Annotated in this window: 43 protein-coding genes, 1 pseudogene and 1 CRISPR repeat array (1 of these 45 cut by a window edge); of the genes and pseudogenes, 28 read left to right on the plus strand and 16 right to left on the minus strand. The window is 64.2% G+C overall.

All coding sequences use genetic code 11. The features are described from left to right. From cobI to BLV04_RS17395, 4 genes are all read left to right on the plus strand, one after another. Positions 1 to 264 carry the end of a precorrin-2 C(20)-methyltransferase gene (gene cobI, locus BLV04_RS17380; RefSeq protein WP_093035107.1) on the plus strand. Its footprint begins 471 nt before the window's first position, so the window shows 264 of its 735 coding nt (coding positions 472-735); its start codon lies beyond the left edge, outside the window; it ends in the stop codon at positions 262 to 264. 123 nt (positions 265 to 387) lie between these two features. Beyond that, positions 388 to 1,785: a sensor histidine kinase gene (locus tag BLV04_RS17385; RefSeq protein WP_093035111.1), complete on the plus strand. Its 1,398-nt coding sequence runs from the start codon at positions 388 to 390 to the stop codon at positions 1,783 to 1,785. Between the two features lie 228 nt (positions 1,786 to 2,013). Continuing rightward, positions 2,014 to 3,009, plus strand: a complete 996-nt coding sequence (locus BLV04_RS17390) for an NADH-quinone oxidoreductase subunit B family protein (protein WP_093035114.1) — start codon at positions 2,014 to 2,016, stop codon at positions 3,007 to 3,009. A gap of 4 nt (positions 3,010 to 3,013) precedes the next feature. After that, positions 3,014 to 4,459 (plus strand): nickel-dependent hydrogenase large subunit, encoded by a 1,446-nt coding sequence (locus BLV04_RS17395; protein WP_093035117.1) that lies wholly within the window; start codon positions 3,014 to 3,016, stop codon positions 4,457 to 4,459. Between the two features lie 456 nt (positions 4,460 to 4,915). On the opposite strand, the gene parA is transcribed toward BLV04_RS17395, so the two are convergent. After that, positions 4,916 to 5,590: a ParA family partition ATPase gene (gene parA / locus BLV04_RS17400; protein WP_093035120.1), complete on the minus strand. Its 675-nt coding sequence runs from the start codon at positions 5,588 to 5,590 to the stop codon at positions 4,916 to 4,918. A gap of 187 nt (positions 5,591 to 5,777) precedes the next feature. Between parA and BLV04_RS25005 the strand changes: the two genes are divergently transcribed. The 3 genes from BLV04_RS25005 (at position 5,778) to BLV04_RS17415 (ending at position 9,907) form a co-directional block, all read left to right on the plus strand. Beyond that, positions 5,778 to 5,909, plus strand: coding sequence for a DUF29 family protein (locus BLV04_RS25005; protein WP_175534677.1), 132 nt, complete (start codon positions 5,778 to 5,780; stop codon positions 5,907 to 5,909). 4 nt (positions 5,910 to 5,913) lie between these two features. Continuing rightward, on the plus strand, positions 5,914 to 9,315 hold the full coding sequence (locus BLV04_RS17410; RefSeq protein ID WP_093035123.1) for a translocation/assembly module TamB domain-containing protein: 3,402 nt from the start codon (positions 5,914 to 5,916) through the stop codon (positions 9,313 to 9,315). Between the two features lie 214 nt (positions 9,316 to 9,529). Beyond that, positions 9,530 to 9,907, plus strand: coding sequence for a hypothetical protein (locus tag BLV04_RS17415; protein WP_093035126.1), 378 nt, complete (start codon positions 9,530 to 9,532; stop codon positions 9,905 to 9,907). A gap of 261 nt (positions 9,908 to 10,168) precedes the next feature. Here BLV04_RS17415 and BLV04_RS17420 read toward each other — a convergent pair whose 3' ends face one another. Both BLV04_RS17420 and BLV04_RS17425 read right to left on the minus strand, forming a co-directional pair. After that, complete coding sequence (locus BLV04_RS17420) at positions 10,169 to 12,445, minus strand: ClcB-like voltage-gated chloride channel protein (RefSeq protein ID WP_245731933.1); 2,277 nt, start codon at positions 12,443 to 12,445, stop codon at positions 10,169 to 10,171. A gap of 35 nt (positions 12,446 to 12,480) precedes the next feature. Then, complete coding sequence (locus tag BLV04_RS17425; RefSeq protein ID WP_093035132.1) at positions 12,481 to 13,047, minus strand: GNAT family N-acetyltransferase; 567 nt, start codon at positions 13,045 to 13,047, stop codon at positions 12,481 to 12,483. Between the two features lie 286 nt (positions 13,048 to 13,333). On the opposite strand from BLV04_RS17425, the gene BLV04_RS17430 reads away from it, so the two are divergent. From BLV04_RS17430 to csb2, 5 genes are all read left to right on the plus strand, one after another. Then, positions 13,334 to 14,257, plus strand: a complete 924-nt coding sequence (locus BLV04_RS17430; RefSeq protein WP_093035135.1) for an RpnC/YadD family protein — start codon at positions 13,334 to 13,336, stop codon at positions 14,255 to 14,257. Positions 14,258 to 14,900: 643 nt separating this feature from the next. Then, a complete protein-coding gene (cas3g, locus tag BLV04_RS17435) occupies positions 14,901 to 18,314 on the plus strand; it encodes a type I-G CRISPR-associated helicase/endonuclease Cas3g (RefSeq protein ID WP_175534678.1) in 3,414 nt (1,137 codons plus the stop codon). Continuing rightward, on the plus strand, positions 18,311 to 20,620 hold the full coding sequence (gene cas8g1, locus BLV04_RS17440) for a type I-G CRISPR-associated protein Cas8g1/Csx17 (RefSeq protein WP_093035141.1): 2,310 nt from the start codon (positions 18,311 to 18,313) through the stop codon (positions 20,618 to 20,620). The genes cas3g and cas8g1 overlap by 4 nt, the downstream gene beginning before the upstream one ends. A 3-nt stretch (positions 20,621 to 20,623) precedes the next feature. Beyond that, a complete protein-coding gene (cas7g, locus tag BLV04_RS17445; RefSeq protein ID WP_093035144.1) occupies positions 20,624 to 21,613 on the plus strand; it encodes a type I-G CRISPR-associated RAMP protein Csb1/Cas7g in 990 nt (329 codons plus the stop codon). Between the two features lie 11 nt (positions 21,614 to 21,624). Continuing rightward, positions 21,625 to 23,322, plus strand: coding sequence for a type I-G CRISPR-associated protein Csb2 (csb2, locus tag BLV04_RS17450; RefSeq protein ID WP_093035147.1), 1,698 nt, complete (start codon positions 21,625 to 21,627; stop codon positions 23,320 to 23,322). Positions 23,323 to 23,352: 30 nt separating this feature from the next. Here the strand turns inward: csb2 and BLV04_RS17455 are convergent, their stop codons facing one another. Together BLV04_RS17455 and BLV04_RS17460 are read right to left on the minus strand one after the other, a co-directional pair. Continuing rightward, positions 23,353 to 23,697: a type II toxin-antitoxin system PemK/MazF family toxin gene (locus BLV04_RS17455; RefSeq protein ID WP_175534679.1), complete on the minus strand. Its 345-nt coding sequence runs from the start codon at positions 23,695 to 23,697 to the stop codon at positions 23,353 to 23,355. Further along, a complete protein-coding gene (locus BLV04_RS17460) occupies positions 23,694 to 24,011 on the minus strand; it encodes a ribbon-helix-helix protein, CopG family (RefSeq protein ID WP_093035153.1) in 318 nt (105 codons plus the stop codon). Before BLV04_RS17460 ends, BLV04_RS17455 begins: the two co-directional genes overlap by 4 nt. A gap of 140 nt (positions 24,012 to 24,151) precedes the next feature. Between BLV04_RS17460 and BLV04_RS17465 the strand changes: the two genes are divergently transcribed. Beyond that, positions 24,152 to 25,876: a CRISPR-associated endonuclease Cas4/Cas1 gene (locus BLV04_RS17465; protein ID WP_093035156.1), complete on the plus strand. Its 1,725-nt coding sequence runs from the start codon at positions 24,152 to 24,154 to the stop codon at positions 25,874 to 25,876. A gap of 15 nt (positions 25,877 to 25,891) precedes the next feature. Further along, on the plus strand, positions 25,892 to 26,185 hold the full coding sequence (gene cas2, locus BLV04_RS17470; RefSeq protein ID WP_093035159.1) for a CRISPR-associated endonuclease Cas2: 294 nt from the start codon (positions 25,892 to 25,894) through the stop codon (positions 26,183 to 26,185). A gap of 271 nt (positions 26,186 to 26,456) precedes the next feature. Beyond that, a CRISPR array of direct repeats spans positions 26,457 to 28,545; the repeat unit is 36 nt; unit sequence GTTTCCCCGGCGAATTCGCCGGGGCCTCATTGAAGC. Positions 28,546 to 28,576: 31 nt separating this feature from the next. On the opposite strand, the gene BLV04_RS17475 is transcribed toward cas2, so the two are convergent. Next, positions 28,577 to 28,783 carry a hypothetical protein gene (locus BLV04_RS17475; RefSeq protein WP_093035162.1) on the minus strand — a complete coding sequence of 69 codons (207 nt, stop codon included), beginning with the start codon at positions 28,781 to 28,783 and terminating at the stop codon, positions 28,577 to 28,579. Positions 28,784 to 28,973: 190 nt separating this feature from the next. After that, positions 28,974 to 31,094, minus strand: a complete 2,121-nt coding sequence (locus BLV04_RS17480) for a hypothetical protein (RefSeq protein ID WP_093035165.1) — start codon at positions 31,092 to 31,094, stop codon at positions 28,974 to 28,976. Positions 31,095 to 31,262: 168 nt separating this feature from the next. Here BLV04_RS17480 and BLV04_RS17485 point away from each other — a divergent pair, with 168 nt between their 5' ends. The 6 genes from BLV04_RS17485 to BLV04_RS17510 all read left to right on the plus strand — a co-directional run bounded on the left by BLV04_RS17485 (position 31,263) and on the right by BLV04_RS17510 (position 35,723). Further along, positions 31,263 to 31,823, plus strand: a complete 561-nt coding sequence (locus BLV04_RS17485) for an FmdB family zinc ribbon protein (RefSeq protein ID WP_093035168.1) — start codon at positions 31,263 to 31,265, stop codon at positions 31,821 to 31,823. Positions 31,824 to 31,908: 85 nt separating this feature from the next. Next, complete coding sequence (locus BLV04_RS17490; RefSeq protein WP_093035171.1) at positions 31,909 to 32,448, plus strand: glycine cleavage system transcriptional repressor; 540 nt, start codon at positions 31,909 to 31,911, stop codon at positions 32,446 to 32,448. A gap of 102 nt (positions 32,449 to 32,550) precedes the next feature. Beyond that, the gene (locus BLV04_RS17495; RefSeq protein ID WP_093035174.1) at positions 32,551 to 33,024 is read left to right on the plus strand and encodes a peroxiredoxin; all 474 of its coding nucleotides are present in this window, start codon (positions 32,551 to 32,553) and stop codon (positions 33,022 to 33,024) included. Between the two features lie 198 nt (positions 33,025 to 33,222). After that, positions 33,223 to 34,638, plus strand: coding sequence for a PhoH family protein (locus BLV04_RS17500; protein ID WP_093035177.1), 1,416 nt, complete (start codon positions 33,223 to 33,225; stop codon positions 34,636 to 34,638). A 253-nt stretch (positions 34,639 to 34,891) separates the two neighbouring features. After that, a complete protein-coding gene (locus BLV04_RS17505) occupies positions 34,892 to 35,314 on the plus strand; it encodes a DsrE family protein (RefSeq protein ID WP_093035180.1) in 423 nt (140 codons plus the stop codon). Then, a complete protein-coding gene (locus BLV04_RS17510; RefSeq protein WP_093035182.1) occupies positions 35,295 to 35,723 on the plus strand; it encodes a hypothetical protein in 429 nt (142 codons plus the stop codon). The genes BLV04_RS17505 and BLV04_RS17510 overlap by 20 nt, the downstream gene beginning before the upstream one ends. Before the next feature lie 76 nt (positions 35,724 to 35,799). Here the strand turns inward: BLV04_RS17510 and BLV04_RS17515 are convergent, their stop codons facing one another. Beyond that, positions 35,800 to 36,972, minus strand: coding sequence for an ATP-binding protein (locus BLV04_RS17515; RefSeq protein WP_093035184.1), 1,173 nt, complete (start codon positions 36,970 to 36,972; stop codon positions 35,800 to 35,802). Between the two features lie 74 nt (positions 36,973 to 37,046). Here BLV04_RS17515 and BLV04_RS17520 point away from each other — a divergent pair, with 74 nt between their 5' ends. Both BLV04_RS17520 and BLV04_RS17525 read left to right on the plus strand, forming a co-directional pair. Beyond that, on the plus strand, positions 37,047 to 39,059 hold the full coding sequence (locus BLV04_RS17520; RefSeq protein ID WP_093035231.1) for an amylo-alpha-1,6-glucosidase: 2,013 nt from the start codon (positions 37,047 to 37,049) through the stop codon (positions 39,057 to 39,059). A gap of 33 nt (positions 39,060 to 39,092) precedes the next feature. Beyond that, positions 39,093 to 41,810: an MGH1-like glycoside hydrolase domain-containing protein gene (locus tag BLV04_RS17525; RefSeq protein WP_217633721.1), complete on the plus strand. Its 2,718-nt coding sequence runs from the start codon at positions 39,093 to 39,095 to the stop codon at positions 41,808 to 41,810. A 358-nt stretch (positions 41,811 to 42,168) separates the two neighbouring features. Here the strand turns inward: BLV04_RS17525 and BLV04_RS17530 are convergent, their stop codons facing one another. From BLV04_RS17530 to BLV04_RS17545, 4 genes are all read right to left on the minus strand, one after another. Beyond that, complete coding sequence (locus BLV04_RS17530; protein WP_093035187.1) at positions 42,169 to 44,673, minus strand: hypothetical protein; 2,505 nt, start codon at positions 44,671 to 44,673, stop codon at positions 42,169 to 42,171. A 1-nt stretch (position 44,674) separates the two neighbouring features. Beyond that, the gene (locus tag BLV04_RS17535) at positions 44,675 to 45,913 is read right to left on the minus strand and encodes a hypothetical protein (RefSeq protein WP_139191956.1); all 1,239 of its coding nucleotides are present in this window, start codon (positions 45,911 to 45,913) and stop codon (positions 44,675 to 44,677) included. Between the two features lie 300 nt (positions 45,914 to 46,213). Continuing rightward, positions 46,214 to 46,969, minus strand: a complete 756-nt coding sequence (locus tag BLV04_RS17540; RefSeq protein WP_093035193.1) for a response regulator transcription factor — start codon at positions 46,967 to 46,969, stop codon at positions 46,214 to 46,216. A 253-nt stretch (positions 46,970 to 47,222) separates the two neighbouring features. Next, positions 47,223 to 49,127: an ATP-binding protein gene (locus BLV04_RS17545; protein WP_093035196.1), complete on the minus strand. Its 1,905-nt coding sequence runs from the start codon at positions 49,125 to 49,127 to the stop codon at positions 47,223 to 47,225. Positions 49,128 to 49,148: 21 nt separating this feature from the next. Here BLV04_RS17545 and BLV04_RS25010 point away from each other — a divergent pair, with 21 nt between their 5' ends. From BLV04_RS25010 to BLV04_RS17565, 5 genes are all read left to right on the plus strand, one after another. Next, entirely contained in the window at positions 49,149 to 49,622 is a 474-nt protein-coding gene (locus BLV04_RS25010) for a transposase (protein WP_175534680.1), read from the plus strand. A gap of 264 nt (positions 49,623 to 49,886) precedes the next feature. After that, positions 49,887 to 50,087, plus strand: coding sequence for a hypothetical protein (locus BLV04_RS17555; RefSeq protein ID WP_093035199.1), 201 nt, complete (start codon positions 49,887 to 49,889; stop codon positions 50,085 to 50,087). Positions 50,088 to 50,186: 99 nt separating this feature from the next. Next, on the plus strand, positions 50,187 to 50,348 hold the full coding sequence (locus tag BLV04_RS25015; RefSeq protein ID WP_175534673.1) for a hypothetical protein: 162 nt from the start codon (positions 50,187 to 50,189) through the stop codon (positions 50,346 to 50,348). Positions 50,349 to 50,371: 23 nt separating this feature from the next. Beyond that, positions 50,372 to 51,190 carry a response regulator gene (locus BLV04_RS17560; RefSeq protein ID WP_245731935.1) on the plus strand — a complete coding sequence of 273 codons (819 nt, stop codon included), beginning with the start codon at positions 50,372 to 50,374 and terminating at the stop codon, positions 51,188 to 51,190. 390 nt (positions 51,191 to 51,580) lie between these two features. After that, entirely contained in the window at positions 51,581 to 53,986 is a 2,406-nt protein-coding gene (locus BLV04_RS17565) for a PAS domain S-box protein (RefSeq protein ID WP_175534681.1), read from the plus strand. A gap of 634 nt (positions 53,987 to 54,620) precedes the next feature. Here BLV04_RS17565 and BLV04_RS17575 read toward each other — a convergent pair. The 4 genes from BLV04_RS17575 to BLV04_RS17590 form a co-directional block, all read right to left on the minus strand. Then, positions 54,621 to 54,884 (minus strand): BrnT family toxin, encoded by a 264-nt coding sequence (locus BLV04_RS17575; protein WP_139191957.1) that lies wholly within the window; start codon positions 54,882 to 54,884, stop codon positions 54,621 to 54,623. A gap of 1,047 nt (positions 54,885 to 55,931) precedes the next feature. Continuing rightward, positions 55,932 to 56,147 carry a ferredoxin family protein gene (locus BLV04_RS17585; protein ID WP_217633722.1) on the minus strand — a complete coding sequence of 72 codons (216 nt, stop codon included), beginning with the start codon at positions 56,145 to 56,147 and terminating at the stop codon, positions 55,932 to 55,934. Further along, complete coding sequence (locus BLV04_RS26180) at positions 56,048 to 56,347, minus strand: hypothetical protein (RefSeq protein WP_503660763.1); 300 nt, start codon at positions 56,345 to 56,347, stop codon at positions 56,048 to 56,050. Before BLV04_RS26180 ends, BLV04_RS17585 begins: the two co-directional genes overlap by 100 nt. Next, positions 56,241 to 56,678: an electron transfer flavoprotein subunit beta/FixA family protein gene (locus tag BLV04_RS17590; RefSeq protein WP_217633723.1), complete on the minus strand. Its 438-nt coding sequence runs from the start codon at positions 56,676 to 56,678 to the stop codon at positions 56,241 to 56,243. The genes BLV04_RS26180 and BLV04_RS17590 overlap by 107 nt, the downstream gene beginning before the upstream one ends. Before the next feature lie 188 nt (positions 56,679 to 56,866). On the opposite strand from BLV04_RS17590, the pseudogene BLV04_RS25020 reads away from it, so the two are divergent. Further along, positions 56,867 to 57,238: pseudogene (locus BLV04_RS25020) on the plus strand (hypothetical protein); the annotation flags it as partial.

Consider the following 57,238-nt stretch of genomic DNA (forward strand, 5'->3'; position numbering starts at 1 on the left):
GAGGCGATGAAGGAGCTCGACGCCCTCCTGGAGCGCTTCGATGCACTGGTCCTGCTCAAGGTCCGCCCCGTGCTGGATCCGCTGATCGAGGTCCTGACGGAACGCAGCCTGCTCGACAGGGCGGTCTTTGTCGAGCGCGTGGGCACGCCCGAGGAGCGGATCCTGCACGACATCGCATCGCTTCGCGGCACGCGGGTGCACTATCTCTCACTGATCCTGATCCGCCAGGACCGGCGACGCGGACTGGGTGTCGGCCCGAGCTAACGGCCCGCACCGGTCAGGGGACACCGACCGGCAAACCGACGCCTTCAACCCCAAGCCGTTTCAGGGACTCCGCCGCGTGAAATCGCCTATGCTTGTCCTCGACCTTGCAGCGGAAAGCCCTACATGACGCGCGCATCCATTCAAGCTGATTCTCGCCCCGCAGGCGTCGCACAACACGCCGATTGCCCCGAGCCGACGGCGGAGGCGACCTGGATCCACGTCATCCGCAAGATGGACGAGACCTATGCGGATCTGGTCCGGCATCAGAGCGAGCTTGAAGAGAAAAACAGCGCACTCGAGGATGCTCAGCACTTCATCGCGAGCGTGCTGGCCTCCATGACGGACATCCTGATCGTCTGCGATGTCCAGGGTCGAATCCAGCAGGTCAACCGCGCGCTGGAAACCTTGACGGGTTGGAGCGAGGCCGATCTGCGCGGACGGCCCTTCCTGGCGCTGCTCGCCGAGCACTGTCTGCCCATGGCCAGCAGCTTCGCGCAACAGATCCGCGCCGAGGCCATTCACGACTGCGAGCTCGCGCTCAAAGGCGTGGACGAGGAGATCCCGCTCGCGGTGAACTGCACCTCGCGTTACGACCACCGCGGACGTCTGGTCGGCATGGTCCTGATCGGCCGCCCGGTCGGCGAGCTGCGCCGCGCCTATCGCGACCTCGCCCAAGCGCACGACGACCTCAAGCGCACCCAAGGCCGCCTGGTCAATGCCGAGAAGATGGCCTCGCTCGGCCGACTCGTCGCCGGCGTGGCGCACGAGCTGAACAATCCCATCAGCTTCGTCTACGGCAACGTGCATGCCCTCTCGCGGTATCGGGAGCGTCTGCTGCGCTATTGCGCGGCGGTCGACGCCTCCGAACCCTCGGCCGATCTGCAGGCGCTCAAGGCGGAGCTGCGCATCGAGCGACTGCTGGCGGATCTGGATCCGCTGATCAAAGGCACACTCGAAGGCGCCGAGCGCGTCCGCGACTTGGTGCAGGATCTGCGCTGCTTCTCCTCCGGACAACAGGGCGAATCCACCCGGTTCGATCTGGTTCACCTGATCCGCACGGCGGTGCATTGGGTGACCAAAGGCGAGCGCCGGGAGATCGAGACGACGCTCGACCTACCGGCCACACTGACGGTCCAGGGACATCCGGGACAGATCCATCAGGTCCTCATGAACCTGGTCCAAAACGCACTCGATGCGATGCGCGACAACACGCAACCACCGCGATTGTCGATCAGCGCAGGACAGGGCGAGACGACCGCCTGGCTGAGCGTCCGAGACAACGGCCCCGGCATCGACGAGCAGGACCTCAGCCGCATCTTCGACCCCTTCTTCACGACCAAACCCGTCGGCCAAGGGACCGGCCTTGGACTCTCCATCAGCTACGGCATCGTCGCCGATCACCAAGGCACTCTGACCGCCGAGAGCCACCCGGACGGCGGCGCCGAATTCCGTCTGGAGCTGCCGTTGAGCCTTGAACCTATATCCGGAAAAGTTCCCAATGAACGGTTCAGCAACAAGTAAAACACTCGACCGGGGAATACCTTTGCTGCGGCCGTCGTTATCGTTTTCGATTACGACAGCGACAACGACAACGACAACGCTCGGATTCGGTGCTCAACTTATTTCCGACACGTTACCAACCAAGATGCCCCTTAAAATCACTGAACCGCGTCACCGCCAAGGCATCCCGAGTCCGCGGCGCGACGCATTCCCCGAGCGCCTCATACGCAACACCGGACGCGGTTCACCATGAACCTGCTGTGGCTCCAATCCGGCGGCTGCGGCGGCTGCACGCTCTCCCTGCTCGGCGCCGAAGCACCGCACCTCTTCGAAACACTCGCCGGCGCCGGGATCCGCATCCTCTGGCATCCCTCCCTGAGCGAGGCGAGCGGCGGCGAGGTGCTCGACCTGCTCGCCCGCGTCGAGACCGGCGACGTGCCGCTGGACCTGCTCTGCATCGAAGGCGCACTCCTGCGCGGACCGAACGGCACGGGCGCCTTCCACCGTTTCGCCGGCACCCGAACACCCATGATCGACTGGGTGAGCCGTCTCGCCGCCCGCGCGCACTCCTGTCTCGCGATCGGCACCTGTGCCGCCTTCGGGGGCGTCACCGCGGGCGGCTCGAACCCCACGGATGCCTGCGGACTCCAATTCGAGGGCACCTACCCCGGCGGTCTGCTCGGCACCGACTATCGCTCCGGGGCCGGTCTGCCGGTGATCAATGTCGCCGGCTGCCCAACCCATCCCAACTGGGTGACCGAGACACTCATGGCGATCGCGTTGGAAGGACTGGCAGTCCGAGACCTGGATGCCTACGCCCGTCCCCGGATGTACGCCGACCAGCTGGTCCATCACGGCTGCCCGCGCAACGAGTTCTACGAATACAAGGCCAGCGCCCGCGCGCCGTCGGATCTCGGCTGTCTCATGGAGCATCTGGGCTGTCTCGGTACCCAGGCTCATGCCGACTGCAACACCCGGCTCTGGAACGGTTCGGGCTCCTGCACACGCGGCGGCTATGCCTGCATCAACTGCACCTCGCCCGAGTTCGAGGAGCCGGGCCATGCCTTTGCGGAGACGCCCAGCCTCGCCGGCATCCCGATCGGCCTGCCGACCGACATGCCCAAGGCCTGGTTCGTCGCCCTCTCGTCGCTGGCCAAGGCCGCGACACCGGAGCGACTGCGCAAGAACGCCGTGTCGGACCATATCGCGGTGCCGCCGACGATCCGGCCGACGAAGTTGCGGTGATTGGATGACCAGACTCGTCGTAGGTCCATTCAACCGCGTCGAGGGCGACCTGGAGGTTCAACTCGAGGTCGCCGACGGGCGGGTGCGCGAAGCCCGCGTCAACTCGCCCCTCTATCGCGGATTCGAGCAGATCCTGCAAGGCAAGGACCCGCGCGATACCCTGGTGATCGCGCCGCGGATCTGCGGGATCTGCTCGGTCTCTCAGTCCATGGCCGCGGCCTATGCTCTGGCGGACGCGGCCGGGGTCGCCATGCCGACGAACGGCGCGCTGGCCACCAACCTGGTCCTCGCCTGCGAGAACCTGGCCGACCATCTGACCCATTTCTATCTGTTCTTCATGCCGGACTTCGCTCGGCCCGCCTATGCCGACCGACCCTGGTATGCGGCCACCGAGAAACGCTTTCGGGCACTGAGCGGCTCGGCAGCGGGCGAGGTCCTGCCGGCACGCGCGCACTTCATGCACCTCATGGGTCTGCTCGCCGGCAAGTGGCCACACAGCCTGAGCCTGCAACCCGGCGGTACCGCCAAACCGGTGCAGGCGCAGGAGCGCATTCGGCTGCTCTCCATCATCGGTGCCTTCAGACGCTTTCTGGAGCGCGAGACCTTCGGCGATCCTTTGGAGGCCGTCGTCGCACTGGACAGCGCCCGCGCGCTCGACGCCTGGGCTGCGCGCGACCCGGGCCGAGGCGATCTGCGCCGCTTCCTGCAGATCGCGGATGACCTGGGCTTGGACCGTCTGGGACGCGCGACCGACCGCTTCGTGAGCTACGGCGCCTACCCGAGCGGGGGCACCCGTCTCTTTAAACCCGGCCTCTGGGCAAACGGCCCGCAGGCGCTGGACCTCGCCTCGATCGCCGAAGACTTGAGCCACAGTTGGATGGCCGGAGGAGGAGGTCCGCTGCATCCCGCCGACGGCGTGACCATCCCGGATGCCGAGAAAGCGAACGCCTACACTTGGTGCAAGGCCCCCCGACTCGGCGGCGAGGTCGTCGAGGTCGGCGCACTGGCCCGTCAGCTCGTCGACGGCCATCCGCTGATCCGCGACCTGGTGGCCGAATCCGGCGGGAACGTGCGGAATCGGGTGATCGCGCGTCTGCTCGAGCTGGCGCGTGTCCTGATGGCAATGGAGGACTGGATCAAGGCGATCGCGCCGGGCGAGCCTTTCTGCGAGCAGACCGCGATTCCGGACGAGGCACGCGGCATGGGGCTCGTCGAGGCGGCCCGCGGAAGCCTGGGGCACTGGCTCGCGATCCGCCGAGGCCGCATCCTCAACTACCAGATCATCGCCCCGACGACCTGGAATTTCTCGCCGCGCGACGCCGCGGGCGTTCCGGGCGCACTGGAGCAGGCCCTCGTCGGGGCCGAGGTCCGGCCGGGCGAGACCACCCCGGTTGCCGTGCAGCACATCGTGCGCTCCTTCGACCCCTGCATGGTCTGCACGGTCCACTAAACCGCGTCCGCCACTGAACCGCGTCCGGCGGTTCATGTATCGGCCCGTGTTGCGCCGAGCCTCGCGCCCGCCCGATCACGACGGAGAGACGCGGTTCAGGATTTTTTTGCTTTTCGGGAGCCCGTCGTCGACCGCCTGCAATCGTCGCGAAGCGGCGACACCCCGGGATCGACGACTTGCAGTCGCCTTCTTCAATCCGGCCAAACCCTTCGACGACTCTGATAAGCCGTCACCGCTGGGACAGCGGCAGCCCCGGAAGCCGGGCGTTTCCGCGCAACGGGCCGCGCGGCGGCGCTCGTCCCGGTCGACTTCGGACGCTGCGCCGGGGACGATGCCTTCGCACTCGCGGCCGTTTGCTCGCCTGCCGGCTCGGCATCACCCGGCTGATCCGCCCCGCTCTTGGCCTTGCGGATGGATGCAACCAGTCGGCGTTCCGTGCGCGTGCTGTTGGACGTGCTATTGGGAGACGTTCTCTTGGCAGATGTTCTCTTGGGAGGCGTTGTCATGGTCGAAGATCTCCGCGATCAGCTCGTTGATCTCGGCCACCGCGGCGGCACCGCGACGGCCTGCTTGGAAGACGGTGCGCCCCTCGAGCACACAGAGACGATGGATGGAGCGGCGCTGCAGGGAGGCTCGGGCGACCGGCAGATCCAGCTCAGCGACGGCCTCGGGCATCAGGCGCGAGAGGGTCGTACGCGGCTCCATCTGGCTCATCACGATCAAGGCGCGCAGTCGCGGGTTCTCGGGGCGAATCGCCTCGATGATGCGGGCGAGATGACTCGTTGCCCAGAGGTCCATCGGCGAGGGTTGGAGCGGGATCAGCGCATGGTCGGCCAGGCGCAGTGCGTGCTCGGTTTGCGGTGCCTTGATGGACGGGGGGCAGTCGATGACGACATGGTCGTGAACATCGCAAAGGGCCTGGACCGTCTTCTCGAGCCCGAAGGCCGCGGCCACCACGGCGGGCAACGCGGCGTCCTCGTCCCCGATCAGGCGCCATTGATAGGCGGACTGCTGGGGATCGGCATCGACGATGACGACCGATCCCCGCCGAGCCAGACCCGCCGCGAGATTCAAGGACAAGGTCGTCTTGCCGGTACCGCCCTTATTGCCGACGACGGCCACGATGCTCATCGGACGCCCTCGTGTCGGAGGCATCGCGGCGACAAGGGGACAAGCGGCACGGGCTTCGTCAAGGTCTCGACCTCGGCCATCGGCAGACATTGGAGCTGGGTCAAGGCTAGGCGCTGCGATCGAGCGGCGTCAAGCGCCGAGACTGGTTTACACTTGGGTCTTGTCCCGTTCTGCCGATGACCCGCCCATGTCGACGCCACTCTACGAAAAGGACTTCCATCAATGGCTGGAGCACACCGCCGACCTCGTTCGCGAGGGTCGCTTCGAGGAGATCGATCGCGAGGTTCTGATCGACGAGACCTTCTTCCCCGAGTCCTGATCGATTGCCCGAATCAAAAGACCATCTCGCCGGCTCGCCGCGACCGGCAAGGCGCCGTGCGCTCCTCGTCGCGGCGATCCTCCTCGGGCTGACTGCGGCAATCGCGCTTTCGTTCCATCCCCTGCTGAACAGCCGTTGGCTTCAGGAGCGCCTTTCCGAGCACAGCGGCCTGAGCATCACCTGGGAGTCGGCTCGTCTTCGCCCGAGCGGACAGCTCCGGCTCCGCGCCTTGCGCATCGAGCGCGATGATCCGGACTGGCCCGTCGCCCTCGCCCTGCATCAGGCGTCCGCGCAACTGGATCTGCGCGCGCTCCTGCGCCGAGAGCTGCGGGTTCTGAGGCTCGATGCCGAGGGCATTCGCTCGCTGCGCTTCGGGAATTACCGGCTGGAGGGCGACGGCGACCTGTCGCTCGAAGGTGCCGCGTTGCGCGCCGATCGAATCGACATCGAGAGCCTGCGTTTCGACCTGTCCAAGGCCAGCGTGCTGCGCGAGGAGGCGGTCTTGTCGCGTGATCTGGCGATTGCCGCACGCGTGCAGCTTGCACCGCTCGTTGTCGCCGAAAACCCGGGCGTGCAGATCCTGCGTTTCGTCTCCGGCAATCTGACCCTTTCGGCGAAGGCCGATGCCTGGGATCTCTTCAACGATTACCTGCAAGAGATCCCCTGGCTGAGCCTGTCCGGGCATGGCGACCTCACGGCCGCGCTGTCGATCGATCGGGGCCACCTTGAGCCCGGCAGCCGGCTGCGGCTGGACTCGCCCGCGCTCGGCGTAACGCTGCAACCCGGCACGGAGCCAGGGGCCGATGCCAATGGCGCACCGCGACCGATCGGCGACGACACCCTCTACCGGCTCGCCGGCGCCGGCCGCGTCGAGCTTCAGGTGGTCTCCAAGGCGGCGGGCCAAACCGAGACGATCCTCGGCGTCGACCTCACCGACGTGGAGATGCGCGACCAAGGCGAGGACACGCGCTTCCTCGATAGCCGAGCGTTTCGCCTGGAGTCTCGCATCGCCGGGGCAGACCTCCTCCAACCCCCGGACCTGCCCGAGCAGACCTCGCTCAGATGGACATCGGCCGTCGTCCCGGATATCGCCGTCTTCTCGCGCTATCTCCCGCCGGGCAGTCCGGTTGCTCTGCGCGGCGGGCTGGCCGGACTCGATGCCGTCCTCACCTGGGAGGGCGACCGGCTGCATGGCGCGCTCGACCTGCATGGCGACGACGTCCGACTCTCCCTGCTGGAGACCGACGTCGAGGGCAAGCTCAACCTCGACCTGCGCATCAACGGCCTGGAACCGACCGATCAGACACTGGACCTCTCGGGCACCCGGCTACAGTTGGAAGCGATCGCCGGCGCGCAGCCGCAAACGTCGGTCCCCTTGATCACCCGATTCAGCCTCGACGATGCCAGGTTCAGGCTCACGCGCCCCATCGCGGAGTTACGGGCGATGGATCATCGCCCCGATCCACTTCCCATCGATGGACGGCTCCTGGTTTCGGGCGAGGTCAACCACCTGGGCTTCTTCGACGCCTTTCTCAGCAATGCCCTGGGTGGCCGCGGCATCCGACTCGACGGCAGCGGCACCCTGATCACCGAGCTGAACGTCGTCGACAGCACGCCGGCGAGCGGCAGCCGTCTGACGGTCGAGGCGAGGACGCTGAGCGCCAGCCTCCTGGACTTCGAGATCGGCGGCACCGGCGCACTCGATGCCCGGTGGCTGGACGGCGACGCGGGCGAGACGCTGACGCTGGAGACCCGCTTTACGGAAGCCAGCCTCCAGCATCGGGACGAGTCCCGACCCCTGCTCGACTCGGCCTGCATCGAACTGGAGATCGAAGCACCCGCGCCGTCCGGCCAAGCCTTGGCCGACCTCTCGACCGATGCCGCCCGAGTGGCCGTGCGCTGGGATGGCGCTCGAATGCCCGACGTCGGCGTGCTCAACCGCTATCTTCCGGAGCAGGCGCCCTTTCGATTCCGCGGCGGCAGCGCCGTGAGCGAGGGCCTGCTCCGACTCGACGCGCAGCAGGTCAGCGGCGCGCTGCAGCTCAAGGGGAAAGGCATCGGCGGCGAGCTCTTCGAGACCGCGATCGAGGGCGGCTTGAGCCTCGACCTCGAGCTGCGGAACCTGCGACTGGACGGCAGCGCGCTCGACCTCTCAGGCACCCACGTCGAGCTGCACGCCGCGGGGGATGCCCGCAACGAGCGACTGCGCACGGTACTGAACCTCAAGGAAGCCCGCTTCACCGACTGGCTGGATGCAGCGAACAAACCCAACCGGGCCATGCAAGGCCGAATCCTGCTCGAGGGGCGCGTCACCCAACTCGGCTTTCTGGACAACTTTCTGCCGCGCGAGCACGGCGTGCGTGTGCGCGGCGAAGGGCGGATCGATGCCGACCTCATCCTTGGCCACGCGACAATCGCGCCCGGCAGCCGGGTGCGGATCGACGCCACCCCGCTCCAGGTCGACTTTCTGGACTATCGCGCAGAGGGCGACGGCCGACTGAGTCTCGAAACCGACGGCCGCGCCCGCGATCCGGGCGCCGCGCTGGAGCTGACACTCCCCCGCTTCGCCCTCGGACGCCGGGATGGCTCGGAGAGCTACATCGAGGGCCAGGACCTCAGCCTCGAAAGCCGCACACCCAGTCTGAAGCGCGCGACCGGAACCCGCTCGGCCCGCAACACGACCACCCGGATCAGGCTGCCCAAGGCACAGCTGAGAGACCTCTCCGTCTACAACCGCTACCTTCCGAAAGACGCCGGCCTCGCGCTGCTCGCCGGCAGCGCGGACCTGAGCATGTTGTTCAATCTCGAAGGTCAAGAAGCCGAAGGCGAGATCAACCTGCACAGCCGCGACACGCGCATCCGTATGGACACCCAAGAGCTCGGCGGCAACCTCACGCTGGAGGCCCGGCTGCGCGAGGGCGACATCGCCTCCATGACCTTCGATGCCTCGGGATCGCGCATACGGCTCGACGGGATGACGCTCACGGAAACCGACGGCAGCGAGACCACCGATTGGTGGGCACAGCTGCAGCTCGACGAGGCTCGCCTGGTCTGGGCCGAGCCGCTCCGGCTCGAATCCCGCCTGGCGCTCGGCATGCGCGACACCGGCCTGCTGGCCCGACTCTTCGTCGCCCAAGCCCGCGAGCGCGATTGGCTCGGACAGCTTCTGACCGTCCCCGACGTCAAGGGCACCGCCAGGGTCCGGCTGCGCGACGAGAGTATCCATCTCTGGAATGCGCGTCTCAGCGCCGGCCCGCTCGTCCTCTTCGCCGACCTGAAGATGCAGGACTCGCTGCTCAACGGCGAACTCTCCGCCGTGATTCAGCCGTTCAGCGTCTCCATCAGCCTCACCGACAGCAGGCCGAAGCTGCATCTCATCAACTCGCCCGGTCTTTCCGGAGATTGACAAGCACCGACCATGGGGTCTAGCGTCGATCGGTCGCCGAAGCCCGTCCCACCGCGGCATCGGCGTCCTTCAACGCATCGTTGTTCTCTTCGTTGCGGACAACGGCTCGCCGTCTCCCCGCCGGTTTCCCTCCCGCCGGGGAATCACCGTTTCATCGACAAGGAGCATTGGTCCGAGAATGAACGCATACAGAAGCGGTTTCGGAAGAATCAGCATGATTGCGACAGGCGGCGCTCTGGCGCTCTCCGCACTGCTCGCCTTGGCCGGCTGCGCCGCGATCCAGCAATCGGAGGCCCAGAGCACGGAGCGGACGTTGGCCGCCGCCGGATTCCAGATGCAGTTCGCCAAGACACCGGATCAGATGGCGAAGGTTACGGCTCTGCCCCAACGCAAGCTCACCCGCACCACGGGGCCGGACGGCGCGCTGCGCTTCGTCTGGGCCGACGCGACCGACTGCCAATGCCTCTATGTCGGGACCCAAGCGGCGTACGACCGCTATCAAAAGCTCGGCGTCCAGCAGGAAATCGCAGAGGAGAACGAGATGGCCTCGATGGATTGGGACTCTTGGGGCGGCTGGGGGCCTTGGTGGTGACCTGCTCTAAACCGCGCCCGGTTTGATATGCGAGGTTTGCGGCTTGGATCGGCCTCGCGCCGATCAAAAAACCTTGGAATCGACGCGGTTTAGGTGATTCAATTCGCAAAAAAAAGATGCGTGACACCGCTCCGGCGGTGTCACGCATCTACTAGCGCTCCACGCCGAGACCCTCCACAGCCCGTAACCCGTAGGTCGGATTAGCGCAGCGTAATCCGACAGCAAGACGCCTCAACGACCAAGCGTAAGCGGCGGGCCGCCTCATCGACGACGCGCATCCGCCTCGCGCGGCAACAGAGACTCGGCATACATCGGTGCCACATCCACATACCGCCGCACCGTGTAATGGGCCGTGACCACGGCGAGCATCAGCGGCAGAACGATCTCGTAGTCCATCGTCATCTCAAAGACCATCATGATCGACATCAAGGGTGCATGCGTCGTCGCCGCAAGCATCGCCCCCATGCCGACCACCGCGTAGGCGCTCGGCGGCCCGGTGCCGACCGGCAGGACGGCGTGGACCGCCGTGCCGAAGAGCACCCCGAGCAGCGCACCGACGAAGAGGGTCGGCGTGAAGGCTCCGCCGACGGCGCCCGAGCCGTGCGTCGCCGCGGTCGCAATCATCTTCAGCACCATCACGGTCAGCAGGGCCTGCCAGACCCAGGGCTCGTGGAGCACCGTGTTGACGACGCTGTAGCCATTGCCCCAAACCGCGGGCTCGTACATCGAGATGGCCCCGACGATGAGCCCGCCGAGCGCCATCCGAGCGGACAGCGGCATCGGCAGCCGAGCGAAGGCGCGATGGGAGTGCCCCAACAGACCCAGAAAGATCGGCGCCATATGGCCCGCGACGATCCCCAGCAGCACATAGAGACCCAGCTCCCAGTCGCTCACCAGACTGAACGCCGGGATCTCGTAGACGGGCGCGTACCCCATGATGTCGTGGACGGTCACGCTCGCGATGACCGCGGCGACGATCAGCGGGCCGATGTGCTGGATCGCGATGGAGCCCAGCACGATCTCCGCGACGAACAAGGTCGCCGCAATCGGTGCGTTGTAGGCCGCGGCCAAACCCGCCGCCGCCCCGGCCGCCACCAGCAGACGCAGACGGTCGCGCGGAAAGCGTGCGACCCGCCCGATGGTCGAGGCGACCATGGCAGAGAGCTGCACCATCGCCCCCTCGCGCCCGATCGAGCCTCCGGAGGCCACAGTGACCAGCGACGAGGCTGACTTCACCAGACTTTGACGAACACTGATCCAGCCGTCGCCGACCGCGACCGCTTCCATGTAGTCCGTCGTGGTCCGCCCGCGCAGCCGCCCGCCGATCTGCTCCAGGATCAAGCCGGCCACCAAACCGCCGACCGCCGGCAGCAGCAGGCGCTGCCAGGGCGGCAGACCCAATGCCATGACGACCAGGCTGCCGCTGTGGCCCACGAGGAGCCATTCCAGACCATGGATCCCCTCGCGAAACACCACCGTGACCAGCGCACCCAGGAGTCCGGCCAGCGCCGCCAACAGCAGAAACACGAGATCGCCGTCCTTCAAGGCGAGCAGGAAGGGCAGACCGCGGGGCGGCAAGGCCGCTGCGTCCCCGGGCGAGCCGGCGCCCGCGATGGCCGCCGTGCCGGATTGGTCGAGCAGCGGCGCGGCAGCGCGCGGCCTGCGTCGGACCAGCGATGTCGCCAGGAGGCCGAGCACCAGCGGGACCAACAGCCAGAACGGCGCCAGCGGCCCCTCCGGCAAGTGCGACGGCGCCTCCCCGCTTGCGACCCAGGCGGACTCGCCGACAAACGAGGGTGCCGATCCAGCCTGATCCGGCGGCTCGCCTCCGGCCGGATCCGACGGGCAGGGACAGGTTTCGTCCCCGGTTTGGCCGGACGCGATCGAGGATACCGGACTGAGAGACGGTTCAGGAACAACCGACCCATCGGTAGGTCGGGTTAGCGCAGCGTAACCCGACGCGGACGGATCATGTGTCCCGGTCGTTTCCAAATCGATCCGTATCGTGGCCGTGGCCGAGGCTTGTTCGGGTGCCTGTGTGGGGTCCGGAACCGCGGGCGAGACCTCGGATTCAGTCGGTGAGTGCGAAGGCAATCGATCCGGCTTTCGCGTCGCATCCCCCGGCATCGCCACGTCCGCCTGGCTCGGACCATCCACGGACACAGGTGCGGGCGACTCCGGCGCAGGCTGCTCAAGAACCGTCGGACACACCAACGCCCGCCCGCTGCGGCGATGCTCCGCCCACTCGCGCGCCTGACGCTCGATGCTCCGCCGAGCCGTCGCCGCATCCAGCGCACCCATGCGCTCCGCCGACGGCACCCGCAGCACCGCACCGACGCGCAAGACCCCGTTGACATTGCATGAGGGCGAGAAGGCCTCCGAGTTGGCCTCAAGCAACGCGACCATCACCTGATCGCGGCTGAACCCCGCCTCGGTCGCGATCCGATCGGCGATCTTCCAGAGACTATCGCCCGATCGGATCGGACCGACGTCCTCCCCCGCCAATAACGGCAGGGCCGCAACCGCCAACCAGAGCATCAGAACACCGGCCGACGCACACCGGACCCTGCCCGTCACCGCGAGGAGCCGGTTGCATCCGGCACCAACGAAAACATCCAGGCCGGAACCGAGACATCACCGACGACCACCCGGTTACGCGCCAGCCCCTCGTACAGTGCACCCGCTTTGCGCGCGACGCCGGCACTCGACACATTCCCCTCGGCAACGACGATCTCGATCCGCATCAGCCCCAGCTCCGCAAAGCCGAACCCCGCCATCGTGCGCACCGCGCGTGTCGCAATCCCCTCCCGCTGCCGCGATGCGCGCACCCAATATCCCAGGTTGCAGAGCTTGTGCTCGACGATGAGATGATTCAAACCGATGCCCCCGAGCACCTCGCCCCCGTCCGCTGCGAAGATCCCCAACTCCACCGCGGAGCCGGCGGCAAGCTCCGCCGCGCAGATCGCGAACCAGGCGCGCGCCTCGCCGACGCTGAAATCCTCGTGGCACCAGGACATCCAGCGCCCGACCGAGCTCGCGGATTCGCGCGCCGCACGGGCGAATGCCTCGGCGTCGGCGGGGACGAATGGCCTCAGGCACACCCCCTCGCCACGCAACGGCTCCGGCAACTTTCCGAGCATCGATCCTCCCGGGACGGGTAAACGATCACGCTCGCAAGTCTACGCGGTTCAGGGCAACGCACGCATTGCGGGCTCCGGTCAGGATGCCGGCCATGACCGGAGGCATCCGACCTTCCGCATGGGTTCACCCTTGCTGGATGCTGTTCACGGACCTTTCGGACAATGAAGGGGCGAGGCGCCCGACCGACGGCCGTAATCCGCGACGCTCGATACCGGCGAGAGAACGCGAAACGTGTAAGAATGGACTCGACCCTACCCCATTTGTTGTCGACGCCTCGGCCAACTCATGAGTCACGATCAAAACTTCAAGAACCTGATTGTCGACTACCCGCGCGAGTCGATCGCCTTCTTCGCCGCGGCCGAGTCCCGGGCCGTTGATGACGGCGCACGCATCCTGCCGATTCGCGAAGAGCAGCTCAAAGAACGCTTGGGCGAGCGCTTTCGCGAGCTCGATGTCCCATTGCTGGTGGAATGGCCGGATGGGCGGCGCGCCGCCTTGCTGTTCGTGTTCGAGGAAGAGACCGAGCCCAAGCGCTTCTCTCTCCATCGCCTGGCGCACTACTGTCTGGATCTGGCCGATCTGTGCGGGACCGACCGGGTCGTTCCGGTCGTGATCTTTCTGCATCCCGGCACCTACGCCACGCGACTGCGTCTCGGCAGCGAGAACACCGCCTACCTGGACTTTCACTGCCTCGACTGCGCCCTCTTCGCGCTGCGCGCCCGCGCGCACCTGGACAGCCGCAACCTGGTGGCACGGCTGAATCTGCCCAACATGGCCTACGCCCCCGAGGACAAGCTCGAGGTCTACGCGTCGGCCGTGCGCGGCCTGCGCGAGCTCGAGCCCGATCCCGAGCGGTGTTTGAAATATCTGGACTTTATCGACATCTACGCCGCACTGGATGAGAATGAACGCATTCTATACACCCAACGCTATCCCCAAGAGGCGGCCGATATGAGCGGATTTGCCCAACGCTTCATCGAACAAGGCATCGAGCAAGGCATCGAGAGGGGCATCGAACAAGGGATCGAGCAAGGCGTGCAGCGAGGTGAAGCCCGGATGCTCCTGTCTCTCCTGCGGTTGCGATTCGGCGAATTACCCGACGCCGTGCAGCGACGCATCGAGAACGCCGACGCCGATACCCTGCTGCACTGGTCCGAGCGGGTGCTGACCGCCCGGACGCTGGCCGAGGTTCTCGACGACGCCTGTTGACCATCGGTTCGCCGTGCCGACACCGAGACACCCCGCCAACGACCAGCCGATTTCGCGCCAACCCCTCGTAGCAGCGCACCTGCCGTGCGGGGAACGCCGGCACTCGGCGCACTCCCCGCGCCGACACTGAAATCCTCACGGCACCAGGACTTCCAGCGCCCGACCGGCAGCGCGGACGCATGCGCCGCGCAGGCCCCGAATGCTTTGGCGTCGAACAGACCGAAGGGTCTGCGGCAAGCCGCGTCGGCGCGCAGAGGGTGCATGGGTTCTCGCTTGAATCGATCCGCTCCGGAGGATCGCAGATCACCGGCCCAGGGAACATCGACCGGCTGACCTCGGCGTCGACGAAAAATCGCTCGCGACAGGCTCACGTTTTGAGTCACCGCCCGGGGTAACCTGATCCGGTGCCACGACCAGGGATCATTCCCGGGGAAGGGGCGGAGTCACCGCGGCCATCGGGTCTGTCGCGTCGCAGTGCTTCGCTGTTCGGCAAGTAAGTAGCATCGAAAAGGGACGATGCGAACCATGACAGCTATCCGGGAGAACGGGGTTATGCTTGGCAAGCCTGAGCACGATCCGGTACCGACCGGCGACCGGCTCCGCGACTCGACATCGACAATTCATGCGAAATGGAGCCCTACGCATGAGCTATGACGCTTTTTTTCAGGAGCTGACCGGCGGCTGCACGCCTTGGGATTGGCAGCAGCGACTGGCAAAGGAGCACGTCTGCGGCAACCAGACATTACGTGTTCCGACGGGATTCGGTAAGACCCACGGAGTGGTCAGCTGCTGGCTGTGGCACCGTGTTCAGCGCAACGCCGACGACTGGCCCAGACGCCTCGTTTGGTGCCTACCGATGCGTGTCCTCGTCGAGCAAACCGGCGACGAGATCAGCATGGCCCTTCGACGACTCGACTTACTCTGGGATGGCAGCCGCGATCACGCCGGCAAGGTCGGCGTCCACACGCTCATGGGAGGCAGCGATCCAGGGGCTTGGCATCAGTATCCGGAGCATTTTTCGATCATTATCGGCACCCAGGACATGCTGCTGTCGCGTGCACTCAACCGCGGGTACGCCGCCCCCCGCGCACGCTGGCCGATGGAGTTCGGGCTCCTGAGCCAAGACACACTCTGGGTCATGGACGAGGTCCAGTTGATGGACGTCGGGTTGGCGACTTCCGCCCAGCTCCAGGCGTTCCGCGACGATGACACCGCTGCGGGAAAAACCATCCGCCCCTGCCGGACCTGGTGGATGAGTGCAACGCTGCAGACGGATTGGTTGGGCAAGAGCCCGGATACCCAAGTCTTGATGAAAGACATGGGCGCCACGGCGATCCCCGCCGAGGCCCGTACGGGCAGCCTCTGGGACAACGTCTTAAAACCCTTTGAGCAAAAGACGGTCGGGCATGTCAAAGCGCTGGCTCGAGAGATCCGCGATCGCCATTTGGCAAGTGGACGCGGTGAGGCGGGACCAACTCTGGTCGTCATGAACACCGTCGACCGCGCCGTCGAGGTCTGGGAGGCATTGACCCAAGACGCTGCGCTCGCGGGAACCGACCGACGCCTGGTCCACAGCCGCTTCAGACCCCATGAGCGCAGCGTTTGGAAGACTGACTTCCTCAACCGTGCCGCCTGCGGTCCGCACACCGATCGCATCATCGTCGCAACGCAAGTGATCGAGGCCGGTGTGGATATCTCGTCCGGTCTCTTGGTCACCGAGTCGGCGCCTTGGCCCAACCTCGTTCAGCGCTTCGGCCGCTGCGCCCGCTGGGGCGGGAGCGGCCAGGTCCTGATCGTCAAGATCGAGTCCGTGAAGACGACCCTACCTTACGACGAGCCGGCCGTCACCGCTGCCGAAGATGCGCTGCGACTGCTTGCCGCCGGAAGCAGCGATGGGCCGCCACAGGTCTCGCCGCTCTCTCTGGAGCGCTTCGAAGAGACCCACCCCGAGCTGCTTCCGGAACTTTACCCTTACGAACCAGCCCACCTTCTGCTGCGCCATGAGCTGGACGAGTTATTCGACACAACACCAGACCTATCCGGCGCAGACATCGATATCAGCCGATTCATCCGCTCCGGAGACGAGCGCGATCTACATGTCTTCTGGGCCGAGGTTGACCCCAAAACACGGGCACCGGCCGCTGACGTCAGACCAAGTCGAGATGCACTTTGCGCTGTTCCTTTTTTGAAGGCCCTCGACTGGCTGCATAAACCCAAGTCGGACGCACTTTTTCCGGGCAAACGCGCGTGGGTTTGGGATTTTCAGGACGGCGCCTGGCGCACCGCCAAGCGGAACGACCTCTATCCCGGACAGACACTGCTGGTCGCGGCCGATAGCGGTGGCTATGAGCCGACACGAGGCTTCTGGCCCGGCAGCGGTCCTGTGATGCCGGTTGCAGCCAATCCAGTCCCGTTGGATGAACAGGCCGATGCGACTCAAGACGACGAGTCCTTGTCGACCTACGACTGGAAAACCATCGCCACCCATGGCCGCGAGACAGGCGAGCTTGCGCAATCGATCGCTCTGACCCTTGCCCCCGAGATTGCCGAACTCTTTGGTCTCGGGGGCCGCTGGCACGACGGAGGCAAGGTCCATCCCGCGTTTCGCGGCTCGATCCAGGGCGACCCGCCGCAGGCAGGCCGTGATGACCTCGCAAAAGCGCCCCAAGCGGCCTGGCTTAAGAGATCCAATCTGTACCGGATGCCGGACGGCTCGCGAAGACCTGGATTCCGTCATGAACTGGCCAGCACGCTCGCGCTGTTCGGCGTGCTGCAGCGTCGTAACCCGACACATCCTGCCCTGCTCGGCCCCTGGGTCGAGTTGATCGAGCAGGCCGGTTTACGTTCATCGCGGAAGCCGCTGCAACGCCAGCCGCCGCCACCCTCAACGCCGCTGGAAGACGAAATCCTCGCACTCGGGGCACACGATTTCGACTTGCTCGCCTATCTCGTCTGTGCACACCACGGCAAGCTACGTATGGCCTGGCATGCCGCGAAGTCCGACCAAAGCGCGAACGATTCGGTGTTGCGCATCCGCGGCATCCGTCACGGCGAGCGCCTGCCGGTCGTCCCGCTGTGCGCAACAGACGGGACACCCCATGAGTTGCCGGAGACCATCATTGATTTGGCTCCGTCCGCGGCCGGCATCAGCCCCACGACCGGCGCGGCCTGGACTGACCGGGTACTCGGACTTCTCGACCGACACGGCCCCTTCACACTCGCCTGGTTGGAGGCCATTCTTAGGGCCGCGGACCAGCGCGCATCGCAGCTATCCACACGAGACCCCTTGCTGGAGAAACCCCATGGGAGAGACCGACTGGAAACAGATCGTCGCCGAGTGGCGCAAGCTGACACCGGAGGAGAGACGTCGAATCCGGCTGAGCCGAATCCCGCGGAAAGTCGCCCGCAGCATGGCGTTCGAGGGCGAGCCGGTGGACGAGAAGATGCTGGAGGAAGAACTACAGCGCCTCATGGAGCAACGCGCTATGTGAGTACAACCCTCGGCGTTCTGAGCTACACCCAGCTTGCGCCATACCTCGCCCGGAATGTCGAGCGTATGGAGGAATCGATCGCGGAGGGCGACCTCGCCGAACGATCGCTCGACGAGGATTTGTTGCGGGATCTGCACGCCGGCATCTGCATGGACTTAACCCCGGAGATGGCCGGTCGCTGGCGGCGCATCGACGTCCGGGTCAGCGACCACCAGGCGCCGAGTTTTCCCCAAGTTCCTATCCTGATGCGCGATTACTGTCAGGATCTCCAGGCCCGCTTATCGGCTCTGACCGGTCCATCGGACGACCGGATTCCCGAGCTGCTCGCATTCGCCGAGGGCAGGCTGCTCTCCATCCATCCCTTTGAAGACTTCAACGGCAGAACTACGCGCCTGCTGATCGCCGAGTTGTTGCGCCGACTAGAACTGCCGGCGATGGATCCAACACCAGACCCGGGCGACGAGACCCGAGCTTATCTCGCCGCACTCAAGGAAGCCGATCGGGCACGCTGGCAACCGCTGATTGAGGTTTGGCTCGGGCGATTCGCCAAGGAGGGACAGTCATGATCCACATCCACCGACTGGGCGGTTGCGCCCCCACGCCTCTGGCGCATTATCTGAAGGCGATTGGAATTTTGCGACTGATTGCGGAGCAGGCTGATGTGTCGGCTCGGGGATGGTGGGACGGGGATCTCTTCAGATTGTCGACGACGCTCGATGCCGACGAGCTGAACAGCTTCTTTATGTCGCGTTACAAGCCAACCCCGATGCTCTCGCCTTGGAACAAAGGCTCCGGGTTCTACTCCGTGAAGGATGCTGGACTCCACCCTGTGGAACACTCAACTGCGCCGCGTTTCTCAAATCTGCGCGATGGCATCAAGGCATCAAGAGATCTGCTTGACGATCTAATCGAGGCAGATCAAGCCGTCCGCTCAATCAAAGATGAATCAAAGACCAAGGGCCTCAGCCGGACGGCGAGAGCAGGGCTCAGATCGTCGGCGGATTACAAGCAACGTCTTGCCGAAGCAGAGCGACGTTTCAAGCGATGCAAGGCCGAGCTTATTCCCGCAGTCCGTCGATCCTGGCGAGGTCCGCACCGGGACTGGATCGACGCCGCGATGGTTCTCGCGGACGATGACAGCGCCATGTTTCCCTCACTGCTGGGAACGGGCGGAAACGATGGACGTTTGGATTTTACAAATAACTTCCTCCAACGGCTCGGTGACATCTTCGACCTCACTTCACCATCGGGAAGACACCGGGACAGCACCGAGGAATGGATTCGCGGTGCCCTTTGGGGGGAACCGGCAGCCGGCTCGCAGACCGGTTGCGCGGTCGGGCAGTACCTGCCGGGAACGGCCGGAGGCGCAAACAACGACAACGGGCCTGATGGCAATAGCCTCCTTAATCCGCTCGACTTTCTGTTGATGCTGGAGGGTTCGGTCCTGTTCACTGCTCATGCGACGAGGCGGCTGGGCTCAAGAAAGGGGATCCGGGCCGCAGCCCCCTTCGCTGTCGATGCTCAAGCCGCCGGCTATGCGAGTGCCTCGGGATCCGACGAGACCGCCCGCGGAGAGCAATGGATGCCGCTTTGGAACAAACCGTTCAGATTGTATGAACTGAAGCGAGTGCTTGCAGAGGGCCGTGCCCAGATCGGCGCCCATGCGTCAAGCGATCCCTTAGACCTTGCCCGCGCCATTGCACGGCTTGGCACCGCACGGGGGATCAGCAGCTTCCAACGATACGGCTATATCGAACGCAACGGACAATCAAATCTCGCCGTCCCCTTGGGACGCTTCAATGTCCCCGAGCGCGCTAATACAGAGCTCGAATGCCTCGACGACTTGGACGGATGGCTCGTCCGCATTCGCCGTGAGGCGCGCTCCAAGAACGCGAGCGGTCCGTTCAAGCAGGCCGAGCGCCAACTCGGCGACGCTCTACTCGCCGTCACGCAGCACCCGACCGAGGCAATGCGCTGGCAGCGTGTGCTCCTAGCGCTAGTTGGAATCGAGGCAGTTCAAGTCAACGGAAGCGGTTTCAAGGCTGGTCCGATCCCCAAGTTACGCCCGGCTTGGGTCGCAGCAGCCGACGACGGCGGGCCCGAGATTCGGCTCGCGGTTGCACTGGCGCTGCAACAGGGCGGCTTCGAGGGAAAAGACGCGCGTCGCTGGAACAGCGTCCGCCGGCATTGGCTTCCGCTGGACCAAAGGGATCTGCAGCGCTTCGCACAAGCCGGCAGCGTTGGACACACGCACCTGCTCGATGGCCCGGAACGGGTAATCCAAGGCCGAGTCGGTCTCGAAGATGCCGTAGCGCTGGTCGAACGTCGCCTGATCGAGGCAACCCAGCACGGCCAGCGCCGATTGCCGCTGCGCGCGGCTCATCGTGCTGCGGCGCTGAGTCCCGATCTGGCAGCACTTTGTAACGGCGCGATTGATCTCGACCGAACCATGGCCCTCGCTCGGGCGCTGATGGCCCTGAACCCATCAATGTGGCAGCACGAACCCGTCGCCCTCTCCCGACCCGCATCTGACTCGATCAACGACAACATCCCTGACGACGCCTGGCTCGTCTTGCGGCTCGCCCTGTTGCCTGAGCCGCTACGGGTCAGCGGCGGAACAAACAAGATCGAGATCCGGACCGATCCCGCAATCGTCCGTCGGCTCGCCAATGGTGACGCAGCAACCGCGCTGCAGCTCGCACTGCGTCGCCTGGATTCGGTCGGGATCAGAGCGGCGGTCCGCTCGACCAGCCTCCCAGCCACGACGGCTCGGCGCTGGGCCGCCGCCCTCGCCTTCCCGATCTCGCCATCAACCGCAACCCGTTATCTGCGTCGGCTCGACCCGACGATTGACTCGACCAAGGAGGACTGACTCATGGCAATCGATCTCGCCGCTCTCAATAACAGCCACCGCTTGTTGTTCGCAATTCCACTCAAGCCCTTACTGGGCCATCGATTTCAGCCGACAGGATTCCCGGGGCTAGGAGCCTCGACCTTCCGGACATCGGAGGGTGATTCGCTCTTGGTCGAAAGCGCTCAGAGTATGGCAAACCGCCTGGAGATGATGGTCTGGGACGAGGCGGAGCAAGACGTCAAGCAGGCCCTTCGCGGTCTTTCCCACGTGCGGATCGAACGGTCGGATGGCAGCTTCCTGACGGATACGATTCTGGAGTCGCATCGAATCAACAGCCCTTACCTGCTTGCCGAGTCAAGCAAGAAATTCTTGGTGATGTTGAAAGAGGCTCTCGGCGTCTCGACTTCAGGCCCGATTGATCGGCGAAAGCTCGCCAGAGTGCTGCTCAATTTTGACGTCGGCTGCCTTCTACATGGCGTTTTCCTTGCTAGGCCGGAATTGGCAGGTGGACGCTTGCGCGTCGCGCGCAGTCTCTCCGCCTTTATAGAGGCCGATGGCGTGCAGATCGCCGCGTCCGGCGGAGTGAAAAACGATCACGTCAACCCTCAAGGCGATACCAAGGTCGGATTCGGCAACGTCCCATTCGCGCGAGATGAATTCACTGCCGATCGGCTCACGCTGTATGTCAACCTCGACCTCGCTCAGATTCGCGGGTTCGGACTTGACGAAGCGGCTCAGCGACTCTTGATCCTACTGGCACTCTATAAGCTCCGAGCGCTCCTGGACGCCGGGCTGCGTCTGCGAACCGCTTGCGATCTCACAGTCGCATCCGAGCACGTCGCTGCAATCAACCCGGTGAACTTTCTACTGCCCACGATGGCCGAGATCGAGCCCGAGTTGAAAGAGGCGATCGCGGCCTGCAGTCCACCGATGGAAGTCAGGAAAGCCATCTACGGCGATGAGATCGTGCCGAAGCGCGACGCACAAACCGAGGCCGAGACTGAAGACTAGAGGAGCAGGGAATGCCCACGCTGCTGATCCGCTTCCCCGGCGGGCGTTATCACACCACACCGAGCGGCCATCATGTCAACGAAGGCCAGATCGAATGGCCTCCATCGCCGTGGCGGCTGCTCCGAGCCTTGTTGGCTTGCGGTTACAACTCACTCGGCTGGGAGGGCGACCTCTGCAAACCGATGGCCAATCAACCACCGCCTTTGGCGCGTTCTCTGATCCTCAAGCTCGCTGATGTTCTTCCCAGCTACGCCATCCCGCAAGTCGTCGGGGCGCACTCCCGGCACTACATGCCGCTGACCACCATCGACAAGGGACGCGAGAAGACGGCGCTGGTCTTCGACACTTGGGCGCAACTCGGAGACCAGACACTCGCGGTCACCTGGGATGTCGACCTGACCTGCGATGAGTCGACCCTGCTGGCAGCACTTGCTGAACGACTTGGCTATCTCGGCCGATCCGAAAGCTGGGCAGATGCCAAGCTCGCAAGGGTCGAGGATGTCTGTCCGTTACCCAATTGCGTACCGACAGACACGTTATCCAATCCAGGAATCGGCTGGGAGCAGGTACCGGTCATAGCAGTCCAGAGGCCGGCTGAATTCGATCGCTGGCGCAATGAAGTCACTGCTCGCCTTTTGGCGCCTCTCCAACCGCCAGCCGGGAAAAGGCCAACCAAGGCGCTGCTGACCAAGCGAGAAAAGGCTGCCCTGCCCTACCCCGCGGACCTTATCGCATGTCTTCAGGCCGATACGAATTGGCTGCGCGGCCACGGCTGGAGTCAACCGCCGGGAAGCCAACGGGTGTTCTACTGGCGACCCTCGGACATTCTCGAATCGGGTGCGCCCGGCCCCCGCAAGGCGGCTCGCGAAGCGCCGCCTGTCGAGGCCATGCTCTTATCCCTCGCCACGGAGAGCGGCAACGATCATGCGCTGCCGGCCGTCACGCGGGTGCTACCGCAGGCAGAGCTGATGCACCGAGCACTTGGGGGACGGATCAAGCGGATTGCCGGCCATTCACCGGTCATCTCAGGTTGCGATGCCGAGGGTCGGCCGCTGAAGGGCGCTCATCTCCATGCCCACATTCTGCCGCTCGATCTGGACGGTGATCAACACCTGGAACACATCCTCGTCTGGGCACCCATGGGGCTTGACCAGGTCGCGCAGTCCGCGGTTCGCGGCGTTCGCAACACCGACATGAAAGGCGGTGTGGGCCGGCTCAAGGTCGCACTGGCAGCCGCCGGCGATCTCGCAGATCTGCGCGGGCTAACAGGCGAGTACGGCGAGCGAATGGGGCGCATGCTCGGCCCGCTTGAGGGGGCGGAACAATGGCTGAGCCTCACACCCTTTATCGCACCTCGGTTCACCAAGCGGAGCGGAAGAAACAGCCTGGAAGAACAAGTTCGGTCGGAGCTGCTGTCGCGAGGCATCCAACAACAGGTCGAGATCGAGCGCCTCGATCCCTGGAGTAGTAGAAGTCCCGTCATCCGGATGCTTTCCGGCGACGAACACGGTTCGGGTATTGAGCCAGAAGTGGCTAGCCCACGATGGGCGCGCTTCCGGCATTTCGTCCGCACCCGTCGCAACGGCCCTGCGCCCCCCGTGGACTGCGGTTTCGCGCTGCGCTTGCGTTTCGCCGAGCCTGTGCGAGGTCCCCTCTGCCTTGGATACGGCAGTCATTTCGGGCTTGGACTCTTTCAGGCCGACGCGTAACCATCGGAGCGTCGAGGGATGCGAAAAGGCTCACCACATCCCCAAAACAGCCCGCAACCCGCGTTCCACCTCCGCCATTTCGTCGTCGGTCAGCGCGGTGAGTGGCCCTTCGCCGAAGCGCTCGCGATCGATCGTGCGGGGCTGGTCGGTGATGACTTGGCAGGGTTTCAGGAGCCGTTCGCGTGCCGCAAGGGTGACGCGCCAACGCCGAAAGCCGGGGTAAACCTGGCTGGTCAACGGCAAACACACGACCATCGGGGTTGTCGCGGCATTCAGCTCGTCGCTTTGCATGACGAGGACGGGCCTGATCTTCCCGATCTCACGCCCGCGTGGCGGGTTCAGGTTCGCGACCCAGACTTCGCCACGGCGCATCATCTCCACCAAGTCTCGCCGGAATCCGGATCCGTTGCCTCGTCCGGTTTCCGCCCCTCCGCACGGTCGAGGGCCTCGTTGTCCAGCGGCAGAGCTTCTTCGGCAATCTCGAGCGCCTCGCCGCGCAGGGCCGGATCGCTGTATCCGGCTTTCGCCTCCGCCACGTACTCGGCCATGAAGCGCTCGCGCTCGCGCTGCGCGATGAACTGCGTGACGGCGTCGCGGATCACCTCCGAACGCGGCCGTCCCGCCAGCTCCGCCTCGCGGTTGAGCCTTTGCTCCAGGTCGTCGGGGAGACGCAGACTGAGTGCACCCATGTATTGCGCTCCGAGTTACATTTGGTATCACAAAGCGTAGCACGCCACGCATCGTATGCAACATTCCGAGGGTTGGTGGCCGCGCTTGCGTTGGCCGACGCGATCACCGAAATGACGATCGAGGATGGAGGGACCATGCCATGTCGAATGATTCGATTCCCCAACAAGGCGAGCTTGAGCTGCCCTTCCCGGAGATGGTCCGGGATGTCCCGCTGCTGCCGGCCCGGATGATCAACGAGTTCTGTTACTGCCCGCGATTGGCGTATTTGGAGTGGGTTCAGGGCGAGTGGGACGACTCGGCCGATACGGTTGAAGGCCGGTATGTTCATCGCAAGGTCGACAAGGGCAGCGGCACACTACCGGAAGCGGACCAGACCGAGCCGGACGAGAAGATCCACGCCCGCTCCATCACCTTGTCGTCCAACCGCCTCGGCCTGATCGCGCGGATGGACCTGATCGAGGGCGAAGGCCGGGTCGTCACGCCGGTCGACTACAAGCGCGGTAAGCGTCCGCATGTGAGCCACGGCGCCTACGACCCCGAGCGCGTACAGATCTGCGTCCAGGGCATGATCCTGGAGGAGCATGGCTACAGCTGCGACGAAGGCATCCTCTATTACGCCGCCAGCCGCGAGCGTGTCCGGATCGCGCTGGACGAGGAACTGCGGGGCTTGACCAGGCGAACCATCGACGGTCTGCGTTTCGTCGCGGCCGGCGGCCGGGTTCCGCTCCCGCTGGAAGACAGTCCGAAATGTCCCCGATGCTCGCTGGTGGGCATCTGTCTTCCGGACGAGATCAACTTCTTCCGCGGTGTCGATATCGCCCCGCGGCCGCTGGCCGTCGGTCTGGATACCGCGATGCCGCTTTACGTCCAGGCATTCCACGCCAAGGTCTCGAAATCCGGCGAGCGACTGGAGGTCTCCATCGACGACAAGCAGATCCAGAGCGTGCGTCTGATGGACGTCTCTCAGCTCGCACTCTTCGGCAACGTCTATGTGACCACGCCAACCATGCAGGAGCTGATGCGCCGGAACGTGCCGATCACCTGGCATAGCCATGGTGGCTGGTTCATGGGACACACGATCGGGACCGGACACAAGAACGTCGAGCTTCGCCGCGCACAATTCCGTCTGGCCGACGATGCGTCCTTTTGTCTACGATTCGCGAAGGGACTCATGGAAGGAAAGCTGCGAAACGCGCGAACCATGCTGCGCCGCAACTGGAAGGCGGAGGGTGGAGCCCCCGACGCACTGCTGGAATCGCTTAACGGGGACGTCAAGAGAACCCGTCGCGCGGCAGATCTCCCGGAGCTGTTGGGCGTCGAGGGCAGCGGTGCGGCCCGTTACTTCGGGACACTCTCCAATCTCATCAGACCGCCGGGCGATGCCTCGGTGCTCACCTTCGACTTCCGAACCCGCAACCGTCGGCCACCGACGGATCCAGTCAATGCTCTGCTCTCATACGCTTACGGATTGTTGGCACGCACCTGGACCGTCACCTTGTCTGCGGTCGGCTTCGATCCCTACCTCGGGTTCTATCACCAGCCACGCTACGGCCGCCCTGCCCTGGCGCTGGATCTGATGGAACCCTTTCGACCGCTGCTCGCCGATTCCGCGGTGATCCAGGCGATCAACAATGGCGAAGTCCGCCCGACGGACTTCATCCAAGCTGCCGGCAGCGTTTCGCTGACAAACGACGGCCGAAAGCGATTCATCGGGACGTTCGAGCGCCGGCTTGCCCAAGAGGTCACGCATCCGGTCCTGGGCTACCGGCTCAGCTACCGTCGTCTGCTGGAGGTCCAAGCCCGACTGCTCGCGCGGCATATTCTCGGCGAGCTCGATGACTACCCCAACTTCACGCCACGTTGACGGAGCCCACACGCCATGGACCAACGGCTCTACATCGTCGCCTACGACATCTCGGATCAGAAGCGCTGGCGACGGGTTTTCAAGCTCATGAAGGGCTTTGGTGAATGGATGCAACTGTCCGTCTTCCAGTGTCGGTTGACGCCTAAACAACACGCTGAATTGATCGCCTTGCTTGACGGTATCATTCACCATACCGAAGACCACATCCTGCTGCTCGACTTCGGTCACGCGGAGAATGTCTCCCCCCGCGTCGTCAGTCTCGGCAAGACCAGCTTCACGCCGATCGAGCATGAGCCGGTCATTGTCTGACCGGATCGGGCGCCAAGGCTCCGAGGTCGACAAATGCGTCAGTCGGCCTCGAACCTTGACTTCGACGTAGATCCTGCCGCGAAGGCGAGAGCGCTTCGGTGGCGCCAAGAACCCCGGCAGCGTTCGCTGCAAATAGCTCTTTAAAAACCAGCGCGATCGACTACACTTCTCATTCCAAGGATCAGTTTTGGTGTTGGCAGGATGCCAGATCAGCATCACCGCTCGCAAAATCCCCCGCAGCGCGCCCACAAAGCGGGCTGCAGCCGGAGCAGTTTCCCCGGCGAATTCGCCGGGGCCTCATTGAAGCGCGAAAAGCGAAGCGGACGAGGTCGCGAAGCGCGAAGCGTTTCCCCGGCGAATTCGCCGGGGCCTCATTGAAGCCCTCGGGCTTTCGTCTCTGTCGATGGACCAGTTCAACGTTTCCCCGGCGAATTCGCCGGGGCCTCATTGAAGCAACGGAGGTTATTACTATCAGTACATGAAGTAGCTCGTGTTTCCCCGGCGAATTCGCCGGGGCCTCATTGAAGCTACACCAAGGCCGACGCGCCCTATATCGGACTCGACTGGTTTCCCCGGCGAATTCGCCGGGGCCTCATTGAAGCTATATGATTAGGATACCGGTTAGATACAAAGGAAAAGTTTCCCCGGCGAATTCGCCGGGGCCTCATTGAAGCTTCGTAAGGTGGTTCGTCGTTAGAAGATTTTTTGCGAGTTTCCCCGGCGAATTCGCCGGGGCCTCATTGAAGCATTGCCGCGTCGTTTGCCTGCAGGGTGGGCTACGGCAGTTTCCCCGGCGAATTCGCCGGGGCCTCATTGAAGCTTTTGTAATTTCTATATTGCAGCATGTTGTCGATAATCGTTTCCCCGGCGAATTCGCCGGGGCCTCATTGAAGCGCCCATCGCCGAGGCAGTGTTGCCGTAGCTGCGCAGCGCGTTTCCCCGGCGAATTCGCCGGGGCCTCATTGAAGCGACGTAAATCATCACATGTACTCCACAAGCGTCCAGCGTTTCCCCGGCGAATTCGCCGGGGCCTCATTGAAGCGCAAGGGGAGCCGGCATCTCCTTCGAAGCGCCATCCTTTGGTTTCCCCGGCGAATTCGCCGGGGCCTCATTGAAGCACCACCTGGACCGAGAGACTGGCCGATGCCTACGCAGTTTCCCCGGCGAATTCGCCGGGGCCTCATTGAAGCTGCAGGTAGTGCGACTCCTTCTTTACCTTCTGAAGCTGTTTCCCCGGCGAATTCGCCGGGGCCTCATTGAAGCGTCGAGATTGAAGGTCAGGCGCACGCTCGCGCCTCAGCGGTTTCCCCGGCGAATTCGCCGGGGCCTCATTGAAGCGCCGTGTAGAGCACCGTGTTGCGCCCGCCGCTGGCCGCGTTTCCCCGGCGAATTCGCCGGGGCCTCATTGAAGCTATGATCCCGGCAGCTGCTGCCGCCGACACTCCGCCGCGTTTCCCCGGCGAATTCGCCGGGGCCTCATTGAAGCTGCGCTTCCACGCGGAGCTTCCAGAAGGCGCGTTGATGTTTCCCCGGCGAATTCGCCGGGGCCTCATTGAAGCAAGTTAATGAATTAAATTCAAACATTCGTATTAAAGTTTCCCCGGCGAATTCGCCGGGGCCTCATTGAAGCCTCGGGGTGCTCGACCCATTCGCATCCATCGCCTGCGTTTCCCCGGCGAATTCGCCGGGGCCTCATTGAAGCTGGAACAGGTCCGGGGCGCCGGTGACGGCGTCGAGCAGGTTTCCCCGGCGAATTCGCCGGGGCCTCATTGAAGCTTGCCGGGCTTGCGGTAGTAGGTGCTGTTGTAGAAGGGTTTCCCCGGCGAATTCGCCGGGGCCTCATTGAAGCGGTCGGGAGGTTGATCTTGGCGCGGAAGAAGGCGAGCGTTTCCCCGGCGAATTCGCCGGGGCCTCATTGAAGCGATTCGTCGACCGGCCCCTATACGATTCGAGCGACCGGTTTCCCCGGCGAATTCGCCGGGGCCTCATTGAAGCACTTGGGTTTTATATGAAAAGTTTAGTGCCGCATTTGTTTCCCCGGCGAATTCGCCGGGGCCTCATTGAAGCAGGGTCTACCTTCTTCTTCTTGATTATCAAAACATTGGTTTCCCCGGCGAATTCGCCGGGGCCTCATTGAAGCACTGCCTTGCGCCCGACCAGGCGCGCCGACCACTGGGATTTCCCCGGCGAATTCGCCGGGGCCTCATTGAAGCGTCGCCGAGCTTGCCGAGCAGGTGCATCACGCCGTCAGATTTCCCCGGTCAATTCGCCGGGGCCTCATTGAAGATCCGCGATCCGGATCGATCGTGGACTGCGCCCGACTATTTTGCCCCGCGAATTCGCCGGCGCCTCATCGAAGCCGAGACGCCAGCGGGCACCCTGTGCAACGCCTCAAGCCTCGCCAAAGCGTTTGAAGGGACGGCCGGTGTCGACCAGCAAGTGAGTGAGCATCCCGCCAACGACGGCCGCAAGCCCCAGTCCGAGCATGCCGAGGAAGATCCCCGCCAACCAGGGCCGCATCGCCCTGCCCAGCGCCACGGCGATGACGATTGCGAGCAGGACCAACGCCTGCGTCAGGATGTTAATAAACGTGCGCATGGGACGAGCGTAGCGGAAAGGCCACGCTCGGCGCGCAGCTCATAGCCGCCGCGGGCTTACTCTTCGCGGTCCTGATCGCCGCCGCGTCGGTTGTGGACACCGGAATGCCTGACCGGGGGCCGGCACGGCGTACCCGAGACATGCGGACGCGACGCCATAGCCCAAATAAGCCGGGGTAAACCCCACGCGCTCAGGGCTCCAGCGCAGCCTCGAAGGGCACGAAATCGAACGCTCGTATGGCGAGTTCGACCGCTGTCGGTTGCTCGTCGCTGCGGAAGGTCAGCGTGACCTCCGAGATCCCCTGCAGGGCGGGCGTTGCCGGGAGGACGATCTCGATCGTCCCGGCTTCGGTCTTCGGGAGGCGTGCAAAGATCTCGATGGGGATCGCAGGCGGCGGAAGGGCGTCGTCGGTCGCGCGCTTGAACGCGAGGACGGCATCCTCGATCTCGGTCTCGGAGCCGAACCGGAGCGACAGCCGGCCGTTCGACAGGCTCGCCGCGCGGCCGGCCGGCAGAACGAACGCGAGCCCTCCGCTGCCGGTGATGTTCGACGCGAAACCTGCAGCCCCCGCGCTGCGGGAGAATGCAATCGGATCCTCGTGCGCGGTCCACGGGTTGATGCGAGTCTCGGCGGACAGGAAGTCGATCCGCTGTCCCGGCGCATACAGGGCTTCGAGCTGGCCGGACAGGTTCCTCGCGTCGAGATAGCGACGCATGTTCGCGTGGGCGGTATTGATTCCCCCGAGGATCAGCGACAGGGTGTGGGCGGTCGTCTGGTAGGGGATCACCTCGTCGGTGGCCGTATTCCAACCTTCCCAGGGACCGTGATCGGTGAAGAGGCTCGAGATGCGCGCCCACTCGGTCCGCAGAAACCCGTCCACCTCCTCGGGTGCGATCCCGTAGGCAACGCCGAGGCTATAGAGCGACGGGGCCTGCGTGTCGAGGGGATCATCGGTCACCGCGATGTCGCCGATCCCGATCAGGCCGGTGTATTCGGTTCCTTTGCCGCTGTAGGCCTCCGAGAGGAGTCCGGGTAGACCATGTCGGGTCGAGAAATCGAGCTCGATGTCGACGAGTGTTTTCAGAGCGATCCGCCAAGCCGGGTTGCGGGACTCCTGCATGAACAGCGACAGGCCGAGCAGCTGGAAGGCCGAGCCATCCCAAGCGGCCAGGGCGTAGGTGTCGCTGCCGTCGGCCTGCCGGTAGGGCTTGATCTTGAATCCGGCGTTGCGGATCGCCGCGAGCGGCAGTCCGTAGCGCAGCACGGTGAACATCAGAGGTCCACGGAACTCGTTGATGAAATAGTTCATCTGCCCGGTCACCCAGTTTCCGCGACCGTCGTCCCAGCCGACGAACCGATCCGCCGTCGCGTCCCAGCCGAACACGAAGGTGCCGGTCTGTGGATCGAACAGATGGGCGTAGCCCTCGCGTTGGGCCTCGATGACGCGCTCCATCGCGTCGCGGAGGGCGACGGCCTGCGGGACGTCGCGGATCTCGGGCCGCAGGAGTGCGCCGATCGCTCTCGCCAAGGCGGCCGTGAGGTTGGCGTTGTCGCCGAAGATGACGGTGACCACGCGCTGATCGAGCAGCCCCATGATGGCGGCTTGCCGAGTCGGATCGGCATAGGGCGCAAGCGCTCCGTCGAAATGGAGCGCCCCATAGCCTTCGCGACGGCGAATCTTGCCTCTTCGGCCGGCGTCTTCCTCCTGGAGCCACCCCTTCTCCGAGAGTGCCGACCAAATCGCCTGTCCGTCGCGCTCGCCGAAGGTGTCGATGAAGCGGCGTCGCTCGATGGATTCCAGCAGCGGGCCCCGGCGCTCCCCGCCGTCGAACCCCATGAAATTCGAAAGCAATCCCTTCGCTGCAAGGTTCGGATCGAGCTGATCGGAGCGAAGTGTCGCCACCGCGAGCGCGAGCCCGTCCAAGGCGGCCTCTCGGGAGAGATATGGATTGTCCGCGTGGCCTGCGGCGATGTTGGCCAGCAGCTCGATCCAGGCGCCGATCGCCGTGAGCTGCGTGAATTCGCGCAGAAAAAGCCCGTTGGCCGGCTCCTGATTCCAGCCCTCGACCGGATACCCGGACAGCGGGTCGATTGTCCGGTGCCCCGGATCGACGTAGCTGAAGGCGTTGTTCAGCAGACGCTGCATGTGGCGATGGTGTTGAGGGACTTCGGGATAATCAAAGGTGCTGCGCTCGCCGCGATGCACGTCGTCGGGACCGACGGGCGAAGATGCCGCGGGGACGGCCGATACGGAAAGGATCAGCGCACCGAGGAGGGAATACAGACCGTTACTCTTGTCGACGATAGACATCGGAGCTTCAATTCTCACGGTAGGGTCCCGAGGCGTCGGGATAACGTTCGTCGCGTCGGGACACAGCAACTGGGGCCGGCGCAGCGTCGCGAGCACCCTGTCGAAGCGCGGTCCGCGAGGCGGACATCGCGTGTAGAATGCGCCGAGAAAATCGATGGAGACAACACCATGCCGGTCTACGAGTTCTACTGCCCCGACTGCCATGCCATCTTCAACTTCTTCTCGCGTCGGGTCGATACCGAGACGCGTCCCGCGTGTCCGCGCTGCGGGCGGCCTGAGCTGGGTCGGCAGGCGAGCCTGTTCGCGATCAGCCGCGGGCGCGCGGAGGGCGGCGAGGACTCGGGGGAGGATGATCTGCCTGCGGGTCTGAACGAGGAGAAGTTGATGAACGCCTTCGCCTCGATGGCCGGCGAGCTGGAGGGTCTCGATCAGGACGACCCGAAGCAGGCGGCGCAGACGATGCGCAAGCTGTTCGAGGAGACCGGCTTGAAGCTCGGCGACGGGATGGCGGAGGCGATCCGTCGCATGGAGGCGGGCGAGGATCCGGATCAGATCGACGCGGAGCTCGGCGACGTGCTCGACTCCGAGGATCCCTTCGGCGCCGGCGGGGCCGCGCGGACCTCGGAGGCCCTCAAGCAGCTGAGGCGCGATCTGTTGCCGGCCGCACGCGACGACACCTGGTATCCCTTGCAGGGACCGAGCGAGCCGCGGGACGGGTCGCCCTCCTGATCGCCCGGGCGGGCCCTATGCAGGGGTCCGATGGCCCATGCTACACTCCGAGCGGTACCTGTAACCCGCGAACTTCGGCAAGGATATGACCAAACAGAAGACCTACCTCGTGATCTCGGCACTCGGCGAAGACCACCCGGGTATCGTCAACCAGATTTCAAAGACCGTGCTCGAGCACGGTTGCAATATCGAGGACAGCCGGATGACGGTCCTCGGCGGCGAGTTTGCGGCGATCCTCCTGGTCGAAGGCAAATGGAACACGCTGGCCAAGATCGAGAATGCCCTCCCGGAGCTTGAGCGCCAGCTCGGGATGACGATCATCTCCAAGCGCACCGGCGAGCGCGCCACGGGCCGCAATCTGCTCCCGTACGCGGTCGACGTGATCTCGATGGACCATCCCGGGATCGTCAACAACCTCGCCGGCTTCTTCGCCGAGCGCAAGATCAACATCGAGGACATGTCGACCTCCACCTACGCCGCCGCCCACACCGGAACCACCATGTTCGCCGTGCACATGACGGTCGGGATCCCGTCCGACATGCACATCGCCGGTCTGCGCGAGGAATTCATGGATTATTGCGACGGGCTGAACCTCGACGCGGTGCTCGAGCCGATCAAGGGCTGAGTGCACGACCCGCTTTGCGCTTGCGCCGGAGGGTGTGAATTGCCTCCGGCCGCCACCAAGTCCGCGTGACCGCATCATCACTCGAGAGTGGAGGCACCCAGCATGAACGTCGCCATCGGCGAAACCATCCCGGATATCGAGCTGCCCGCCACGGGCGAGAAGAGCGTCAAGCTCTCGGACTACCGCGGCAAGAACCTCGTCCTCTATTTCTACCCCAAGGCCAGCACGCCCGGCTGCACGCAGGAAGGCCAGGACTTTCGCGATGCGGCGGATGCCTTCGCGGCGGCCGACACGCAGATCCTCGGCGCCTCGCGCGACGGCATCAAGGCCCAAGAGAACTTCAAGGCCAAGCAGTCCTTCCCCTTCGATCTGCTCTCGGACAAGGACGAGACGCTCTGCAAGGCATTCGATGTCATCAAGATGAAGAAGATGTACGGCAAAGAGAGCCTCGGGGTCGAGCGCAGTACCTTCCTGATCGATGCCGAGGGCGTGCTGCGCGAGGAATGGCGCGGGGTCAAGGTGAAGGACCACGTTGCCGCCGTGCTCGCTGCGGCTCAGCGACTCAACGCCGGTTAGGTCGAGCCTCGCGGTGTCTCGGCTGCCTGCGCGGAGGCCGCGGCACCCCGGATCGACAGCGGATCGACGGCGGCGCGCGCGACGCCCGGCGACCCCGACCGACACCGACCAGCCCTGCCGATAGCCGCAGATCCCCTCCCCCACCCGATCGATCGCCGCTGCCGAGTGCTCCGGTGCGGCGCTCCGGTAGCCGATGACATGATCAAACGCGAAAACGACACGACCTGCCTCTTCGTCCTCGACACCAACGTGCTGATGCACGACCCCACCGCCATCTTTCGGTTTCAGGAGCACGACATCTTCCTGCCGATGATCGTGCTCGAAGAGCTCGATCACGGGAAGAAGGGCTTGTCCGAGGTGGCGCGCAACGTCCGCCAGGTCAGTCGGTTTCTCGATCAGCTTATGTCCGGGGCGGACAAGGACGAGATCGACGCGGGCCTTCTGATCGGCCCCGTCTCGGCCGGCGGCGGCATCGCGCAACCGTCCACCGGACGGCTCTTCTTTCAGACCGAGCTGCTCGACCTGAAGCTGCCGGCCTCGCTGCCGGGCAGCGGAGCCGACAACAACATCCTGGGCACGGCTCAGGCGCTGAGCAAGCTGCGGACCGATCGCCAGGTCATAATCGTCTCCAAAGACATCAACCTGCGCATCAAGGCGGCGGTGCTCGGCATCCCGGCGGAGGACTATTCCAACGATCAGGTCCTCGACGACGTCAACCTGCTCTATACGGGCATGGAGGCGCTCCCGGATGACTTCTGGGAGCACCACGAGAAGTCGCTCGATGCCTGGAAGGAAGAGGGCCGCACGCTCTATCGGGTCGCCGGGCCTGACATCGCGGACTGGTATCCCGCCGAGTGTCTCTATCTGGGCGAGGACGGCGCCTTCGAAGCGATCGTGCGTGAAAAGCGCACCGAGACCGAAGCGGTTATCGAGCTTGTCGATGATTACCGCGTCCCACGCCACGGCGTGTGGGGCATCACGGCGCGCAACCGCGAGCAGAACTTCGCGCTCAACATGCTGATGGATCCGGACCTGGATTTCGTCACCCTGCTCGGGGCCGCGGGGACCGGCAAGACGCTCCTGGCACTGGCGGCGGGTCTCGCCCAGGTGCTGGATCGCAACCTCTATCGCGAGATCATCATGACCCGGGTGACGGTCCCGGTCGGCGACGACATCGGCTTCCTGCCCGGCACGGAGGAAGAGAAGATGACGCCCTGGATGGGTGCGCTCATGGACAACCTCGAGGTGCTCACCAAACCCGAGGGCGGCGAATGGGGCCGCGCGGCCACCAATGATCTGATCCGCAACCGGATCCGCATCTCTTCGCTCAATTTCATGCGCGGCCGTACCTTCCTGAACAAATACATCATCCTGGACGAGGCGCAGAACCTCACCGCCAAGCAGATGAAGACGCTCATCACCCGCTCCGGACCGGGGACCAAGTTCGTCTGTCTCGGCAACATCAGCCAGATCGATACGCCTTACTTGACCGAGACCACTTCCGGCCTGACCTATGTGGTGGATCGGTTTAAGCAGTGGCCGCACAGCGGGCACATCACGCTCTTGCGCGGAGAGCGCTCGCGGTTGGCTGACTTCGCGTCGCAGGAGCTCTAAAACTCGATCGCGTCTCAGTGGAACCAACGAGGTTGGGTGGCTTGTGGACGCTCTGCGGCATCACGGAAGGACGGCGTCGACGCGATCGAGGTGAATGAGAAAAAGAAGAAAGGAGGCGCAGGTCTCGGCGGGGTCGGTCGATGAGTCCGCCGTCGAGCTTGCAGGCCTCGCGTGGCGTCGCTGTGCCGCGTCGCCTGTGTGTCGAGCGCTCCGTGAGACGGGCGCCGATCAACCATCAAACGAGGAATTACCGATGAAGACTGCTTCCCTTCTGGCGTTGCTTGCCCTCCTTGGCGGCGTGTCGTCCGTCGCGACTGCGGCGGAGAAGATCAACGTCGTCTATCACCTCTCGGAGCCGGATCGCGCCGCGTTCGTGCTGAACAACATGCAGAATCATATCGACGGGGTCGGCGGACCCGAAAACATCAACATGGTCCTGGTCGTCCATGGTCCGGCGATCAATGCCTTGAACGAGATCGAGGCCACCGAGAAGGTCAGCTCCGGTATCGCCTCGCTGCAAGAACAGGGTGTCGCCTTCGAGATGTGCGGCAACACGCTCAAAGGGTTCAATCTGGAGCTCGACGAGCTGCTGCCGGGCTTCGTCGAGGTGAGTCAGGGCGGGGTGACGCGCATCGGTGAGCTGCAATCTCAGGGTTATGTCTACATCCGTCCCTGACGGCGCGGGTCCGGCAGGTGCAGGGCTCGAGCGCTTCGTTCGCGGGACACTCGGTTGCACCTGCCCGGACGCGGTCTTCGAGCGGATCGAGGTGCGTGAGGGTCCATCGCTACCGGCAGGCGGCAGAGCTCGGCGGATCACAATCGGCGGGCGACTGCTGATCTACCTGGTCGAAGGGGTGTCGGTCGAGCACGTGAATCGCGACATCCAGGCGTGGACCCTGTCGGGACGGATCGACCGCGATGGCGCAAATATGAATCGGTTCAGGTTGGTGATCGGCTTGGATGGACTCTCGACTACGGATGCGGGTGAGATCGAACGTGCCTTTGCCGCCGCGTCCGACGAGGGCGACGATCGGATGCATCTTCACGTCGTCGAGTCCGACTCGATCCGAGCGCTGCATCTTTGACCCACGCGGGTTGCCCGTGATTGAAACATCGGAACGTCGACCGCGATGCTCGGCAACATCGGCTGACCATTGCGCCTCACGCCGCGTCCAGCGTTGCCAGCTCCTGCGCCAAAGGCCCTAAACCGATGGCCTCGATTCCGCCACCTTTCGGGTAGCGATCGTCCCCGGAGTAGACCAGAAAGGCTCGGTCGGGGCTCAGGTCTTCGAGCGCCGTGTAGGTGCCCGATTCGGTCTTGGGCGCGAGACCGCGTTTGATCTCGACGGTCCAGAGGCGGTTGCCCGGCAGCTCGAGCACCAGATCCATTTCCACGCCGGTCGCGGTTCGGTAGAAGCTAGCTTGAGTTCGTTCGGGCGCAGCCCGCAAGAGGGTTTCGATGACGAACCCCTCCCAGCTCATGCCGGCGACCGGGTGTCCGAGCAGGTCGTCGAGCGTGTCCAATCTCAACAGCGTGTGGACGAGCCCGCTGTCGCGCACGTACACCTTGGGGGATTTGACGAGCCGCTTCTTGACGTTCGCAAGATAAGGGGGAAGCCGGCGCACCAAGAGGAGATCGACCATCAGGTCCAGATACCTGGCCACCGTCTTGCCGTCGACGGCGAGGGCACGCGCCAGCTCGGCGGCATTGAGCAGACCACCCTGCGCATGCGCGAGCATGGTCCAGAAACGGCGCAAGGTCTCGGCGGGGATCCGCGGCCCGAGCTGAGGGATATCGCGCTCGAGATAGCTGCGGATGAAGCTCTCGCGCCACACGACGCTGTCCGGATCCGTGTCCGCGAGAAAGCTCCGCGGGAATCCACCGCGGGTCCAAAGCTGCTGGATCCGCGTCGGATCGACCTCCAGGGCATCGAACGGGGCCAGCTCCAGATAGGCGATCCGCCCCGCAAGACTCTCGCTCGATTGACGCAGCAGGTCGACCGACGCCGAGCCGAGGAGGAGAAAATGGCCGGCCGCCTCGCCGTCGCGCACACGCTCGTCGATCAGACCACGCAGGACCTGAAACAGCCCCGGGGCGCGCTGGACCTCGTCGATGATCGTGAGACGGCCGCGACGCCCCTCGAGGTAACCGCGAGGATCCGACAGCTTGTCGAGATCGGCCGGATTCTCCAGATCCAGGTAGAGTGCACCGTCGGCCGCGCGGCACGACATGGCCAAGGTCGTCTTTCCGACCTGACGAGGACCAAGCAAGGCGACAGCCGGAAACCGGTTGAGTCGATGCTTGAGAGGTGTCGCAAGGCGGCGAGGAATCATCTGTGCAATTGTGGACTGACGTGCCCGATTTGCAACCCTCCGACGACCCTGTCGACCACATCGAGCCTTCGCCCATGACCAAGCCCTCAGCTGACCTGGACCGCGCCGAGCGCCGCGAATGGTGGGTCGCCAACGGCCGCGGCGGCTATGCCGCGGGCACGGTCGCCGGCAGCCTGACCCGCGGCTATCACGGTCTCCTGACCGCAACGATCGATCCGCCGCTCGGGCGCCGCCTGCAGGTCGCCAAGCTGGATGCGACCCTGATCGACGGGGACCGACACTGGCCGCTCTTCACCAACCGCTGGGCCGACGGTTGCGTCGAGCCGGACGGGCATCCCCTGATCGACGCCTTTCGCCTCGACGGGCGCATGCCGGTCTGGCATTGGGCCTGCGGCGATCTCTTGGTCGAGCAGCGCATCTGGATGCCGCGGGGCGAGGACAGCGTCTGGTCGGTCTATCGGCTCCTGCAGGGCCGAACGGGCGCCGCGCCGTGTCTGCGTGTCGCCCTGCTGCTCGCCGATCACGACCATCACCACGTCGGACACAAGGGCAACTTCGATCCGATCCTGACCCTCGACGGCGACGCACGTTTGACGGCCCGATGCGCCGACGGACACGACATTGCCCTGATGGCCGTCGGCGGGAGCATGCGGATCGACCGCGCCTGGATCGAGCACTTTGCCTTGCCGATCGAGCGCGAACGCGGGCTATCGGATCAGAAAGACCTGTTGCGGGTCGGTTTTGCCGAGCTGTCCCTCGGCACGACCGGGTGGTGCGGTGTGTTGGCCACGGTCGCGCCAGATGACAAGACCGTGCCGGATCCAGAGCAGGCATTGGAGCGCTTCAGGCAGAACGATCGCGCGCTCGTCCGGACCGCACGGACACATCACAAGCAGATCCCGGACGTCCCCGCCTGGATCGAGCAACTCGTCCTCGCCGCCGACAGCTTCCTGATCGAGCGGCCGATCAGCACACAGCCCGCGGTGCAACCGCAGGCCAAAGGCGGATCCGTCATCGCCGGCTACCCCTGGTTCGGCGACTGGGGTCGCGACACCATGATCGCCCTGCCCGGACTCACGCTCGCGACCGGTCGACCCGAGATCGCCAAGCGCATCCTGGAAACCTTCGCCGGATTCGTCGACCGCGGCATGCTGCCCAATCGCTTCCCCGGTGCCGGCGAGACTCCAGCCTACAACACGGTCGATGCTGCACTCTGGTACATCGACGCCTGGCACGCTTATATCGAGGCATCCGAGGACCTCGTAGCACTCGCCCGCGCCTTCCCCATCCTGGAGTCGATCGTCGCGCACTACCGCGAGGGCACCCGCTACGGGATCGGTATGGACCCGGCCGACGGATTGATCCGCGCCGGCGAGCCGGGTGTGCAGCTCACCTGGATGGATGCCAAGGTCGGCGATTGGGTGGTGACCCCGAGGATCGGCAAGCCGGTAGAGATCAATGCACTCTGGTATCAGGGGCTGCGGGTGATGGCCGACTTCGCCGGGCGGCTCGGTCGCGATCCGCGGCGCTATCGCAGCGCGGCTGAGCGGACGCGGGCCGGTTTTGCCCGATTCCTGCGCCCGGATGGCTCGGGTCTCTACGATGTCATCGACGGCCCGGATGACGAGGGCGCGCGCATTCGCCCGAATCAGATCTTCGCGGTCAGCCTAACGCATTCACCACTCGACGCGCCCGCCCAAGCCTCGGTCGTGGACGTCTGTACGCATCGTCTACTCTGCCCCTTCGGATTGCGCACCTTGGCGCAAGAAGACCCCGAATATCGGGGTCGTTATGAAGGAGATGTCTGGAGTCGCGATGCGGCCTACCATCAGGGCACGGTCTGGGCCTGGCTGCTGGGACACTATGCCCTCGCGGAGTACCGAATCACCGGCGATGCGGCTGCAGCCCAAGCGCGGCTCGCCCCGATCGCCGATCATCTTCTGGACGCTGGACTCGGCACCGTCGGCGAGATCTTCGACGGCGACCCGCCACACCATCCACGCGGCTGTCCGTCGCAAGCCTGGTCGGTCGCCTGTATCCTGGATGCCTGGACGCGTCTGGAGCGCATCCGCGTCGGAAAAGGGTAAACCGCAACCAAAGGAACAGTTTAGGAGACTCACGTGAGCGAGGGTCCGACCAACGCCGAACGCGAACGCATGGAAGAGGCGCGCCGCGGAACCGCCGACTGGCGTCTCTGGGGCCCCTATCTCGCCGAGCGCGCCTGGGGAACGGTGCGCGAGGATTACAGCGCCGACGGCAACGCCTGGGACTATTTCACCCACGATCAGTCGCGTTCCCGCGTCTATCGGTGGAGCGAGGACGGGCTCGGCGGTATCTGCGATCGCGAGCAGCGACTCTGCTTCGCACTCGCACTCTGGAACGCACGCGACCCCTTCCTGAAGGAGCGCGCCTTCGGGCTCACCGGACCGCAGGGCAATCGCGGCGAGGATGTGAAGGAGTGCTGGTTCTATCGCGACGCCCTGCCCACGGCGAGCTATTTGCGTTACATCTACAAGTATCCGCAGACGCCCTTTCCCTATCGCGAGCTGATCGAAGAGAACGCCCGGCGCTCACGCAAGGATCCGCCTTACCTGCTCACCGACACGGACTGCTTCGACGAGGAGCGGTATTGGGACGTCGATGTCTTCTATTCGAAGGCCAGCCCGCGCGAGATCCACATCCGGATCTATCTCAAGAATCGCGGTCCGGATGCGGCCGAGATCCATCTCTTGCCGACCCTCTGGTTCCGCAACACCTGGTCGTGGGACGAGGGCGCAGAGCCTCCGGTGCTGCGGGCGTCTACCGCCCCGGACGGCGCCGCTTGGGCGGTCGAGGCGGAGCACCCGACGCTAGGTACCTATCACCTCTACGGCACCCACCCCGCCGAGCTGCTCTTCACCGAAAACCTCTCCAACACCGAGCTGCTCTGGGGCTCCCCCAACCCGTCTCCCTACGTCAAGGACGCCTTCCACCGTCGGGTGGTTCAGGGCGACACGGCAGCGGTCAATCCGGCGCTCACCGGCACCAAGTGCGCCCCTTGGAGCCATTGGACCGTCGGCCCGCAACAGCACGCCGTGATCGATCTGGTGCTCAGCGCCGAGCCGCTCGCCGCCCCTTTCGCGCGCAGCGAGCGCACGCTCTCCATCCGCCAGTCCGAGACCACCGTCTTCTACGACGATCTCCTACCCGAGGCGAGTGCGACGGACCACCGCATCCTCCGTCAGGCCCTCGCCGGTATGGTCTGGACCCAGCAGTTCTATCACTACGACGTCGAACGCTGGCTGAGCGGCGATCAGGTCCAACCGTCCGCATCCCGCCAACAGGGCCGCAACCGCCATTGGCGCCATCTCAAGGCGCACGACATCATCTCCATGCCCGACGCCTGGGAATATCCCTGGTTCGCCGCCTGGGACCTCGCCTATCACTGCCCGGCCCTGGCGCTGCTTGATGTCGACTTCGCCAAGCATCAGATCGAGCTGATGCTCTCGGATCGCTATCTGCACCCGAACGGTCAGATCCCGGCGTACGAATGGGGCTTCGACGACGCCAATCCACCGGTGCACGCCCAAGGTGCGCTCAAGGTGTTCCGCGCCGAGCGGGTCCAGCGCGGCGCGGGCGATCTCGACTTTCTGCAGCGCGTCTTCCACAAGCTCCTGCTCAACCTCGCCTGGTGGATCAATCGCAAGGACGCCGAGGGACACAATCTCTTCGAGGGTGGCTTTCTCGGGCTCGACAACATCTCGGTCTACGACCGCTCGCGCCCGCTCCCGCCCGGTTACAGCCTCAAGCAGGCCGACGCGACCGGCTGGATGGCCATGTTCAGCCTCAACATGACCATGATCGCGCTCGAGCTCTGCGCCAAGGACAGCAACTACGAGGAGATGGCGATCCACTGCTACAAGCAGTTCCTCGCGATCGGCGAGGCAATCGCCGGCAATCCGGAGACCGGGATGCCGGCGCTCTGGGACGAGGAGAAAGGCTTCTTCATGGATCTGCTGGTCACGCCGGACGGCGTCGGCCACCGGATCGAGGTCTACTCCTGGGTCGGCCTCATCCCGCTCTTCGCCGCCGAGATCGTCGACCGGCGGCTCCTCGCCAACGCCCCGCGCTTCGCCGACCTGCTGGGCGAGCATAAGGGCGGGCTCTTCCGCGGCAGCGCCGTCTGTCTCTGCCCGGATTGGGAGAACGACCGCGGCGAGCACCTGCTCGCCTTGGTCGATCACAGCATGCTGCCGCGAATCCTCGAGCGCCTGCTCGACGAGGAGCAGTTTCTCTCGCGCTTCGGGATCCGCAGCGTCAGCCGTATCCATGCCACCCAGACCCATCTGGGTAGCATCCCCGGCATCGGCGAGGCGCTGATGGAATACGTCCCCGGCGAGTCCAACTCGCCCCTCTTCGGCGGCAACTCCAACTGGCGGGGCCCCATCTGGCTGCCGACCAACTACTCGCTCGTGCATGCGCTGGAGAAATACCACCGCTTTCTCGGTCCCGGTTTTCGGGTCCCAGCCCCCTGCAAAGGTGGACAACCGCTCAATCTCGCCGAGATCGCCACCTTGATCGCCGAGCGCCTGGTCGATCTCTACCGCGCCCCGAACGGCGCACCAGCGCCGGCGTTGGCGCGGGAAGGCCGGCTGCACGACGACGTCCATTGGCGCGACCTGCTGAGCTTCCACGAGTATTTCCACGGCGAGACCGGCGAGGGCCTCGGCGCCTCGCATCAGACCGGTTGGACGGGGTTGCTCGCCAACCTGGTGATGCGTCGCTATCAAAAGGACATCGCGCCTTGGAGCGGACTGGATCAGGGGACGGAGGCGGCGCCGATCGACGAGATTGCATAAACCGCGTCACCGCCGTAGAGCAGGGTTGTGCTCACAGTTGGGCTCACTCCAATCCGAGCCTCTCGCGATGGACGCGGTTTGGCCGGTTGGGATCATCGAGCCGGCGGGACGCCGGCTCGGATCCTCGACAGCGCCATGATGGAGGATGCGACTCCGGCATCGCGGGTCGATCTCCTCCTCCGAACCAATGCCGTTGCCACCCCCGGTGCGACGGACCGTGCTTAATCGCCCGCCGTGTTGGAGGCGATGTCGCCATTGCCGGACCCGCTCGTTGACGAAAAGCAAGCACTGCCGCTCATCCCTGGTGAGCCTGGCCCCTTTTCCCCCTTTTCCCCCTTTCCCGTTTCTTTTCCCGGAACTAATTGCTCCCCAGGCACGCGTTGCCTCGCGTGATGGAGTCGGTCGCGTAGTAACCCGTGAGGAGCTGGACCGACGTCGAGCCTGTCGTCAAATAGCCAGGCATGCAGACACAGGCTAGGGCCGGTAGGAACGGCCCGTCACTACTCGTTTGCATTTGCTTTGCGACGACACCGCCGGTCGCGTTGGGATCACTGACGCACTGATTGTAGTTCAGCACTACGCCGGCCTGATGCAGCAGATTCGGGTACTCGCACTCCAGTGACACGCTGGACGGGCCCATCTCCGCATCACCGCCGAATACCTCGAAATTAGCCGCCGAGCCTTCGGCGCAAGTCGCCATGTTCAGGGAAGCGAAGTACTCACCCGCAGGGCTATGGTTATAGTCCGGGTCTGCCGTACAACCGGATTGCCAACCTGAGACGGACAGAATCCCGGTTGTCGCGTCATAAGATGTATTCAGTGGCGTGTAGGATAATGGCGTCGTCGTGCAGGCCCCGCCTCCATAGCTAGCCATGTATGGTTGAATGAGGGGCGCGGTCGATGGTATTGGCGAAGCTTGGATCCATTCCGTAAGCGACAGTGCACCCGTGTTCAAATTGAAGTTCGTAGAGATGGACGCGATCGACGGCTCACTGATCAAGGTCGGCGGCTGAAAGCTCCAAGTTGCAGGATTCTGAAGCACCAGCATGCCGTTGCTGTCGGCGCCGACAGTGGATCCGGTCATGACGGCATCCCAGATATTCAATTGTTGATCCGTCCTGCCGAAATTGGTGCAGACGCCGGCATTGACGTTCTCGCAAACGTTGGTGTACGCCGGCTGAGGTGTCACGGCGGATTGCTGGACATAGCTGCTCGACGCGCCGTCATAACACTCGACGTTGACGTCAAACTCGTTACCCGTCACTGCCAGATTCGTGCAGTTCCCAGGCTCGTTCGGTGCTGCCGTGTACATCGCCGCATTGGACCACAGCGGATTCGGGTTGGAGGAGACTTTGCCGGAAAAGCTGTTGACTTGGTACTGCACATAGAAATTGGTCAACATCAAACCGAGCAGATTCGACGATGCGAACGTGCTGTTAGTGCTCAGGGGTGCGCTCTGTGTCGCCGGCTCCCCCATGGTCGTGTTGCTTGTAAATGCGTTGTTGATGGCATTGTCGACGGGCTGACCCAAGGCGCCGGTGGCGGCATTAACGGAGGTCTGGATGGCCACTTGCGCCCCCTTGCTTGCACCCCCGGTCGCGACCGCAGTGCCGACGTCGATCGCCGTCATGGTGACGTTGAAGAGGGCCGCAAAAACCTTGCCCCAGAAAGACTCATGGTCATTTGCTTGGCTGGCGGCCGTAATCGCCCTGGAGACCGCATAGCCCGCCTGCGCCGTCGATGTCATCAATCCATTGATATAGCTCAAGGCGTAGGAGGTCGAGGGAAACAGGCCGGCATTGACGGCGTTGCTGAATTGATCGATGCCCTCCCCACCCATAACGAAGGTATTGTCGTTCAGAGAAAACGTCGACGAGGTCGCGAGATACCAGAGGGTCTTCGCGGCAAAGCTGCTGATGACGAAAGGATCGCCGATAACAAAGGTCAAATGGCCGCCATAGATGTAGGACTGGTACTGGGTATTGCCGTTGTTGTTCTCCTGCTGCGCCTGGGTGTAGGCAGCCAGATTGACCGGGAACATGGCCGGCACCAGACTCAGAGCGGCCTGGGTGTTCGGATTATCCACACCCCACCAGAGACCTCCGGTCGGCTGATAGTTCACGTCCGCCGAGTTCTGATTCAGGTTAAAGACATTCTGCTCGCTGCCGACAAAGCCCATGCCGCAGGCATTGCCCTCGGCATCGTCCGCCCCGCAGGAACCAGGCGCAGGCGGATTAATCAGGGCGTTGGACACGAAATAATCGGCGGCATCGTACAAAAGCCCGGACCCCAGACTATCGCCGGCCGAGGCCAGGTTGGCCATCACCACGAAACTACCCGGGGTGGAAAGAGCCCCAACACATTGGATCGTCCAGCTATCCCCAGCCGCAGCCGGATTGGGCTGACTGCCCATTTGGATCGTGGGTTCGAGAACCGAAATACTTTGGCCGGGCGATAGAGCAGCCGGCGAATAGGGATAGTTCATCGGGTTTTGCGCAGACCAAGTCGTTGGATCGTCGGCCTGCCCCGTGACGCTGTAGATCTTCTGCATCGGCGAGTCGCTGCCGTAGAAAACCACCTCGTTTGACACACTGGTTTTGTCGGAGAGTTGGTTATTGAAGAAGCCGTAACTACCTGTAGCGCCATTCCAACCTAGTGAATAGGCTGGTAATTCGTCAGACGCCTGCGGATTCGGAGTCGCGCCGTAAGCCGTCAGGTTGCAGCTCGACCCGCTGAGGTTGGTGATCGCGTACGAAAAGCCGCCGCTGTTGGCATTCCAGGTTGCGAAACCATCGGCGCCTGAATGGGCGCTCAATCCGCACAGAGTAGACGCCGCGAGGCAAGTCAGGATTTGGCGTTTCATGTTAATAACCCCGTGGCATCTTAAAGTTGACGTTCTCGACTTCGAAGCTACTTGAGATCGCATTGGCGGCAATACCCGGCACGCCATAGAGGTTATGGTACGTGAAGTAGGTTCCTTTATTCACCTTGAACCCGGTCAGCCGGTTGCCTTCGAAGGTGCAATGGGTCAGCAGATCCGACTCGGACAGCCCGCCCTGCGCCAGCGATACACCACAGACCTTGCCGTTGTAGCGAAACCTGAAGGGGACGATGTAGGTGTAATTGCCGGGAACATAGAAGGCCAGCGCCGGATGCGCCTTTTGATCCGGATTGGGGATGCCGCGGTGCAGGCGCCACTGACCGAGCCAACCCATCCGGGTAATGCCGTGCATGGACGGTGACATCGCGCTCAGTGCGCTGACGCCATTGCGGTGAACGTAGGTCTCCGCCTCGCTTAAGATCTGCTCGCCGATGTCTTGCTTGCGCACCGTAAAGCCCTGGCCGGAGACGGCATTGAACGTGGTGCCGGCGATTTCGCAGGTCGAGCTCTCCTGCTCGGTCAGTCCGGGGAGGTTGACGACGTAGTTGCCCGGCAGGAAGGCGTGAAAGCCACTTTTGATGAACTCCGCCGTGCAACCGCCATTGTTGGTGCCGGGCTGTGCTTGGAAGCGCTGAATCTTATACGTCTGGGCCAACTCGGGCCGGGAGAACGGCCAACCCCGGTGCCGCCCGAAGTAGAGCGTCATGGTCTTGACGGTGGTCACCCGTCCTGCTCGCACGGTCACCTTGGCCTGACTCTGAGCGTCGATCCCGCTGGATTTGAAGATTTCATAGGTTCCGGGCGGCAGGCTCATGACCAAATTGGCCGATATCAGCATGCCGCTTTCCGGCTCGCCGGCGCCCCTTTCCTTGACCGGACGGACGTAGAAATCGCCGCTGACTCCGGGGAAAGCACTGAGCAACAGGCACAGCCCACCCTCTTCGGGCAGTAGCGTCGAGGTTTGCTCGCAGGTCGCCGGAAGGTTTGGATTGAAGCCCTTCAGACTGATCGCGCTTCGCAGGTGCATGTCTGCTGCCAAGGCCGACTGCGACCAAAGCCCGAGAACGCCCGCCGACAGAAGCGCCGGCAAGAAAACGGACAGGGCCAGCCGCATCCCCCGCGACCAGGGCGGGTTGAATGGGCTCGTCCGGGACGAGGTCCCGCAGGTTGGTGGCCTGTAGGTTGATCGGGCAGCGTGCTCGACGGTCTTGCGTGTCGCCATGGGGAATCTCCCGCATCGAGTTCGGATCTAAAATCGGCGGGATAGTCGTATCCACGGCCGAGGCGCGCGCCGGACATGGCTCGAATGCAGAGAAGCGGACGAGCCATGCCCGACGCAGGTGATGACGGCAGGGCCGTGCACGCCCGGTGAGTAGGCGTTCGGCGGGGAGCGGCGGCGTGGGGAGGGGGATCCAGATGCAGCCGGCAGACCGACGCCAGTGCTCCGGGGGGCAGCAGACACTACGTCACGATGTCAGGATAGCAGCGCATGCACCTGCAAATTCTAACGAAATCCTGACGATTACCCGCCGCCGGATCTTGTGATTCGCGTCCAGACATAGCCGGCGCCATAGATACTGTCGAAGGGTGCCGGCTGCTCGGTGGCTTGCGCGATCTTGCGCCTGAGGCGAGAGATGACCGCGTGGAGCCGGGAGTCGGAGTAATAGTGCTGGGAATGTCCCAGACCACGAATGACTGCGCTGCGGGTAACGGTGTCGGGGCCCAGGCGATGGATCAGACAAAGGAATCTGAGCTCGGTTTCGGTTAAGGGAATCGCCAGGTGATCATCCAGGACAAGCGTGCGCTCGCCCTCGTGAATACTCCAGCGCTCCCTGTCCGGGACCGGCCGATCATCGCCGCGGGGCGCCCCGCGATGCACACCTCGGCACAGCTCCCGCGCCAGCAACGCCTCCAGCTCCTCGGGCTCGAAGGGCTTGGTGAGATAATGATCGAAGCCCGAGCGCAACCCTTTCACGCGGGCGTCGAGATCGCAACGACCGGACGTGCAGATGATGGGCAACAGCGGATCGCCGGCGCGTAATGCGTCGAGCAGTGAATAGCCGTCGCCGTCGGCCAGCGTCAGATCCAGGACGACGGCGTCAAACCGGCCTGCCGCCAGTCGCGCGCGCGCCGCGCCCTCGCCGGTGGCCAAATCGACCCGGTACCCGAAACTCTCCAGAAAACGCGCCAACTGAGGACCGCCGACGGCATCGTCCTCCACCACGAGGACGCGCTTGGGCGGATCGATCGGTTTCGGTGCATCGGGCTGCCGCGACATGAATCCCCCCGTTAAACCTCGATCCGGCAGTTGAACGGCCCCTGGAGTGCGTCCCGCGTGGTGTCCGGCAAGGCGCGACGAGGCGTCGTAGTGGTTCTACGACAACGAGTTGCAACGCAGTCGGGCGCCGCGCGGGGCGTGCTCCAGGGGTCGTAGCGGTCCTCACCCGGCGGGTGAGGCATCAGATCACAGAGATCGTCAACTGCATTAGACCCTTGCATGTGGGACGAAGCGGTCAACTGCCGGATCTAGGTTAAACCAAGGCGTGCGAATCGGCACCGCGAAGACGCGTCACCCGCACCCGAAACCCGGCACCCTGCGGGTGCCGAGGGATGTACTCGATAACGCCGCCGAGCGACTCCACGGCGCTGCGACTCGCCCAGAGCCCCAAACCCCACCCGGGGATGTGGCTGTGCCGCGGATCGCGCCAGAACTGGTCGAAGATGCGCTCGGCATCCGACGCGGCGATGCCCTGCCCCTGGTCCGCGACCTCCAGTTCCAGCCGCTCGGGCGTGCTCGACAAGCTCATGCGCACGCGTCCCCGGCCACCGTATTTGAAGGCATTGTCGAGCAGGTTGGTCAGCACCAGCACCAGACGCGAGGCATCGACCAGATGGGTCGCCGCCCCGGATGCCGCGCACACCTCGAGGTCGAGCCTGGCCGGATCGATACGTCCGGCCAGGGTGCCCTGCACCTGAGCCAGCTTCTCGCGCAGGTCGTAGGTGTAATCCGCCGCACTGCCGTCCGTAAAGGCGTCGCGCTGCCGCTGGATGCCCCGCACGATGTCGGAGAGTTGATTGGAGATCCGGATGAGATCCGTCGCCGCATCCTCGGGACTCAGCACGCCGCGCCGCAGATTCGTAGCGACAAAGCGCAACGAGGATGCCGGGTTGCGAATCTCGTGCGACACCACTTTCAACAAGCCGCTGAACTTCCGCGCCAGGGCAGCGAGGCGCAACCGAGCCTGCCGCGCCCCTTCCAGGCGTCGCGTCTGCTCCGGCACCTCGGCCAGCAGACGACCGCTGACCGTCAGGACCGCGATCAGCATCAATGACTGCATCACGAGGTTGATCGGCCAGAAATAAGTCACCGCAAGGCTTGCCAACCCCGGGAACCAGGTTCTGGCCACCACCGCGATGCCTGTCGCGCAGGTCGCGAGCAGATAAGCCAAGGCGATGCGTCCGAGCGCCGAGGTTCCGCGCCACTGCAACGGCCCGTAGATCAAGACGAAGGCGATGAAGGCGAGTTGAACGCTGTTGTTGAACCAGGCGATCGAGGGGTGCAGATCGGTCAAGCCGACCGGCGACAACAGCAGCGCAAGCCAGGCCAGGGTGAACCAAAATCGCCGCAGGCACCAGCGCGACGGCTGGGGTCGGATGATGACATAAAACGAAAAGATGAGCGCTGCGGTCACCAAATACGCCAAGGCGCTGGAAACGCGGCCGGTCATCCAAGCCGGAACGGACGGCAGGAAGTAGGCCAGTTGACCGATGCTTGCAAGCCCGGTCACGCCGAACGGCACGCTGAGCATCACGAAGGCAAGAAAACGCCGGTCGCGGGTCGCCACCCCCGCGAACAGCATCAGCAGGGCAAACAGGCCCGCCAAGGCTGCCAACATTCCGCCGATCAGCAGACTTCGGGCCTGTCCCAGCGCGAAGCTCGCCGCATCGGTCACGCCCGGCAGCAGGCTGAGCTGGCCGATGGTGGTCACGCGCAGCATCAACGCATGGTCGTCGAGGAGGTCGGGCTCGAGACGAAACGCCAGGGTCGCGCCGATCACGTCGCGCTCGCCCAAAGGCAGGGTGTCGCCGGTGCGCGGGCGCGGCGGCGCCAGCGTGCCGTCCGGAGCGAGATAGGCCAGCTCCACCAGATCCAGATTTGCGACGTTGAGGGTCAGGATCGGCGCCGGCGGCAACCGAGCGATGTCTGGGCCAAGCGGCAAGGCAACGAGCCAGCGTGCACGCGGCTGATGGCCGAGATGAATATCGGTGCGGACCGGCGGCAGAGCCCGGCTCACAACCAGGGAAACAGCCTCCTCCCAGCTATGCACCTGATCGGGCAGGACAGTGAACCCAAGCGGCACCGACGATGCTGCCGATGCCGCCCCGGATCCGAGCAGGAGGATCGAGAGGAGGATCCCGGCCAAGGCTTTGGTCAAGATGTCAGAGCTCGCCGGTTGATGAATGCATCGCGCCTCTTCGTCGTCGCCGACAACAGGACCAAGGGGTCGGCCAAGGGGTCAGAGCCCTTTGTCGACGCTACACTTCTTCGGAAACAATCAACCGACGCCTTATCCGATGCCCCGCAAGCCAAGATTCTTCGTCCCAGGTGTCCCCCCCCGCAAGTCGTCCAACGCGGCAACAACCGGCAGCCCATCTTCTTCGACGACTTCGACAACCGTGTGTACCTCGACGGGTTGAAGGAAGCCTTGGAGCGTTGGTTATGCAGGATACATGCGTATGTTCCGATGACCAACCACGTCCACCTGCTCCTGACCCCTGATAACAGCCAGGGAGTCAGTCGGACCATGCAGTACCTCGGTCGAAGGTACGTTCCCTACATCAACGACACCTATCAACGAAGCGGGACGCTGTGGGAGGGGCGCTTCAAGTCGAGCTTGGTGCAGACGGAAGCCGACCTGCTCACCTGCTAAACCTACATCGAGCTGAACCCGGTCCGTGCCGGGATGGTCGAGCATCCGGGACAATACCCGTGGTCAAGCTACGCCCACAATGCTTGCGGCGAAACCAATCCAGCCCTGCACGGCCGATACACCGACACCTGCCTGTTTCAAAGCGATACAGAAACACAACAGCCCGAAAGCAAGACGACGACCCGCCGAAACCCGCCCGATACCTCCGCCGCCTAGCCTTCTCGGTAAGCAAGCCGATCAAGCCAGATCACCGAGGAGGCCACGATGAACGTTCAACAGCTGCAGACCAAAGCCGGTCGCGAATGGTGGGGCTCGCAAGAGCTGCAACGGACCTATCCCACGCCCGAATTCCACTGGTGGGAGAAGTACCAACGGGTCTACTGCCCGGAGTGTCGGGCCGATGCGCGACTGCTCCACGACGCGCGCCCGAAGTCCTTCAGTCAGTCGAGCCGATCCATTCACTGAGGACGCGGGCCGCTTCGCCGGCGGTCCCGGCATCCGCCGGACTCGGCACAGCCGGCTCGTGCGCGTCAGCGATCAGCATCCGTCACCGGAGACAGACTCATGCACCCGACCTCACCGACCCCCAAGACCATCGCCCTGACGACCCTGGCAATGATCGCGTTCGCCGCCAACGCGTTGCTCTGCCGCATGGCCCTGGGCGAAGGCATGATCGACGCCGGCCCTGCGACCGGAGCCGATTGGTTGACTGCTATACTTTCCTGACACAAGCGGACTTGGAGTCCTTGATGAGCGCGGAGTCGTCCTGCCCGCGGGCAGACTGCCGACCGCCGATCACCGACAACCCGCGGGGCAACCCGATGAACGACACAGCGCTTGAATCCCCGGTCGTGCTCGTGGTCGACGATGACCCGGACGTCCGCGACCTGATCGAGGACTATCTTTCTGGACAGGGCTACCGGGTGCTATGCGCCCCGGACGCTGGCACCGCCCGCGGCCTGCTCGAGACGCACGCGCCCGAGGTCGTTCTCCTGGACGTGGGACTGCCGGGCGAGGACGGACTCACCCTGGCACGCTTCATCCGGGAACGCCTGGACATCGGCATCATCATGGTCTCGGGCGCCGGAGAAACCCTGGACCGGATCGTGGGTCTCGAGGTCGGTGCCGACGATTATCTCGCCAAACCCTTCGACCTGCGTGAGCTGAAGGCCAGGCTGAAAGGGATCTGTCGCCGGTATCGCCGCTCCGCGCCCCGGTCCGCCAATGCCACGCTCCCCGCCGAGAGCGAGACCCGACGCATCACCTTGGGACGCTGCCAGCTCGATCTCGATACCCGACAGCTCTTCGATCTGGACAGCGGCGAGCTGCCCCTGACATCGATGGAGTTCGAGCTGCTCAAGATGTTCGTCGAGCGACCGAACCGTCCGCTGACCCGCGATCAGATCCTCTCGATCACCCAGAATCGCGACTGGAACCCCTACGATCGCAGCATCGACATCCGCATCGCCCGCCTGCGGCGCAAGATCGAGCTCGACCCCGAGCATCCGGCACTCATCCGCACGGTCCGGGGTCACGGGTATATGTTCGTCCCCGCAAAATCCGGTTGAACCGGGTGTCGACAACGATTAAACCGCGCCAGCTCCGACAACTGTTGGAGCTGGCGCGGCCGAGCCAATCCAACAAACGACGCATACCGCATCGGGCGCGGTTTATTCGGTTTGTTTCAACTCTGTATCCTTTGTCGCCCTTGTGTGACGCTCCGTTTACCCCCGTTTGCCCGGTGCTAGACTCGGCGTAAGAGATCCGATCCCATCCGGAGACGGAGTCGCTCAACCATGCGGGCACACGACCTCGATCAGGATTCCGGCCACTCCGGCGACGAGCCGAGCCGGCAACCAACGCTTACCGATTCGCTCCGGCTGTCCGAGCCAGGATCCGGGCCACCATCCGGAACGGCGCCCGGGCCGGCACCCGAGCCAATGCCCGCGTCGGAGGTCATGGACCGGCACACCCGCGAGCGGATCGAGCAAGCCCTGCGGCATGTCGCCCTCGGAGTGTGCGCGGCCAGCGGCGAGACCCTCTTCCAGACCATCGTCGACTCGCTGACCAAGACCCTCGGGGTCGACCTGGCCTTCATCAGCGAGCTGCCGGCCGGCTGCGAGACCCATGTCGGCACCCGTGCGGTCAGCGATCGGGGCCACCCCATGCCCAACCTGGAATACGGGCTGGCCGGCACACCCTGTCGCTTGGTGCTGGACGAGGGTTTTCAGTTCATCGGGGATGATCTCTCGCGGCATTTCCCGGGCGACAACATGCTGAGCGACCTCGGAGCCGTCGCCTACGCGGGCTATCCTCTCCTGGACTCGGCCAAGCGCCCCATCGGTCTGGTCGCACTCCTGCATCGCAAGCCCTTGACCAACCCCGGGCTGATCGAGGCAGTCCTGCAGATCTACTCGGTCCGGGCCGCGGCCGAGCTCGATCGGCAACGCTCCGAGGCGAGCTATCGCGCCATCTTCGAGGCAGCGGAGGACGCCATCTTCGTTCACGACCTGACCACAGGGGCGATCTGCGACGCCAACCCGGCCGCCTGCCGCATCTACGGCTATTCGCATGACGAGATGGTCCGGCTGAATCCCGAGCAGCTCTCCTCCGGCATCCCGCCCTACGATCAGGCCGGTGCCGCCCGATGGATCGGGTTGGCAAGCGCCGGCGAGCCGCAGCGGTTCGAGTGGCATCGTCGCAACAAGGACGGCAGCCTGCATTGGGACGAGGTGACCCTCAAACGCGCCACGCTCGACGGGATCGATCGACTGGTCGCCATCACCCGCGAGATCACCGAGCGCAAGCGCATCGAAGAGACCTTGAGGGCCACTGTCGAGGCCGCCCTCGACGCCGTCATCGGGATGGACGGCGCAGGCAAGGTCATCGCCTTCAATCCGGCCGCGGAGCAGACCTTCGGCTATCGCCGCGAGGCGGCGATCGGAAAGCCGCTGGCCGACCTGATCGTCCCCGAGCGCTTCCGTGACGCCCACCGCGCGGGGATGGAGCGCTATCGCCAAGACGGCCACGGCCCCATGCTGGGACGGCGCGTGGAGGTGACCGCCTGTCGCGCCGACGGTAGCGAGCTGCCCGTCGAGCTGGCCATCGACCGGGCGCAAGGACCGGAAGGCGACTTCTTCGTCGGCTATCTGCGTGACATCACCGAGCGCAAGCTCGCCGAGGAGGAGCACGCCCGACTCGAGGCACAGCTCCGCCAGGCCCAGAAGATGGAGGCGATCGGCCATCTGGCCGGCGGCATCGCCCACGACTTCAACAACATCCTGACCGGCGCCATGGGCTATGTGACCTTGGCACAAGAACTCACGCGCGACCGGGGCGACGCGAAGCTCGACCGGTATCTCGACCGCGCCCAGCGGGCGAGCCAGCGCGCCCGGGATCTCATCCAACAGCTCCTCACCTTCAGCCGCGGCCGGCGCGGCGACCCGCGCCCGCTCGACCTCGCACCCCTGGTACGCGAGACGCTGCGCCTGCTGGGAGCGACCCTCGCCGCCGAGGTCGAGATCGAAACCCATCTGCCGCCCGGCCTGCCCCGGGTCAATCTGGACCCGATCCAGGTCGAGCAGATCCTGGTCAATCTCTGCATCAACGCGCGCGACGCCATGTCGGGCAGCGGTCGTCTGGAGATCGGCCTCGGCCGCGAGCATCTCGGCGGCATCGTCTGCTCCTCCTGCCGCCAAAAGGTCCGGGGCGACTATCTGGTCCTGCGGGTGAAGGATACGGGGTGCGGGATCGACCCCATACACCTGGATCGACTGTTCGAACCCTTCTTCACGACCAAGCCGAGCGGCCAGGGCAGCGGCATGGGGCTCGCCGTGGTGCACGGCGTGGTGCATGAGTACGGCGGACATCTGTGCGTGGAGAGCACACCCGGCGAGGGGACACTCTTCCGGGTGCTCTTCCCGCCGACCTCGACGGACGACACACCTGCCCCGGATGCGCGATCCACCAGCCGGGACCCGACACCCGCGCCGGGACGGCTACAGGGCCGTGTCCTTCTCGTCGACGACGACGACCTCGCCGGCGGGCTGATGCTCGACCTCCTCGAGGATCGCGGCCTCGACGTCGTCATTGCGACGAACGCAGAGGAAGCCCTCGCCGCCATGTCCACCGCGTCGGAACCCTTCGATCTACTCATCACCGACCAGGCCATGCCGCGGATGACGGGGCTGGAGCTGGTTCGACGGGTTCGTCCGATCAACCCCGATCTGCCGATCATCCTCTACACCGGCAACGCCGATGCCCTCGATGCCGAAGAGGTCGAAGCCGCCGGAGTCCGAGCCTTGGTTCGCAAGCCGGTTGATGTGGCAGTGCTGGGGGAGTTGCTGAGGGACTTGCTGGCTTGAATCCGGAAGCGCGGTGGCGATGCCGGGGAACCTGCGGCTTGCAGTCACTCCGTGACCATCTCGGCGTCAGCCGCGTGAGCGTGAGTCGGGCGCCGAGAAATCACAAAAGGATCTCCGTTGAGCCGAGCGTGACACGTGAGACCCTTCGCGCTCTCCACGCCGAGACAATCGTGATCAAAGGTCAGAGCTATCGCATGGGAGACCGCATCCTGTCCTGAGCACATCGCGCCGTCCCCCTCCAGAGGGCGACGGCGCCTCATTCTCCCGGCACAATTTCAAATCGGCTGTTTCGCGACAAAATGACGTCGGCGGTAACACTCGCGCTTAACGCCATGGCGCGCCTGCCCAAAACCGCGCCGGTACGAATTTGTTTATTGCTCCGGGCTCGACGCGCGGTTTTGGGTCGGTGCTGAGCCAATTGTTAGACCAGCCGACGCTTTGGCTATTCTGATAAGGGAGAGCAAAGCATCATTCACGGCCTCCTCTGTCGGAAATGCCTCGGCGACTTCCGGCCTAAGCAGGACCAGGTTGTGCGATTCGACGTATGAGTCGTAGTATTTCCCACGTACACCAACGCCTAAGTCTTCCCTTTTGTATTCGGGACGCATGTCGTCGCCTTCGAGCTTAGCCTTCTTCATAGATTTTCTTCATCGTGCTTGTTCATTTTGCGTGCGCTGATGATTCTCGTGTCACTAGCTCTTTCAACGTGGCAAACAATCAAAAACTTCCCAGTTCGGGAGACGCCGAAGGTAAGGAAACGGCTTTCCCCCGTGGAATGATCGGGATCGTCGAACGTCAGGGCCATCGGGTCACCAAAGACAGTCCCGGCCTCTTGGAACGAAACACCGTGCTTCCGCAGATTTGACACGGCTTTGCGGGCATCCCAATCCAGTTTCATGCGGGGAGTATTTCCGTATCTGTTCCTGGCCAGTGTTCCGGGTTGCACCCATCGTCTCGTGTACTAGACTGCATACAGTCTAGCGCAAGAGTAGCATTCAGAACTTTACACAATTCTCGTACGGCGCTCAAACAGATGCATTCCGGGCATTACATCCCGGCGGTACCATACTTAACTCACTGACAGGCCAGCCGCAATCGAGCCACCTATCACCGGAACTCACGGCGCTCCTGTCATGACCCGGCCCCGCTATCCTCCGAACCCTGCGGACCGGCTGCAGATCGAACCTCCGATCCCGAGTCCTTCGGCACCCCCTGCTCCACGTCCCCGCCAGGCGCATCCCAATAGAGTGCCCCATCTGCAAACCCAACTCCAATTCCGGGGACAATTCCGACAATTCACAATTCCGGGCAATTCCGGGGGGACAATTCCGGGGACAGTTTACTTAATCCCGCTCCAGAAGCTCAAAGAGGTCGCGGGCGTGAGAGTATCGTCGCGGTGGCTTGGGCCCAGACTTTTATCGCTTGAGCGGACGCCGGAGGCGTTGCTCGAGAACTTCGACAAATGAATCCGGACCGAGCGGGCGACCGCTACCGGCATGCGCGTGCGGAAGGTGGGCGATGTCAGTGGCGTCAGCGAGTTGAGTTCCAGTTCCGGGGACAGTGTACACAATTCCAGTCCGGCGCTCGAACAAAGGTATTACGGGCATTCCATTCCGGCGATAGCATACCTAACTCACTGACAAGCCAGCCACAACCGAGCAACGTGTCACCGGAGCTGACGGCACTCCTTTCAGGACCTGGCCCCGATCCGGTGCCCTCCCCACACCCATGCTCCACCTCCCCGCCCGGCCCATCCCAATAAAGCGCCCCCATCTGCATACCCAGCAGTGCCTGCCTGAGTGTGGTCAGATCCGCCTTGCGCCCCTCGAGATGCCCAGGCTCGAAATGGCGCGCCAATGCTTCGCGATGCTCGGCGAGCGCCTGCAGCAAAACGAGCGCAGCCCGGTCGATCTGCTCGATGGATGAGTGTTGCATCCTCGTCGCCCTAGCCGAGCTTGTAGGCGACGCCGTAGCCGCAGAGCGATAGCGCCCAGCCGATGTTGAGGAAGGGGCAGCCCACCCGGCAGCTCCCGCATTCGAGACACGCCTGGTAGCCGACCATCACATGCCCCTGACGGTCCAGGCGATAGACACCGGCCGGGCAGAAGTCCAGGCAGGGCTTTGCCGCACAGGCTTGGCAGACCGCGGGTCCTTGATCCACAGGTGGGCGAATGCCTCGTCGACCTCGTATCGGACCGATCCGATCAGGGCATCTAGGCTCACGCGCGGCAGACCCGGGATCTCGCCTTCCATCTCACGCTTCGGCATCCCTTGGGCCGTGAAATAGCGCAGCGCAGCGCCGTTCATGAAATCGACGTAGGTGCCAGTGACGTGCGGTGTGCTGTCGAGGAAGTCGGTCATGCGGCGATACTGCCTCGATCGCGCGGGCGATGACATAGGAGGTCGCGAGGGTATCGGCGCCGCCGAACTTGCGGTCGCAGAGCAGGATCGCCCGGTCCGCACCCTGCTCCACGCACTCCACGAGCGCCTCGGCGGCCTTCGGCGGACCCATGGTCAGCACCGTCACGGTGCCCCCGAAGCGCTCCTTCAGTCTGACCGCCATCTCCAGCGCATGTCGGTCGTAGGGGTTGATAACGGCCGGCACTCCTTCCCGGATCAAGGCGCCCGTCTCCGGGTCGATCCGGACATTGGTGATGTCCGGTACCTGCTTAATGGCAACGATCGTATGCATATCCGAGCCTTGGACAGGATGCGGGTCCGAAACGGGGAATTGACGGTATCATTGTAGGCGGTCGCCGGCGAGCGCGCCCCGTGCCGACAGCGCGCAACGCAGCCCGCTATCGATCGAGACCGCTTTCCGTTGCCCGAGAGCACACCGCAGTGCGCCGAGCAGCGCTTCATCAACGCGAGTTGACGCCGATGACCGACAAGCTCGATCAGGATCCGAAAGACCGCTCCGCCTGGTTGGCGAGCTACCTCGGCATATCGCAGTTCGTCCTCGTGTTGAGTTGGACGGTCTACGCCGTTTTTTTGCCCGATCTACTCGCGTCGGTCGGCATCGACAAACGCTGGAGCGGTTGGGTTCTTCTGGCCGATCAGGTGCTCTTCGCCTGTTTCGACATCGCAGCAGGTTTCGCCGCGGACCGTGGGTTCAGGGTCTTTGCCCGCCTTGCCCCCGTCGTCTTGGCGACGACAGTGAGTGCGGTCAGCGATTTTGATGGTTTCGCGATCAAGTTGCGTGATAGGGGTCGGCGAAGCGCTCCCCCGGTCTCGCGCGGCCGGGGTGTGGGC

The sequence above is a fragment of the Thiocapsa roseopersicina genome (assembly GCF_900106925.1).
Taxonomy (GTDB): domain Bacteria; phylum Pseudomonadota; class Gammaproteobacteria; order Chromatiales; family Chromatiaceae; genus Thiocapsa; species Thiocapsa roseopersicina.

Coding starts and splice junctions, on each gene's coding strand:
- BLV04_RS17520 (WP_093035231.1), top strand. CDS start 37,047: ATGACCAAGCCCTCAGCTGACCTGGACCGCGCCGAGCGCCGCGAATGG.
- BLV04_RS17490 (WP_093035171.1), top strand. CDS start 31,909: ATGACCAAACAGAAGACCTACCTCGTGATCTCGGCACTCGGCGAAGAC.
- BLV04_RS17495 (WP_093035174.1), top strand. CDS start 32,551: ATGAACGTCGCCATCGGCGAAACCATCCCGGATATCGAGCTGCCCGCC.
- BLV04_RS17575 (WP_139191957.1), bottom strand. CDS start 54,884: ATGAAACTGGATTGGGATGCCCGCAAAGCCGTGTCAAATCTGCGGAAG.
- BLV04_RS17475 (WP_093035162.1), bottom strand. CDS start 28,783: ATGCGCACGTTTATTAACATCCTGACGCAGGCGTTGGTCCTGCTCGCA.
- BLV04_RS17460 (WP_093035153.1), bottom strand. CDS start 24,011: ATGGGTGCACTCAGTCTGCGTCTCCCCGACGACCTGGAGCAAAGGCTC.
- BLV04_RS17510 (WP_093035182.1), top strand. CDS start 35,295: ATGTCTACATCCGTCCCTGACGGCGCGGGTCCGGCAGGTGCAGGGCTC.
- BLV04_RS17535 (WP_139191956.1), bottom strand. CDS start 45,913: ATGGCGACACGCAAGACCGTCGAGCACGCTGCCCGATCAACCTACAGG.
- parA (WP_093035120.1), bottom strand. CDS start 5,590: ATGAGCATCGTGGCCGTCGTCGGCAATAAGGGCGGTACCGGCAAGACG.
- csb2 (WP_093035147.1), top strand. CDS start 21,625: ATGCCCACGCTGCTGATCCGCTTCCCCGGCGGGCGTTATCACACCACA.
- BLV04_RS17485 (WP_093035168.1), top strand. CDS start 31,263: ATGCCGGTCTACGAGTTCTACTGCCCCGACTGCCATGCCATCTTCAAC.
- BLV04_RS17560 (WP_245731935.1), top strand. CDS start 50,372: ATGAGCGCGGAGTCGTCCTGCCCGCGGGCAGACTGCCGACCGCCGATC.
- BLV04_RS26180 (WP_503660763.1), bottom strand. CDS start 56,347: ATGACCGACTTCCTCGACAGCACACCGCACGTCACTGGCACCTACGTC.
- BLV04_RS17385 (WP_093035111.1), top strand. CDS start 388: ATGACGCGCGCATCCATTCAAGCTGATTCTCGCCCCGCAGGCGTCGCA.
- BLV04_RS25005 (WP_175534677.1), top strand. CDS start 5,778: ATGTCGACGCCACTCTACGAAAAGGACTTCCATCAATGGCTGGAGCAC.
- BLV04_RS17555 (WP_093035199.1), top strand. CDS start 49,887: ATGAACGTTCAACAGCTGCAGACCAAAGCCGGTCGCGAATGGTGGGGC.
- BLV04_RS17480 (WP_093035165.1), bottom strand. CDS start 31,094: ATGTCTATCGTCGACAAGAGTAACGGTCTGTATTCCCTCCTCGGTGCG.
- cas7g (WP_093035144.1), top strand. CDS start 20,624: ATGGCAATCGATCTCGCCGCTCTCAATAACAGCCACCGCTTGTTGTTC.
- BLV04_RS17590 (WP_217633723.1), bottom strand. CDS start 56,678: ATGCATACGATCGTTGCCATTAAGCAGGTACCGGACATCACCAATGTC.
- BLV04_RS17530 (WP_093035187.1), bottom strand. CDS start 44,673: ATGAAACGCCAAATCCTGACTTGCCTCGCGGCGTCTACTCTGTGCGGA.
- BLV04_RS17515 (WP_093035184.1), bottom strand. CDS start 36,972: ATGATTCCTCGCCGCCTTGCGACACCTCTCAAGCATCGACTCAACCGG.
- BLV04_RS17565 (WP_175534681.1), top strand. CDS start 51,581: ATGGACCGGCACACCCGCGAGCGGATCGAGCAAGCCCTGCGGCATGTC.
- cas2 (WP_093035159.1), top strand. CDS start 25,892: ATGGACCAACGGCTCTACATCGTCGCCTACGACATCTCGGATCAGAAG.
- BLV04_RS25015 (WP_175534673.1), top strand. CDS start 50,187: ATGCACCCGACCTCACCGACCCCCAAGACCATCGCCCTGACGACCCTG.
- BLV04_RS17430 (WP_093035135.1), top strand. CDS start 13,334: ATGAGTCACGATCAAAACTTCAAGAACCTGATTGTCGACTACCCGCGC.
- cas8g1 (WP_093035141.1), top strand. CDS start 18,311: ATGATCCACATCCACCGACTGGGCGGTTGCGCCCCCACGCCTCTGGCG.
- BLV04_RS17420 (WP_245731933.1), bottom strand. CDS start 12,445: ATGCTCTGGTTGGCGGTTGCGGCCCTGCCGTTATTGGCGGGGGAGGAC.
- BLV04_RS17395 (WP_093035117.1), top strand. CDS start 3,014: ATGACCAGACTCGTCGTAGGTCCATTCAACCGCGTCGAGGGCGACCTG.
- BLV04_RS17415 (WP_093035126.1), top strand. CDS start 9,530: ATGATTGCGACAGGCGGCGCTCTGGCGCTCTCCGCACTGCTCGCCTTG.
- BLV04_RS17425 (WP_093035132.1), bottom strand. CDS start 13,047: ATGCTCGGAAAGTTGCCGGAGCCGTTGCGTGGCGAGGGGGTGTGCCTG.
- BLV04_RS17500 (WP_093035177.1), top strand. CDS start 33,223: ATGATCAAACGCGAAAACGACACGACCTGCCTCTTCGTCCTCGACACC.
- BLV04_RS17455 (WP_175534679.1), bottom strand. CDS start 23,697: ATGATGCGCCGTGGCGAAGTCTGGGTCGCGAACCTGAACCCGCCACGC.
- BLV04_RS17505 (WP_093035180.1), top strand. CDS start 34,892: ATGAAGACTGCTTCCCTTCTGGCGTTGCTTGCCCTCCTTGGCGGCGTG.
- cas3g (WP_175534678.1), top strand. CDS start 14,901: ATGAGCTATGACGCTTTTTTTCAGGAGCTGACCGGCGGCTGCACGCCT.
- BLV04_RS25010 (WP_175534680.1), top strand. CDS start 49,149: ATGAATGCATCGCGCCTCTTCGTCGTCGCCGACAACAGGACCAAGGGG.
- BLV04_RS17540 (WP_093035193.1), bottom strand. CDS start 46,969: ATGTCGCGGCAGCCCGATGCACCGAAACCGATCGATCCGCCCAAGCGC.
- BLV04_RS17465 (WP_093035156.1), top strand. CDS start 24,152: ATGTCGAATGATTCGATTCCCCAACAAGGCGAGCTTGAGCTGCCCTTC.
- BLV04_RS17390 (WP_093035114.1), top strand. CDS start 2,014: ATGAACCTGCTGTGGCTCCAATCCGGCGGCTGCGGCGGCTGCACGCTC.